The sequence below is a fragment of the Streptomyces sp. NPDC051104 genome (assembly GCF_040682835.1).
Lineage (GTDB): Bacteria > Actinomycetota > Actinomycetes > Streptomycetales > Streptomycetaceae > Streptomyces > Streptomyces cynarae.
The window spans coordinates 1-55,887 of sequence record NZ_JBFBBS010000038.1; the positions used below are offsets into that span (position 1 = coordinate 1).

Below are 55,887 nucleotides of genomic sequence, written 5' to 3' on the forward strand. Positions count from 1 at the left end.
GCGTCTTGTGTCGCGGGCAGCTCCCCGCCCGGCTCGTGGAAAACCACGACCCGGACGGCCACCAGGCGCCCGGGCCCCCCCCGGCCGGGGGCCCGGGCCCCGTCGCGATGTCGCGGGGTTCGGAGCTCTTCGGAGCTCTTACTCGCTGGGCGCCCAGTAGTCGAGCAGGGTGGCCGTGCCCGGTTCCAGCGCCTTCCAGGAGCCGTCGAAGGAGAGCACGGCGAAGGCGGCGGCCGGGAATCCGCGTCGGCTCATCCGCTCACGGGCATCGCCCTCGTTCGCACCGTTCAGGGCGTCGGCGAGGCCCTGGATGCCGGGGTTGTGGCCGATCAGGACCACGTTCCGCACGTCGTCGGCGATTTCGTTGAGCACGGCGATCAGCTCGCCGGGCGACGCCTCGTAGAGCCGCTCCTCATAGACGGTTTTCGGCCGATGCGGCAGCTCCTGGACGGCGAGCTTCCAGGTCTCGCGGGTGCGGACGGCGGTGGAGCACAGGGCCAGGTCGAAGGGGATGCCGGTCTCGGCCAGCTTGAGTCCGGCGGCGGCCGCGTCCTGGCGGCCCCGGTCGGCGAGCGGACGCTCGTGGTCGGGAACCTGCGGCCAGTCGGCCTTCGCATGCCGGAAGAGGACAATCCTGCGGGGTTCTGCGGAGCTCATGAGTCCCAGCTTCGCATGAAACAGGCCAACGGGCGCAGGGAGTTGGCAGCGCCGCGATCTGCCTGCTCACCGGCCTCCTCACCGCCGAGTCCGCAGGAAGCCCACCGCGTACACCCGGGCGGTGTCACGACCCGATCAGGCCGGGTCACTGCGCGTGGTGCGTCACCGCGTGCTGGACGCGCTCGAGGAGGTGGCTGAGGGCGGGATCGCCGCCGGCGCTCGCGTCCGCCGGGTTGAGTATCAGCGCCAGCAGGGCGATGAAGGCGAGCGTGGGCAGGGCGAGGGCCCACCAGGGCAGCCGGATGTCGACGCCGCCCACGCCGGGCGGGGCCGGGTGTGCGTACGGGCCGACATGGCTGCCTCCGTGGGTCCTCGAGTGGTCCATGGGCCGCCCTCGCGACCACATCTCGAAGGTACGGACGCGGCGGCCCTCAACCCATCCGGTGATCCACCCACTTGACCCTGACACTGACCCCCTAGGGGATGGTGGGGCCAGCACCACCATGGGCGGTCACCGGTGCGTGAACCGTGAGGCGATCGTCACGGTGAGGCGATGGTGGCGATGACGGCGATGATCGCGAAGATGGCGAAGAACGCGCCGAAGACGAGCAGCATCTTCTTCTGGCCGTTCTGGGGATTCGGTTCGAGCACGGGCATACGCCCAGTTTCGCACCCCTCCCCCGCCCGGGCCGCGGCGGGGGCGGCCCGTCGCTCAGCGCGTCGCCTCGTCCTCCACGATCCGGTCGCGGCCTGCCAGGACGCCCACCGCGATCTGCGGGAGCATGAGCCCGGCCATGAGCGCGAGCGGCCGGCCCCAACCGCCGCTGTGCTGGTAGAGGACGCCGACCAGCAGCGGCCCCGGGATCGACAGCAGATATCCGGTGCTCTGCGCGAACGCCGACAGCTTGGCCACGCCCGCGCCGGTGCGGGCCCGCATCCCCACCATGGTGAGCGCGAGCGGGAAGGCGCAGTTGGAGATGCCGAGCAGCACCGCCCACGCCCAGGCCCCGCCGGCCGGGGCCCAGTACAGGCCCGCGTATCCGGCCAGACCGCAGACACCGAGCGCGATCACGATCGGGCCCTGGTGCGGCAGCCGGGCGGCCAGCCGCGGGATGACGAAGGCGAGGGGCACGCCCATGACCATGGTGACGGCCAGCAGCACACCGGCCGTGCCGGCGGGCACCCCGGCGTCGCGGAAGATCTGCGCCATCCAGCCCATCGTGATGTAGGCCGCCGTGGCCTGGAGTCCGAAGAAGACGGCCAGCGCCCACGCGGTACGGCTACGGGTGATCCGCAGCCCGTCGGGCTCCACGCGCGCGGAGGCGGTGTCACTGTCCGGGAAGGCGGTGCAACTGTCCGCAGAGCCGGCACCGCGCGCGCGGGCGAACGGAATCCACGGCAGGACGGCCGCCGCCGCCAGCGCCGCCCACACGGCGAGCCCGGACTGCCACCGTCCGCCCAGGGCGTCGGTGATGGGCACCGTGAGCGCGGCCGCGACGGAGGTGCCCAGGGCGAGCGCCATGGAGTACAGGCCCGTCATCGAGCCCACCCGGTCGGGGAACCAGCGCTTGACGATCACGGGCATCAGGACGTTGCTGACCGCGATGCCCATCAGGGCGAGCGCGCTCGCGGCCAGGAAGCCGACGGTGCTCCCGGCGTACGGGCGGATCACCAGGCCGGCGGTGATCGCGGCCATTCCGCCGCACACCACGGCGCCCGGCCCGAAGCGGCGGGCGAGTCGTGGCGCCATGACGCCGAAGACGGCGAAGCAGAGCGGCGGCACGGAGGTGAGCAGGCCCGCGATGCTGCCGCTCATGCCGAGTCCGTCGCGCACCTCTTCCAGGAGGGCGCCGAGGCTGGTGATGGCGGGCCGCAGGTTGAGGGCGCAGAGGACGATGCCGACGACCAGCAGACGCGTCCGCCACGCGCGCGTGGCGGAGACCCCGGCATCGACCCGCTCCCCCTGGGAAACGCGTATCCGTGCGGACGTCGTCGTTCCGGTCTCTTCGGATGGCATGCCCACTATCATAGAATCATAGGATGACTATGGGTGCAGGGGGCTGCGTTACGCTCCCGATCATCCGGCCTCGCTCTCGGGCCCGCACGAAGGACGGTCATGCCGCTGAGCCACCCCCGCCGATCCGCGCTGTCCGAGCAGGTCATCGCCGAGCTGCGGAACCAGATCACCTCGGGTGAGTGGCCGGTGGGCTCCCGCATCCCCACCGAACCGGAACTGGTCGAGCAGCTGGGGGTCGCCCGCAACACGGTCCGTGAGGCCGTCCGCGCGCTCGCGCACAACGGCCTGCTGGACATCCGCCAGGGCTCCGGCACCTACGTGGTGGCTACCAGTGAGCTGGCGGGCGTGATGCACCGCCGCTTCGCCGGCGCCGACCCGGACCACATCGCCGAGCTGCGCCGCACCCTGGAGTCGAGCGCCGCCCGGCTGGCGGCCGAGCGGCGCACCGAGCGGGACCTCAAGCAGCTGGACGCCCTCCTCCTGCGCCGTGCGGAGGCGTGGGAGTCCGGGGACGCGGAGGCGTTCGTGACCGCCGACGCGACCTTCCACCTTGCCGTGGTGGCCGCGTCGCACAACGACGTGATGACCGCGATGTACGCGGACCTGGGCGAGGTGCTGCGGGACTGGCTGCGCGGTGACGTCGGCGAGGAGCTCACGCCGGAGGCGTACATGGACCACACGGCGCTGGTGGACGCGATCCGCGCGGGCGACGCCGACGCGGCGGGCGCAGCGGCGGCGAGCTATCCGCGCATGTGCGGTCCGGGGCGCCCGCGGTCCGTCGGTCGCTGAGGCCTGCTCACCTCTGGTGGGTGACCCACGCCGAGCGCACCGCCTCCCAGCACCGCCCGGCCAGCCGTACGGTCATCGCGGGCCCCGCCTCGGCCGGGGCGGTGTCGGTGTCGATGTCCCACCACTGGGCGCACTCGACGTGCAGGCTCACGTGATCGGTGTCCGGATAAGGGTTGTGGCAGTACGCGACGACATGGGCGCCGGTGACAAGGACCCGGCACTCGGAGCCGAAGGGCGCCGGGTCGGCGGACTTTCCGGCGTCCTCGCGCGCGTGCGAGGCGGTGTGCTTCCCGTGCGGCGGCATGGCGTCGTACGGCAGGACCGTCACCAGGGCGAGCGAGAGGAAGGCCGGGGCGAAGCGGTGGGACAAGCGCACAAGGGAACCTCCTCGGCCGTGCGGCGTGCGGGGCGGTGCGTTGCTCCCAGCGTGTGTCCCGGACGGCCCGGCACGCCCGGTCAGGTACTCCGAACGGGCTACGCCCCGCTCCCCGCGCACAGCGGGAAACGGGGCGTCGGCCCCGTACGAGCGGGCGATGCGGGCGCGTAAGCGATTGCGCAATCGCTTACGCGGGGCCAGAGCGCACGTTCACGCGCTCCACGGCGTACGCGCGGGCCTGCTCAGGCGCCGATGGCGTGAAGTCCGCCGTCCACGTGGATGATCTCGCCGGTGGTCTTCGGGAACCAGTCACTGAGCAGCGCCACGACACCGCGGCCGGCCGGCTCCGGATCCTTCAGGTCCCACTCCAGCGGGGACCGGGAGTCCCAGACGGAGGCCAGCTCGCTGAAGCCCGGGATGGACTTGGCGGCCATGGAGCCGAGCGGGCCCGCGGAGATGAGGTTGCAGCGGATGTTCTGCTTGCCCAGGTCGCGCGCCATGTAGCGGCTGGTCGCCTCCAGGGCGGCCTTGGCCGGGCCCATCCAGTCGTACTGCGGCCAGGCGAACTGGGCGTCGAAGGTGAGGCCGACGACCGAGCCGCCGTTCTGCATCAGCGGCAGGCAGGCCGTGGTCAGCGACTTCAGCGAGTACGCCGAGACATGCATGGCGGTGGCCACGGACTCGAACGGCGTGTTGAGGAAGTTGCCGCCGAGCGCGTCCTGCGGCGCGAAGCCGATGGAGTGCACGACGCCGTCGAGGCCGCCCAGCTCCTCGCCGACGATGTCGGCCAGCCGGCTGAGGTGCTCGTCGTTGGTGACGTCCAGCTCGATGACCTTGGTGGGCTTCGGCAGCTTCTTGGCGACGCGCTCGGTCAGCGTGGGGCGCGGGAACGCGGTCAGGATGATCTCCGCGCCCTCCTCCTGGGCCAGTTTGGCCGTGTGGAAGGCGATGGAGGACTCCGTCAGCACACCGGTGATCAGGACGCGCTTGCCCTCGAGAATTCCGCTCATGGTGATCAGTGACCCATTCCCAGTCCGCCGTCAACGGGGATGACGGCTCCAGTGATGTACGAGGCGTCGTCCGAGGCGAGGAACCGCACCGTCGCGGCGATCTCCTCCGGCTGCGCGTAACGGCCGAGCGGCACCTGCGAGACGATGTTCTGGCGCTGCTCGTCGGTGAGCACCTTGGTCATGTCGGTGTCGACGAAACCGGGCGCGACGACGTTGAAGGTGATGTTGCGTGAGCCCAGCTCACGGGCGAGGGAGCGCGCGAAGCCGACCAGGCCGGCCTTGGAGGCGGCGTAGTTGGCCTGCCCCGCCGAGCCGAGCAGTCCGACGACCGAGGAGATCAGCACCACGCGGCCCTTCTTGGCGCGCAGCATGCCGCGGTTGGCGCGCTTGACGACGCGGAAGGTGCCGGTCAGGTTGGTCTCGACGACGGAGGTGAAGTCCTCCTCGGACATCCGCATGAGAAGCTGGTCCCGTGTGACGCCGGCGTTGGCGACGAGGACCTCGACCGGGCCGTGCTGGGCCTCGATCTCCTTGTAGGCCTGCTCCACCTGCTCGGTGTCGGTGATGTCGCACTTGACCGCGAGGCAGCCCAATTCCTTCAGGGCGGCCGGCGGCTCACCCGAGCGGTACGTGATCGCGACCTTGTCGCCGGCGTCGGCGAACGCGCGGGCGATGGCGAGGCCGATGCCCCGGTTGCCTCCAGTGACGAGAACCGAGCGGCTCAACGGATCACCCTTTCGTTAGCGGTCTGGAACCCCTGCAGGACAGGCGCCTACGTCGAAAACCTATCGGTCCGGCCCACCGCGCGGACAATCGGGCACCGACAGTGGCGTAGGGGACTCACTGTCGGGTCCCTACAGAAGCGTCCGCCGTGGGGACGGTCGCGGACGCGTGGGTCCGGCCACCGGACGCAAAGGTGTGGTCCCTGCCCCCGCCCGCGCGACATGATCGGACCCGACAGGCCACGACAGCAGGGAGACCTCCGTGCCTCATTCCATCGACGAAGCCTTCACGGCACTGCCGCTGCGGGCCCTGGCCGACGCCGCGCTGGCACGCGCGCGGTCGCTCGGGGCCGAGCACGCCGACTTCCGGCTCGAGCGGGTGCGCAGTGCCGCCTGGCGACTCAGGGACGGCAAGCCCGCCGGGTCCTCGGACACCACCGACCTGGGGTACGCGGTGCGGGTCGTGCACGGCGGGACCTGGGGGTTCGCCTCGGGTGTCGATCTGACCCAGGACGCCGCCGCCAAGGTCGCGTCGCTGGCCGTGGCGATGGCAAAGCTGTCGGCGCAGGTGATCAAGGCGGCGGGGTCCGATGAGCAGGTGGAGTTGGCGGACGAGCCGGTGCACGCGGGGAAGACCTGGGTCTCGTCGTACGAGATCGATCCCTTCACCGTGCCCGACGAGGAGAAGACGGGTCTGCTCGCCGAGTGGAGCGGGCGGCTGCTCGCGGCCGACGGGGTCAACCACGTCGACGCCTCGCTGCTGACTGTCCACGAGAACAAGTTCTACGCAGACACGGCGGGGACCGTGACCACCCAGCAGCGCGTGCGGCTGCATCCGCAGCTGACCGCCGTGTCGGTGGACGAGTCCACCGGTGAGTTCGACTCCATGCGCACCCTCGCGCCGCCGGTCGGGCGCGGGTGGGAGTACCTGACGGGCACCGGCTGGGACTGGGACTCGGAGCTGGAACAGATCCCGGGGCTGCTCGCCGAGAAGATGCGCGCGCCGAGCGTCGAGGCCGGGGTGTACGACCTGGTCGTCGACCCGTCCAACCTGTGGCTGACCATCCACGAGTCCATCGGGCACGCCACCGAACTGGACCGGGCCCTCGGCTACGAGGCCGCGTACGCCGGCACCTCCTTCGCCACCTTCGACCAGCTCGGCAAGCTGAGGTACGGCTCCGAGCTGATGAACGTCACCGGCGACCGCACCGCCGAGCACGGGCTCGCAACGATCGGGTACGACGACGAGGGCGTGGCGGCGCAGAGCTGGTCACTCGTCAAGGACGGGACGCTGGTCGGCTACCAGCTGGACCGGCGCATCGCGAGGCTCACCGGTTTCGAGCGGTCCAACGGGTGCGCGTACGCCGACTCCCCCGCGCACGTACCGGTGCAGCGCATGGCCAACGTGTCGCTGCAGCCGGACCCGGCCGGGCTGTCGACGGAGGATCTCATCGGGGGCGTGGACCGGGGCATCTACGTCGTCGGGGACCGCTCCTGGTCCATCGACATGCAGCGCTACAACTTCCAGTTCACCGGGCAGCGGTTCTTCAGGATCGAGAACGGGCGGATCACCGGTCAGCTGCGGGATGTCGCCTACCAGGCGACGACGACGGACTTCTGGGGCTCCATGGCGGCCGTCGGCGGCCCCCAGACATATGTCCTCGGCGGCGCCTTCAACTGCGGCAAGGCCCAGCCGGGCCAGGTCGCGTCCGTCTCGCACGGCTGCCCGTCCGCTCTCTTCAGGGGCGTCAACATTCTGAACACCACGCAGGAGGCCGGTCGATGAGCGCCCGTACGAACAAGCCGCACGAGATCGTCGAGCGTGCTCTCGAGCTGTCCCGCGCGGACGGGTGTGTCGTCATCGCCGACGAGCACTCCACCACCAATCTGCGGTGGGCGGGCAACGCGCTGACCACGAACGGTGTCACGCGCGGGCGCACCCTCACCGTCGTCGCGACCGTCGACGGCAAGGAGGGCACGGCCTCCGGGGTCGTCTCCCGCTCGGCGGTCACCGCGGACGAGCTGGAGCCGCTGGTCCGGGCCGCGGAGGCCGCCGCGCGCGGCGCCGGGCCGGCCGAGGACGCGCAGCCGCTGGTCACGGGCGTGGCCGAGTCGCCGGACTTCACGGACGCGCCCGCCGAGACCTCCTCCACCGTCTTCACGGACTTCGCGCCGGCGCTCGGAGAGTCGTTCGCCCGAGCCCGTGCGGGCGGGCGCGAACTGTACGGCTTCGCCAACCACGAGCTCGTGTCGACGTACCTGGGCACGTCGACAGGGCTGCGGCTGCGCCACGACCAGCCGAACGGCACGCTGGAGCTGAACGCCAAGTCGCCCGACCGTACGCGTTCGGCGTGGGCGGGGCGTTCGACCCGCGACTTCAAGGACGTCGACCCGGCGGCGCTGGACGCGGAGCTGGCCCAGCGGCTGGCGTGGGCGGAGCGCAGGATCGAGCTGCCCGCGGGCCGCTACGAGACACTGCTGCCCCCGACGGCGGTCGCGGACCTGCTGATCTACCAGCTGTGGTCGGCGTCGGCCCGGGACGCGGCCGAGGGCCGTACGGTCTTCAGCAAGCCCGGCGGCGGCACCCGCATCGGTGAGAAGCTCTCCGAGCTGCCGCTGACCCTGCGCAGCGATCCGAACGAGCCCGGTCTGGAGACACCGCCCTTCGTGGTCGCGCACGCCTCCGGCGACGACATGTCGGTGTTCGACAACGGGCTGCCGGTGCAGGCCACCGAGTGGATCGGCGACGGCGAGCTGAAGCACCTGACGACCACCCGGCACACCGCGGCCCTGACCGGTCTGCCGCTCGCACCCGCGATCGGGAACCTGATCCTGGACGGGGGCTCCGACCGCTCCCTGGAGGAGATGGTCTCCGACACCGAGCGCGGGCTGCTGCTGACCTGCCTGTGGTACATCCGCGAGGTGGATCCGGCCACCCTGCTGCTCACCGGCCTGACCCGGGACGGCGTCTACCTGGTCGAGAACGGCGAGGTCGTCGGCGAGGTCAACAACTTCCGGTTCAACGAGTCCCCGGTCGACCTGCTGGGCCGCGCCACCGAGGCCGGCCGCACGGAGAAGACCCTGCCGCGCGAATGGAGCGACTGGTTCACCCGGGCCGCGATGCCGCCGCTTCGGGTGCCGGACTTCAACATGAGCTCGGTCAGCCAGGGCGTGTGACTCCCTGGGGCACGCAGGGCAGGAGGGAGGGGCGGTCCCGTCATGGGCCCGCCCCTTCGCCGTACCGTCATGCCCGCTGTCTGCTGCCCCTGCGTGTCATGTACGCCATCTCGCCGATGAAGACGAGGAGGACCGCCGCGGCGAGCTGGAGGGCGTGGCGGCCCCAGTCGATGCCCGGGGTGGCGGCGATGCCGATGGCGCGGGCGACGGCGTTCCCGACGAGGCCGCCGATCGTGCCCAGGAGGGTGGTCAGCCACAGCGGGCTGTGCTGCCTGCCCGGCAGGATGAGCTTGGCCAGCAGGCCCAGCACGAATCCGACGATGATCGCCCACAACCAGCCCATGACTGCCTCCTCGACTCCTCGCACGGTTGTACGGCTCGACGTGAGACGTGAGCAGTACGCCCAGTCTCGGACCGCCCGCCGTACGGCGCACGCCCGGATCACCCGTACGCGGGGTGCGCGCCGCGTACGCGCAGGCAGGAGCCGCCCCGGTCTCGATGGCGGCGGGGGCGCGGCGTAACGTGGTGAGTGTTCGGGCTCGGGTCCTGACCGGCTACGGGGCAGGTACGGGCCGGGGAGAGTCCGGGACAGGCGGGTGGTGCGGTGTGATGCGGAAGCGGAGCAGCAGCGACAGCAACGCCCAGGTGTTCCGGATCACGGGCGCCCGGCAGGGGCTCGAGGCGGACGTGCGCGGCCGGCAGCGCCGCTATGTCGTGTCGATGAGCATCCGCACGGTGTCGGTGATCCTCGCGGCCACCCTGTGGAACGTGGAGCGGCCCGTCGCGATCATCGCGCTGGTGCTCGGCGGCGTGCTGCCCTACATCGCCGTGGTCATCGCCAATGCCGGGCGTGAGAACGCGCCGTCACTGCCGTCGACGTTCATCGACGTCCCGGTGCATCCGATGATCGCGCCGCCGGCGGCGGACGCCTCGAAGGAATCCGGCCAGGACGACGCCACGGCGGAGCCGGCGGCGGGAGTCCCGAGCGAACCACGCGAGCGGACCTGACCACGGCGGATGCCGGGCAAGCGGAATCGCACCCAGCGCCAAGCTCAGGAAAAGCTCAGATCAATCATGTTGTTCCGGTGCCGGGTACTGGGTTACCCGTGACATACTTCGTACGCGCTCCGCATCCCCCGTCGGAGCGACAGACCGACGCCGGGCAGCTCCCCCCGTGGCTGCTCGGCGTCGCCTTGTTTGCCGTGGCTGTGAGACGAAGCTGTGACTGACGAAACCCCGATCTGCTCCGCCAAGGGCTGCCGTGCCGACGCCGTGTGGGTGCTGGCGTGGAACAACCCGAAGATCCACACGCCGGAGCGCCGCAAGACGTGGCTGGCGTGCAAGGAGCACCGGGAGCATCTGTCCCAGTTCCTCGGTGTGCGGGGGTTCCTGAAGGACGTCGTCAAGCTGGAGGACTGGGAAGCGCCCGAAGGCGCCTGACACCCCAGCAGGCCCTAACCCCCGATCGCCGACATCGGCCGGTCCGGCTGGACGAACGACGGGTCGTCCAGTCCCGCGCCCGCCTTCTTGCCCCACATCGCGAGCCGCCAGATGCGGGCGATCTCCTCGTCCGGAGCGCCGGAGCGGAGTGCGCCGCGCAGGTCGGTCTCCTCGGTGGCGAACAGGCAGGTGCGTATCTGGCCGTCGGCCGTCAGGCGGGTGCGGTCGCAGGCCGCGCAGAACGGGCGGGTGACGGAGGCGATGACGCCGACGCGGTGCGGACCGCCGTCGACCAGCCAGCGTTCGGCCGGGGCCGAGCCGCGCTCCCCGGCGCCCTCGGGGGTCAGCTCGAAGCGGGCGCGCAGCGAGGCGAGGATGTCCCCGGCGGTGACCATGCCTTCGCGCTTCCAGCCGTGCTGGGCGTCCAGTGGCATCTGCTCGATGAAGCGCAGCTCGTAGTCGTGCTCGATCGCCCAGGCGAGCAGGTCCGGGGCCTCGTCGGAGTTCAGGCCCGGCATGAGGACCGCGTTGACCTTGACCGGGGTCAGGCCGGCCTCCCTGGCGGCCGTCAGGCCGTGGAGGACGTCCTTGTGGCGGTCCCTGCGGGTGAGGGTCTTGAAGACGTCCGGGCGCAGGGTGTCCAGCGAGACGTTCACCCGGTCCAGGCCCGCCGCCTTCAGGGCCGCCGCCGTGCGTCCGAGGCCGATGCCGTTGGTGGTGAGGGACATCTGGGGGCGGGGCCGGAGGGCCGCGACGCGCTCCACGATGCCGACCAGACCGGGGCGCAGCAGCGGCTCGCCGCCGGTGAAGCGGACCTCCTCGATGCCCAGTGAGGTGACCGCGACGTCGATCAGGCGGACGATCTCGTCGTCCGTGAGCAGGTCGGCCTTGGCCAGCCACTGCAGGCCCTCCTCGGGCATGCAGTACGTGCAGCGCAGATTGCACCGGTCGGTCAGCGAGACCCTGAGGTCAGTGGCCACCCGGCCGTAGGTGTCGATGAGCACGTGGCCCCCTCCCTCGTCGCGGATCACACATTCTCCGTCACCTGCACCATCACCTGAGAGCCTACGTGACGCCACCGACAACGACAGCGGCCCGTTCCCACGAGGGACGACGCGGCCGCGTCGTAGGACCCTACGATCCTGACGACGCGGCCGTCGGCGAGTAGCGGATCTCAGTGCGCCCCGGTGCCGGTCAGCGACCGCACCTCCAGTTCGGCGTACTTGCCGGCGTCGGGCTCCTCCTTCGACAGGAGGGTGCCCAGCCAGCCCAGCAGGAAGCCGACCGGGATGGAGATGATGCCCGGGTTCTCCAGCGGGAACCATTGGAAGTCGGCGTCCGGGAACATCGACGTCGGCTTGCCCGAGACCACCGGCGAGAACAGCACCAGGCCGACGGCGGTGACCAGGCCGCCGTAGATCGACCACAGGGCACCGGAGGTGGTGAAACGCTTCCAGAAAAGGCTGTAGAGGATCGTCGGCAGGTTGGCGGAGGCGGCGACCGCGAAGGCCAGGGCGACCAGGCCGGCGACGTTCAGGTCACGGGCCAGGGCGCCGAGGACGATGGACACGGCACCGATGCCGACCGTCGCCCAGCGGGCCGCGCTCACCTCCTGCTTCTCGGTGGCGGTGCCCTTCTTGATGACGTTGGCGTAGATGTCGTGCGCGAACGACGAGGAGGATGCCAGGGTCAGGCCGGCCACGACCGCGAGGATGGTGGCGAAGGCGACCGCGGAGATGGTGGCCAGCAGGATCGCGCCCCCGTTGGAGTCCACCCCGCCGAGGTGGAGGGCCAGCAGCGGGGCCGCCGTGTTGCCCGCCTTGTTGGAGGCGATGATCTCGTCCGGTTTGATCAGCGCGGCGGCGCCGAAACCGAGGGCGAGGGTCATCAGGTAGAAGGCACCGATGAGGCCGATCGCCCAGTTCACGGACTTCCGGGCGGCCTTGGCGGTGGGCACGGTGTAGAAGCGGATCAGAATGTGCGGCAGGCCGGCGGTGCCGAGGACCAGGGCGATGCCGAGGGAGATGAAGTCCAGCTTGGTGGTACCGGTGGCGCCGTACTTCAGGCCGGGTTCCAGGAAGGCCGAGCCCTTGCCGCTGTTGGCGGCGGCCTTGCCGAGCAGGTCGGAGATGTTGAAGTGGAACTTCAGCAGCACCAGGAAGGTCAGCAGCAGGGCGCCCGCGATCAGCAGCACGGCCTTGACCATCTGCACCCAGGTGGTGCCCTTCATACCGCCGATCGTGACGTACACGATCATCAGCACGCCGACCAGGGCCACGATGCCGATCTTGCCGCCGTCGCTGGTGATGCCCAGCAGCAGGGAGACGAGGACTCCCGCACCCGCCATCTGGGCCAGCAGGTAGAAGATCGACACGACGATCGTGGAGGTGCCGGCGGCGGTGCGGACCGGGCGCTGGCGCATGCGGTAGGCGAGGACGTCGCCCATGGTGTAGCGGCCGGAGTTGCGCAACGGCTCGGCGACCAGGAGCAGGGCGACGAGCCAGGCGACCAGGAACCCGATGGAGTACAGGAAGCCGTCGTAGCCGAAGAGGGCGATGGCACCCGCGATGCCCAGGAAGGACGCCGCGGACATGTAGTCGCCGGACACGGCGAGGCCGTTCTGGAAGGCGGTGAACTGGCGTCCGCCCGCGTAGAAGTCGGCGGCGTCCTTGGTCTGGCGGCCCGCCCAGACGGTGATGACGAGGGTCGCGGCGACGAACACCGCGAACAGGGTGATGATCAGCGGCCGGTGCTTGCTCGCCTCACCGGCGGCCAGGACGAGCGCGGGGCTCATGCGCGGCCCTCCATCCGGGACTTGATGGCCTCGGCCTTGAGGTCGAGCTTGGCTGCGGCGTGCCGTGCGTACCACCAGGCGATCAGGAACGTGGTGAGGAACTGGGCGAGGCCGAGCACGAGGGCGACGTTGACGTTGCCGAAGAGCTTGGTGCCCATGAAATCGCCGGCGTAGTTCGACAGCAGGACGTAGGCCAGGTACCAGGCGATGAACGCCACGGTCAGCGGGAAGGCGAACGAGCGGTGGGAGCGGCGCAGTTCGGCGAATTCGGCGCTCTGTTGCACCGCGCCGAACTCCTCGGCGGACGGCAGGACGTGTTCGGTCCTGGAGGGGGGAGGTGCGTCGGTGGCCACGGTGTCTCCTCGGCGTTGCGGGTGGGGTGACGGCAATCACGTAACCGGTTGCGACCGTAGCGCTCCGGAATGTGATCTGACAGGGGCCCTCGGCCGTGTGCGGGCTCCCTGCCCTGGGTCACGGCGCCGCGCGGGGGCCGGTTCAACTCCCTTTTTTTCTTTCGCTTGAACTTGTTGCTGGCCGACCGGGGCGGCGGATAGCTTCACCCTGCACCACTCGTCATGTACCTGTCGGTCACGTCATCCGTGTCCGGCAGGTTCACGTTTTCCGGATGATGTGGAGACCCCATGGCTCATCGCCGTCTCAGACGCCGCCTCGCCCTGGCCGTACCGGTCGTGCTGTCGCTCACCGCCTCGCTTGGCTTCCTGCCGGGTGCCGCGTCGGCCGCCCCGCGCACCGCCACCACCGCCCAGACCGCCGACGGGCAGGAATTCGCCTACGTCGTCAACACCCGGACGGACCGTCACACGCTGTCGACGGTGCGGCAGGCGATAGCCGCGGCCGGCGGCACGATCGTGGTGACCTACGACGAGATCGGCGTGATCGTCGCGCACTCCGCCAATCCGGACTTCGCCCGCACCCTCCGCGCCGTCCGTGGAGTGCAGTCCGCGGGCGCGACCCGGACCGCCCCGCTGACGGCCGCCGGCACGACGGACGAGGGCGCCGCACAGTACCTGACGAAGGCGGAGGCGGCGAAGATCACGAAGTCCTCGGCGACCGCGGACGGCAGTGAGCCCCTCGAGGCCGACCAGTGGGACCTGCGCGCGATAGGCGCCGACAAGGCCGCGAAGATCAACCCGGGCAGCCGCAACGTCACGGTCGCCGTCATCGACACCGGTGTCGACGACACGCACCCGGACCTCGCGCCGAACTTCTCCGCGTCGCAGTCCGCGAACTGCGTCGGCGGCAAGGCGGACACCACGTACGGCGCCTGGCGGCCGGCGAAGCCCGAGCACTACCACGGCACCCATGTCGCCGGCGAGATCGCGGCGGCCCGCAACGGCATCGGCGTCGCCGGTGTCGCCCCGAACGTCAAGGTCTCCGCCATCAAGGTGGCCGACCCGGTCAACGAGCTCTTCTACCCCGAGAGCGTCGTCTGCGCGTTCGTGTTCGCCGCCGATCACGGCGTCGAGATCACGAACAACAGCTACTACGTGGACCCGTGGCTGTACAACTGCATGGACGACCCGGACCAGCGGGCCATCGTCGACGCTGTCAACCGGGCCCAGCTGTACGCCCAGCGCAAGGGCACCCTCAACGTCGCCTCGGCGGGCAATTCCAACGACGACCTGGACTCCCACGCCCTGGTCGACGATTCCAGCCCCGACGACTCGACCGCGGTGACCCGCACGGTCGACCCGCACGAGTGCTTCGACGTGCCGACCCAGCTGCCGGGCGTCGTCACGGTGAGCGCGACGGGAGTCACCAACGCCAAGTCCTACTACTCCAGTTACGGCGACGGCGTGATCGACGTGGCGGGCCCGGGCGGAGACAAGTACCAGATCCCGGACACGCCGTCGAAGAACGGGCGCATCCTCTCCACGATGCCGAACGACCAGTACGGCTTCCTGCAGGGCACGTCGATGGCGTCGCCGCACGTCGCGGGCGTGGCCGCGCTGCTGAAGTCGGCGCACCCGTGGGCGACCCCGGCCCAGCTCCAGGCGCTCCTCAAGGCGCAGGCGGACAACCCGGGCTGCCCGACCGCCCCCTACGACGGCGACGGCGACGGGGTCATGGACGCGACCTGCGTGGGCGGCAAGCGCGTGAACGGGTTCTACGGCTTCGGCGTCGTCAACGCCCTACGAGCGGTGAAGTGACGTGGAGGGGCCGGGTCCTGTCCGGCCCCCTTCCCCATGTTGATCAAGTACACCCTGCATAGTGCCCTCATGACCGATACGAACATGGCGTGGGCGGCACTCGGCGGGGATCCCGCGCTGGTGCCGAGGATCTCGACCGTCGTACGGGAGGGTGCGCTGCCCTCGCGGCTTGCCGTACGGGAGGTGGCGCGGGCCTGCGTCGGGGTGTGCGCGCTGGCCGCCGCCGAGTGGGGCGCCCGGCGGGCCGGGCTGCCGGCCGTGCCCGAGGTGCGGGTCGACGACGGGGCTGTGGCCACCGCCTTCCACAGCGAGCGGCATCTGCTGGTCGACGGCCGCGAACCGGTCAACTTCGGGCCGCTTTCGCGGTTCTGGCGCACGGCGGACGGTTGGGTGCGCACGCACGCGAACTATCCGCACCACCGCAAGCGGCTGCTGGGTACCCTGGGGCTGGCCGCGGACGCGTCCGTGGAGACCGTGGCCGCCGCACTCGCCGAGCGGTCGTCCCTCGAGGTGGAGGAGAGTGTGTACGCGGCCGGGGGGCTCGCGGTCGCGCTGCGCACGCCCGGGGAGTGGGCGGCGCACGAACAGGGGCGGACGATCGCCGCACACCCGCTGGTGGGTCGTGAGCGGCTCGACGAGGCACCCGTACGCCCGGTCGTGCCGCTCGACGGCGAGCCGCTGCTGCCCGCCGCGGGCCTCCGCGTCCTGGACCTCACCCGGGTCATCGCGGGTCCGGTGGCCACCCGGACCCTGGCGCTGCTCGGCGGGGACGTCCTGCGGATCGACGCTCCGCAGCTTCCGGAACTCCCCGACCAGCACGCCGACATGGACATCGGCAAGCGGTCCGCCGTGCTCGACCTGCGGGCGTCCGCGGACCGCCGGACCTTCGAGGAACTGCTCACGGAGGCGGACGTGGTCGTCGCGGGCTACCGGCCCGGCGCACTCGACCGGTTCGGGCTCTCCGCCGAGCAACTGGCCGAGCGCCGGCCCGGCCTGGTCGTGGCGCAGGTGTCGGCGTGGGGCGCGTACGGGCCGTGGCGCGGACGGCGGGGCTTCGACAGCCTGGTGCAGGTCGCCACCGGTATAGCGGTGACCGAGGGTTCGGCCGAGCAGCCGGGCGCGCTGCCCGCGCAGGCCCTCGATCACGGCACGGGGTATCTGCTGGCCGGGGCGGTCCTGAGGTCCCTGACCGAGCAGACCGAGGAGGGCGGGACCCGGGTCGTACGGCTGGCGCTGGCGCGGACGGCGGCCTGGTTGACGGACGGGACCGCCCGGGACAAGGGGTCGGCGGAGGCGGCGTACGACGGCCCGGCCCCCTGGCTCGCGGAGACCGACAGCGCGCTGGGCCGGCTGCGCCACGCACTGCCACCGGTCCGTTTCGCGGGCGGCCCGGTCGACTGGGCGCGCCCGCCGGGCCGGTGGGGAGAGGATCCCACGCGGTGGGACGGGGCGCGGCTCGGGGGCCGAGGCACCGGGCGGTGAGCGGGGCACGCCTCGGGGACCGAGGACCGGGCGGCCGGAATCGTGTCCCTGGGCGGAATGCCGGTCCCTCAGTTGAATGACTTCGGTTGCCCTGTTCTGTGGCGACTGGCGAAGATCGTGACGTGAGCTCGATACGACCCGGCGCCGAATCCGACGGGACGGACGCCGACACGGCGTCCGCGCCCCTCGCGGTCGCCGCCCCCGTCGTCCGTCCCTCGGTCCGCCGTGCCGTCGCCGTGCTCGCCCTCGTGACGGCCGCCGCCCTGATACCGCTGCTCGGCCCCTCGGCCGCGTTGCACGGCACGGGTGAGGCGGCCGCGCCCGCTGTCGGCGGCATCGGACTGCTGCGTACGGCGCTGTTCGCGGCGCTGTGCGTATCCGTCGGCGAGCTCTTCGTCACCCGTCTGGCCCGCCGGGTGCCGGGCGCGCCCCTGGCCGAGTCGCCGCGCAGCTGGGCGCCCTGCGCGGCCGGCGCGGGTTTCGTCGCGGCGCTGGGGCTCGCCTCGGTCATCGCCACCGCCTTGCGGTGATCACCGCGACGAGGGTGTGGAGCTCGCTGCGCGGTATGCCACCGGACACGATCCTCGACCAGCTCACCACGACCGCCTACGGCCGGACCCTGCTCGCCAAGGTGCTGCTCGTGGCCGTCGTCGGCGTGCTCGCCCCGGCCGCGTGGCTGCGGCGCGCCGCCGACCCGCTCAGTGCCTGCGCCCCCGCCCGCGCGGAGGTGGTGGCGCTGGGCCCGGTCGTCGCGGTGTCGGGCCTGCTGACGGCGCTGCCGGTGCCGATCCGCTGGTCATGACCGGACGTGGCGTGGCGAGCGTGCCCCGCACCACCTTCGGTCACACCCCCGCCGCCGCCAGCAACGCCCCCGCCGCATAGGTGACCCCCATCGCCAGCGCCCCGCCCACCACGTTCCGCCCCACGGCCCGGCCCGGTTTCGCCGCGCCCAGGCGGGCGCTGCACCAGCCGGTGATGACGAGGGCCGCCAGGACGGACGCCACCGTGACCGGGAGGCGGACGCCGGCCGGTGGGAGCACGATCGCCAGCAGGGGGAGCAGCGCCCCCACCGTGAACGCCAGGAAGCTCGCCCACGCCGCGTGCCAGGGGTTCATCAGCTCGTCGGGGTCGATGCCGAGTTCCACGCGCGCGTGGGCGCGCAGTGCGTCGCGTGCCGTCAACTGCACCGCGGCCTCGCGGGCCACGTCCGGGGACAGGCCGCGCTGCTCCAGTATCTCCGCCAGTTCCTCGAGCTCGGCCTCCGGTTGCTCCCTCAGTTCCCGCCTCTCCAGGGCCAGCGCCGCCTGCTCCGAGTCCCGTTGGGTGGACACGGACACGTACTCGCCCGCCGCCATCGACATGGAGCCGGCCAGCAGCCCGGCGAGGCCGGCCGTCAGCAGCGTTCCGCGGTCCGTCGTCGCCCCGGCGACGCCGACCACCAGGCCCGCCGTGGACACGATGCCGTCGTTGGCGCCGAGCACCGCCGCCCGCAGCCAGTTCAGCCGCGCCCCGAGGGCGCCGCCGTGTGCCTCGTCGTGCGTGGGTTCCATCACACGGGGAGGATGGCACCTCATGAGGCGGACGGCACCCGGGCGCGCCCGTCACCGGCTCCCCTGACGGGACCTCAGCTACGGTGCCGTCAACTGCTGCCACAGCGCTTCAGGGTTGTGCGCCCGGCGCCAGAGACCGCGGGTCGCAGGTAGGGGCGTGAGGCTGTCAGTCGTGGCCCGTATCCTCAGTGACCATGCTCGAAGACCGTACGACCGCAGCGTCCCCGGCCGCCTGGCCGGCCGCGTATCCGGAGGGGTACGCGGTCGTCGACGTGGAGACCACCGGCCTGGCCCGGGACGACCGGATCATCTCGGCCGCCGTCTACCGGCTGGACGCGCGCGGTGAGGTCGAGGACCACTGGTACACGCTGGTCAACCCGGAGCGCGACCCGGGCCCGGTGTGGATCCACGGTCTGACGAGCGAGGCCCTCGAAGGGGCGCCCCTGTTCCAGGACATCGCCGAGGAGTTCGCGGCCCGGCTCGACGGCCGCGTGCTCGTCGCGCACAACGCGGTCTTCGACTGGCAGATGATCGCCCGGGAGTACGCGCGCGCCGAGCGCGAGGCGCCGGTCCGTCAGCGGCTGTGCACCATCGCGCTGTCGAAGGAACTGCGCCTGCCGCTGGCCAACCACAAGCTGGAGACGCTGGCCGCGCACTTCGGGGTGGTCCAGCAGCGGGCGCACCACGCGCTGGACGACGCGCGGGTGCTGGCCGAGGCGTTCCGGCCGAGTCTGCACGCCGCCGCCCGGGACGGCGTACGGTTGCCGCTGCTGGAGTGCCGCCCGCTGACGGAGTGGTCCGCCACCCCCACGGTGCCCCGCCAGTCCTCCGGGGGCTACCGCCCGAGCAGTTGGCGCCCCTCCCGCAGGCGCCCCTCCTGCCCCTACCCCAACCCGGGGCGGTACGAGGAAGGCAAGCGGCTCAAGCAGGGCATGCGGGTGGCGTTCTCCGGGGACACCTCGGTCGACCGGGAGTTGCTGGAGGACCGTGCCGTCGAGGCGGGGCTGCACGTGGCGACGAGCCTGTCCCGGCTCACCAGCCTGCTCGTCACCAACGACCCGGACTCGGGCACGTCCAAGACGGCGAAGGCGCGGGAGTACGGGACACCGGTGATCGACGAGGCCGCGTTCGGGCAACTGCTGCGGGACGTGGAGCCCGCGTCGCCGGAGTGACCCGTACCGTCGGCGGAGTGACCCGTACGGACGGGTGATTGCCGCGCGACTCGCCCGGCGCCCGCTCGCCCGCGCCGCGGCGACGGCTCACGCTGTGGCGCATGGCACGTTGCGAGGTCTGCGGAAACGACTACGGCATGACGTTCGAGGTGCACGCGCAGGGCGCGGTGCACGTCTTCGACTGTTTCGCCTGCGCCATCCACCGTATGGCGCCCATCTGCGAACACTGTCGCGTCCAGATCATCGGCCAGGGCGTCGACGTCGACGGCCACTGGTACTGCGGCGCGCACTGCGCCCGCGCGGAGGGGCAGGTGGGAATCGTCGACCGGGTCTGAGGCACCCCCGTGCGGGCGCGGCACGGTCCGAGATGTACCGTCGTGGGGTGTACCGCTTCCTGTTGTCCCGGCAGTGGGTGATCCTCACCCTCGTGGCTCTCCTGCTCATCCCCACGATGATCAGGCTGGGTTTCTGGCAGCTGCACCGTCACGACCACAGGCAGGCGCTGAACAAGCTGATCGACGAATCGCTGGCGGCGACGCCCGTGCCCGCCGAGTCGCTCACCTCGGTGGGCGGGACCGTCCGGCACGAGGACCTCTACCGCCGGGTGACCGCCAAGGGCCACTTCGACACGGCGCACGAACTGGTGGTGCGTCGCCGTACGAACGCCAACGGTGACGTCGGCTACCACGTGGTGACTCCTTTCGTGCTGAACGACGGCAGGACGCTCCTCGTCAACCGGGGCTGGATCGACTCCGCCGCCTCGCAGACCACCTTCCCGCAGATCCCGGCGCCCGCCCAGGGCGAGATCACGGTCACCGGCCGGCTGATGCAGGACGAGACGACGGCCGCGAGCGGCATCAAGAACCTCAAAGGGTTGCCCGACCGCCAGATCATGCTGATCAACAGCCAGCAGGTCGGCTCTTTGCTGCGCGACGCGGGCGACACCTCCGCCAAGGAGATGCTCGGCGGCTACGTCGAACTGGTCTCCCCCGCCCCGAAGGGCGGCAGCCCCGAGGTGATCCCGTCGCCCAAGGAGGACAGCAGCTGGATCGGCCTCGGAGACATCAATCTGCCGTACGCGGTCCAGTGGTGGCTGTTCGCGGCGGGCGTCCCCTTCGGCTGGGTGATCCTGGTCCGCCGCGAGGCCAGGGAGCGGGCGAAGGCGGCGCAGGAGACGAGCGAGGAGCCGGCACCGGCCACGGTATGACCCAGGCCGACCGCCGGCGGTCGGCCTGGCGGTCCTGCGAGTAGGGAACGTGCGGGGCGGGCGCGCGGGCGTCAGGGGGGACGGCGCGCCCGCCCGCGGGTGATCCGCCGGTCTCAGCAGCAGCGGCCCTGCGGATGGGTCTCCCGGTGCAGCGTGCGCAGCACCTCGTAGTCGCGGCGGGTGGGCACCGGAGCGAGGGGGTGGTGGCGGCGGTGCCGCTCGCGGTAACGGTCGTACTCCGCCTCCCCGGTCAGCTCACGCAGGTACCAGCGCACGGCTCCCGCCCACTGCCGGGCGTTCATGACCGGGCTGCCACCAGTGCGTCGGCTGCCTGCTCGGGCACGTCGAGATGGGATTCCACGTACGGCGCCTCGGTGGTCGGCAGTGCCCCCGGGCGATGGTGATGAACAGGAACGGGAACAGGGATCCGGCGAAGACCGGGCCCGCGCCCGAGCTCGCGAACTTGCTCACGGCGTCCGCGTGCAGCACCGGTGCGGCGACCACGACGCCGACCGCGAGCAGCCCGATGGTGCCGATCTCCATGAAGGCATACCCCGTCGGACCCGGGGGTGATCTTCTCCGGCGCGGGTGCCACGAGCATGGACAGCGCCACGCACTCACTCCCCCGGCCCACCCCCTGATTGCCCCGTCTTCCCATCGGGAACCCGCTCCCCGTGCACCCGCGGATCGAGGACTACGCACTCATCGGCGACGAACAGACCGCCGCCCTGGTCGCCCGGGACGGGTCCATCGACTGGCTGTGCCTGCCCCGCTTCGACTCGCCCGCCTGCTTCGCCAAGCTGCTCGGCACCGAGGAGCACGGCCACTGGAGGATCGCGCCCAGGGGCGTCCACCTGTACACGCGCCGCGCCTACCGTCCCGACACCCTCGTCCTCGACACCGACTGGGACACCCCGGACGGCACGGTCCGCGTCACCGACTTCATGCCCCAGCGCGACCGCGCCCCCGACGTCGTACGCGTCATCGAGGGCCTGGACGGCCGGGTCACCATGCACGGTGAGCTCCGGCTGCGCTTCGACTACGGCTCGATCGTGCCGTGGATGCGGCGGAGCGACGGTCACCGGGTGGCCGTGGCAGGACCCGACTCGGTGTGGTTGCGCAGTGAGCCCCCCGTGCGCACCTGGGGCAAGGACTTCGCCACCCGCTCCGAGTTCACGGTCGGCAAAGGGGACAAGGTCGCCTTCGTCCTGACCTGGCACCCCTCGCACGAGCCCCGCCCCGCCCTCGTCGACCGTTCGAGGCGCTGGAGCGCAGTGTCGAGGACTGGCGCGCGTGGGCGGCGCGGTGCCGTTACCGCGGCCCGCACCGGGACGTCGTGGTCCGCTCCCTGATCACCCTCAAGGCGCTCACCTACGCGCCCACCGGCGGTATCGTCGCGGCCCCCACGACCTCCCTGCCGGAGTCCCTGGGCGGCGTACGCAACTGGGACTACCGCTACAGCTGGCTGCGCGACTCCACGCTCACCCTCCAGGCCCTGCTGGCGGCCGGCTACCACGAGGAGGCCGAGGCCTGGCGTGACTGGCTGCTGCGCGCGGTCGCCGGCAACCCGGCGGACCTGCAGATCATGTACGGCATCTCGGGCGAGCGGCGGCTGCCCGAGTATGAGCTGCCCTGGCTGCCCGGTTTCCACGGCTCGGTGCCGGTCCGGGTCGGCAACGACGCGGTGAGGCAGTTCCAGCTGGACGTGTACGGCGAGGTCATCGACTCGCTGTCGGTGGCCCGCAGCGCGGGCCTGCCCGTCAGACCGCACATGTGGCGGGTGCAGTGCGCGCTGCTGGAGTTCCTGCGGACGGCCTGGCGGCAACCGGACGCGGGACTGTGGGAGGTGCGCGGGCGGCGCCGCCACTTCGTGTACTCGAAGGTGATGGCATGGGTGGCCGCCGACCGCGCCCTGCGCACCCTGGAGGAGCATCCGCACCTCGACGGCGACCTCGACGGCTGGCGGGCCATGCGGGAGGAGGTGCACCGGGAGGTGTGCGAGCGGGGCTACGACCCCGACCGGAACACGTTCACCCAGTACTACGGCTCACGGGCGCTCGACGCCTCGCTGCTGCAGATCCCGCTCGTCGGCTTCCTGCCACCGGACGACCCGCGGGTGAAAGGCACGATCGACGCGGTGCGCGCGGAGCTGTCCTGCGACGGTCTCCTGCTCCGGTACGACCTGCGGCACACGGACGTGGATCCGCTGCCGGGCGGGGAGGGCGCGTTCCTCGCGTGCTCGTTCTGGCTCGCGGACGCCCTGCGCCTCACCGGCCGCACGGACGAGGCCCGGGAGCTGTTCGAACGGCTGGTCGGGCTGTGCAACGACGTCGGTCTGCTCGCCGAGGAGTACGACCCTGTGACCGGCCGGCAGCTCGGCAACTTCCCGCAGGCGTTCAGCCATCTCGGCCTGGTGGGGACCGCCCTCGCCCTGGACTGGGGCGAGAGGGCAGGATAGGGGCCATGGATCTTGGACTGAAGGACCGGGTGTACGTCGTCACCGGGGCGACCCGCGGGCTGGGCAACGCGGCCGCGCGGGAACTCGTCGCCGACGGGGCGAAGGTGGTGATCACCGGCCGCGACGGGAAGCGGGCCGAGGAGGCCGCGGCGGAGCTGGGCGCGAACGCCGTGGGCGTGTCCGCCGACAACTCCGACCCGCAGGCGGCGGCCCGGCTGATCGCGACGGCCCGTGAGCACTTCGGCGGCTTCGACGGCATCCTCATCAGCGTCGGTGGGCCGCCGGCCGGAGGGGTCGCCGACAACACGGACGAGCAGTGGACGGCGGCGTTCGAATCGGTGTTCCTGGGCGCGGTGCGGCTGGCGCGCGGGGCCGCCGCGGAGCTGACCGAGGGCGGCGTCATCGGGTTCGTGCTGTCCGGTTCCGTGTACGAGCCGATCCCGGGGCTGACCATCTCCAACGGGCTGCGCCCCGGGCTCGCGGGCTTCGCCAAGTCGATCGCGGACGAGCTGGGCCCGCGCGGCATCCGGGTCGTCGGTCTGCTCCCGGCCCGCATCGACACCGACCGGGTGCGCGAGCTGGACGCCCTGTCCCCCGACCCGGAGGCGGCCCGCGCGGCCAACGAGTCCCGCATCCCGCTGCGCCGCTACGGCACCCCGGACGAGTTCGGCCGCACGGCCGCGTTCCTGCTGTCCCCGGCGGCGTCGTACCTGACCGGCATCATGGTCCCGGTGGACGGCGGGGCGCTCCACGGCTTCTGAGCCGCGTGCGGCCGACCCACGGCGCTCGAGCCGGTGCCGGACGCCACGCAGCTGCCCACGGCCGTCGGGCCGACGCCGGGCCCCGCGCGCAGCCGGCCGACGGTGCCCGGGTCGATGCCGAACGCCCCGCAGGCAGAGCCGCCAGGCCCGCGCGTCGCTGGCCTGGTTCGGGGCACGTCTATTCGCCGACGCCCGCCAGATCCCGTAGCCGCCGGGCCTGGGCGGCCCGTTCCGCCGCGCGCTGGGCCTCGTAGGTCCGCTCCTGCGCGCCGCGCAGCAGCGCCTTGGTCTCGATCACGGCGTCGCGGGGCGCCGCGAGCAGGGCGGTCGCCAGGTCCCGTACCGTCTCGTCGAGCTGGTCGCGCGACACGGCGATGTTCGCGAGCCCGGTGGTCACCGCTTCCTCGGCCCCGACGAAGCGGCCCGTCACGCAGATCTCCAGCGCGCGGGCATAGCCGACCAGGCCCACCAGCGGATGCGTGCCGGTGAGGTCCGGTACCAGGCCCAGGCTGGTCTCGCGCATGGCGAACTGCACGTCGTCGGCGACGACGCGCAGGTCACAGGCGAGGGCGAGCTGGAACCCCGCTCCGATCGCATGCCCCTGGACGGCGGCGACGGACACGATGTCGCTCTGCCGCCACCAGGTGAACGCCTCCTGGTACCCGGCGATGGTGGCGTCCAGCTCCGCGTCGCCGCTGCGCGCGAGGTCGATGAAGGTCGGTTCGCCCTCGATCCCCTCGGGCGTGAACATCTGACGGTCCAGCCCGGCCGAGAACGACTGACCCTCGGCGCGCAGCACGACCACGCGGACCGAACCGGGCAGCGCCCGCCCGGCCTCCGTGAGCGCCCGCCACAGACCGGGGCTCTGCGCGTTGCGCTTGGCCGGGTTGGTCAGCGTCACCGTGGCGATCGCCTCGTCGACGGTGAGCCGTACGCCGTCCTTGTCGAGTACCGGGTCGAGCGAAGCCATGGGGCGCCTCCGATGGGTGCAGTCAGCAGCGGATGCCGTGGCACGGCATCCTAAGTGACTGCACAGTAACCACCCGGCCGGATGGGGGGCACCCCAGGCCCTTGAGGCACTGGGGGACCGACCGACCGGGTGGCCACCACCGAAGCCGATGGGCCGCCCGGCGTCAGGCCGACTGGGCCTTCTTTCCCCGCGTCGCCCCGCCACGCCCTCGGAGCGTGACGCCCGACTCGCTGAGCATCCGGTGAACGAAGCCATACGAGCGGCCGGTCTCCTCGGCCAGCGCTCGGATGCTCGCACCGGAGTCGTACTTCTTCTTCAGGTCTGCCGCGAGCTTGTCGCGCGCGGCGCCGGTCACCCGGCTGCCCTTCTTCAGAGTCTCGGCCACCCGTGCCTCCTCATGGGAAGTGCGCTCTGGTCTCCTCATGATCACCCCTCCCGGGCGCGATGGCCACCCATTCGGCAAGGTCCGTGCGACAAGGTTGTGACGACAGGAGCACATCCCCACGAGTGGAATCCGGGATTCCGCCCGGTCGCATCCGTACACCCGAACGGGTTCGTCGGGGAATCACCAGGTCAGCGACGCGCGACGGCCGCGACCGCCCCACGGAGCGGCTCGGCCGTCGAATCGGTGCAGGACACACCCTGGTACGAGGAGATCTCACACAGATGATGGATCACGGATCGGCCGAATGATCCATACGCAGTGGATCAGTCGTTCGATCAAGCGCCACTGACCGCCCGGCGCGGGGCGGTCAGGCGAGCGTGACGAGGTCGGCGTAGTCCGCGCCCCACAGGTCCTCGACACCGTCCGGCAGCAGGATGATCCGCTCCGGCTGGAGCGCCTCGACCGCGCCCTCGTCGTGGGTGACGAGCACGACCGCGCCCTTGTAGGTGCGCAGCGCACCGAGGATCTCCTCGCGGCTGGCCGGGTCGAGGTTGTTGGTCGGCTCGTCGAGCAGCAGCACGTTCGCGGACGACACCACGAGCGTGGCGAGGGCGAGGCGGGTCTTCTCGCCGCCGGAGAGGACACCGGCGGGCTTGTCGACGTCATCACCGGAGAACAGGAAAGAGCCGAGCACCTTGCGGACCTCGACCAGGTCCATGTCGGGCGCGGCGGAGCGCATGTTCTCCAGCACCGTGCGGTCCGGGTCGAGGGTCTCGTGCTCCTGGGCGTAGTAGCCGAGCTTGAGACCGTGCCCGGGGACGACCTTGCCGGTGTCCGGCTGCTCGACGCCCGCGAGCAGGCGCAGCAGGGTGGTCTTGCCCGCGCCGTTGAGGCCCAGGATGACGACCCGGGAGCCCTTGTCGATGGCCAGGTCGACTTCGGTGAAGATCTCCAGTGAGCCGTACGACTTCGACAGCCCCTCGGCCATCAGCGGGGTCCTTCCGCAGGGGGCCGGCTCGGGGAAGCGGAGCTTGGCCACTTTGTCCTGCTGGCGGACCTCGTCCAGGCCGGCCAGCAGCTTCTCGGCGCGGCGGGCCATGTTCTGCGCGGCGACCGTCTTGGTGGCCTTGGCGCGCATCTTGTCGGCCTGGGCGTTGAGCGCGGCGGCCTTCTTCTCGGCGTTGGCGCGCTCCCGCTTGCGGCGCTTCTCGTCGGCCTCGCGCTGCTGCTGGTAGAGCTTCCAGCCCATGTTGTAGACGTCGATCTGGGCGCGGTTGGCGTCCAGGTAGAACACCTTGTTGACGACCGTCTCGACCAGGTCGACGTCGTGCGAGATGACGATGAAGCCGCCGCGGTAGGTCTTCAGGTAGTCGCGCAGCCAGATGATCGAGTCCGCGTCGAGGTGGTTGGTCGGCTCGTCGAGCAGCAGGGTGTCCGCGTCGGAGAACAGGATGCGCGCCAGCTCGATACGGCGGCGCTGACCTCCGGAGAGCGTGTGCAGGGGCTGGCTGAGCACCCGGTCGGGCAGGTTGAGCGCGGCGGCGATGGTGGCGGCCTCGGCCTCGGCGGAGTACCCGCCCTTGGTGAGGAACTCGGTCTCCTGGCGCTCGTACTGCCGAAGGGCCTTCTCGCGGGTGGACCCCTTGCCGGTGGCGATGCGCTGCTCGTTCTCCCGCATCTTGCGGATCAGGACGTCCAGGCCGCGCGCGGAGAGGATGCGGTCGCGGGCGAGGACATCGAGGTCGCCGGTGCGCGGGTCCTGCGGGAGGTAGCCGACCTCACCGGAGCGGGTGACGGTGCCCGCGGCGGGGATGCCGTCGCCGGCGAGGACCTTGGTGAGGGTGGTCTTCCCGGCGCCGTTGCGGCCGACGAGGCCGATGCGGTCGCCCTTGGTGACGCGGAAGGTGGCGTTCTCGATGAGGATGCGGGCACCGGCGCGCAGCTCGATGCCGGAGGCGGAGATCACGGACAGACTCCTGGGCTGGGGGTCCCCCCTGCTCGAGCGGAGTCGAGAGCTTGGGGGAGGGTGGCGGGATGGGCGGCTGAGGACGTTCCCGCCGTCTAATGCGCGAGGAGAATGGCCATGGGCCCCAGTCTAACGGGGCAGTGCAAGCACTATTTCCGTACGCGGCGTCCCGGGCTGTGACGCCCGTCTTCGCGGCAGCGTGACGGCGGTGGTGTGACGTTCACTACGCGGCGCGGAGGGTACGCGCGGGCGCGGCACACGGGGGTGCGACGCGGCCGGTGCGTCCCCCGTTCGGGCCACGGCCCGACGTCGTGCCGTGAGGCGGTGCCAGGCTGGCACTCCCGGCGCCCGGCCCTGTCGTCGAACTCCCGTCGTCCGCAGCGTTGTCAGTGGCCGGTGCCAGACTGAGCGACAGGCCGGGATTCGGGCCGGACACCGAAGGGAGTGACGGCGATGGCGGGCATGGACGGCAGGCGGCCGAGCATCTGCCCGGCGCTGCTGTACGCGGACGCGAAGGCGGCGATCAGGCAGCTCACGGAGGCCTTCGGTTTCACGGAGCTGTCGGTGTACGAGGGTGAGGACGGATCGGTGCTGCACGCCGAGTTGGTGCAGGGCAACGGCGTGGTGATGGTGGGTTCGAAGGGCCGCGGCGGCCTCTTCGACGAGGCGATGAGGGGGGCGGGTCCCTGCGGGGTGTACGTCGTGGTGGACGACGTCGACGCACATCACCAGCGGGCCGTGGAGCACGGCGCGGAGATCCTGATGCCCCCGACGGACCAGGACTACGGGTCGCGGGACTACATGGCCCGGGACGCCGAGGGCAACATCTGGAGTTTCGGCACGTACGTCCCCGAGACAGCCGTCTGACGACCGCGGTTCGAGGGGGTCATCTGCCTCCGGTGTGGACCTGGAAGGCGGCTCGGCGCACGGCCTTGGCGAGCGCCGGGTCCGGGTGGGCGGCGGCGAGCGCGACCAGGACCTGGACGGTGCGGGGGTGTCCGACCGCGCGCACCTCGTCGAGCAGCGCGGGCACGGTGGCCTGCACGGCGGACTCCAGGTGGCGGACCAGGAGCGGGGCCTCACCGTGGTCGGCGGCGGCGGCGGCGGTGTCGACCCACAGCCAGGTTGCCTCCTCGCGGGTGAGCACCTCGTGGGCGTCCTCCGGGTCGGCGCCGTCGTGCTCGGCGAGCCAGAGCAGGGCGTAGGGGCGCAGCGTGGTCTCCTCGGCGGCGCGGCGCACCTCGGGTTCGGCGGGCGCGCCGACCACGCGCAGCGCCTCGAAGGCCAGACCGCGCAGCAGGGCGTCCTCGCCGCGGGCGGCACCGAGGAGTTCGGTGACGGCGCTGCCGACAGGGCGGGCGGCCAGCCAGGCGCGGTACTCGGCGCGTGCCGCGTTCGGGCGGAGCTGGGCGCAGCCGCGGAGCATGTCCTCGGCGTTCTGCTCGATGTTTCCGGCGGGGCTCTGCGCGGCGACGCAGATCTGCTCCAGCTTGACCCACACCGCCCAGCTGCCGAGCGGGGTGAGGGTGGCCTGCCCGTCGGCGCAGGTGAGGGCGCCGACGTAGGCGAGCGCGTCGAGGGCCCAGGCGAGCAGGGGGGCCAGCTCGGACTCGTCGGCGGAGTCCGGGACCGGCGGCACGACAGGCTCGGGCCGGGGTCCGTAGGGGACCTCGCAGCGCTCGGTGCGCAGTTCGGTGACCCGCTGCTGGAGCAGGTCGAGGAGCTGCTCGACGGGGACGGGCCCGGCGGACAGCTGGAGGAAGGAGAGCACCTGGGGCATGGCCGAGACGACCTCGGCGACGGCGGCGTGCTCTCGGTCCGCCGGCTCGGGGCAGGCGAGCGACCAGGCGTCGAAGAGGGCGACCCAGCCGCGCAGTACGGCGGAGTCGTCCCGGTCCCAGGCGCGCAGCCGCCAGCCGGGGCGGGCGCTGTCGCCGTGCACCTCGACGAGACCGGCCAGGCGCGCGGTGTCCCAGTCGGCGCGCACCTGAGCGAGGGTCAGGCCGAGGTCGGCGGCCGCCCGTTCCGCGGTGGCGTCGGACAGGGTGCCCTTTCCTTCGGGGGACGCACCCTCGCGGCCGGGCCCGAGCGTGGCGTCGGCCCAGTGGGCGACACGGGCGGCGCCGGCCAGGCGGGCGCGGGCCATTTTCGCCAGTTCCGCGGGCGGCGGCGTGCCCTCCGGCGGCCTGGGTGCGGGGCGGCGCGTGCGGCGCTGGGTCACCGCTCGGGGGGCGGCGGCCAGCGGCCGCGGTCGGACGAGTCGGAGCCTGGAGTCGCGCGGAGTACGGGACGTCACAGGTGCAGTCTTCCGGTTGACGGTCCGAAAACCCAAACGGAATGCCTCGAGGGACGCCGACGGGAGTCGGCGAGAGGGTCCTCAGAGTGCCCGGAAAGGGGGGACAGCGCTGGTCGGGCGGGCTAACCGGAAGAGGGGGCGAAAGGGCGCCACAGCTGTGTGCCCGCCGACGCGGGCCGTCGCGTCGACACCGTCACATCAGCGGCGTGAGGAAGCGCCGCAGGGCCTCCTCGTAGGCCTCGGGGTCGGCGTTCCACATGGCGCCGTGCGGGGCGTTCTCCACCGTGTGCAGGGTGACCAGGTTCGCGCGCCGCTCGGCGAGACGGCGTGAAAGGCCCCAGGGGGCGATCGTGTCGCCGGGCCCGTGGAAGATCAGCACCGGCACGTTGAGGTGCTGCGGATCCGCGGCCTTCTGGGTGCCGCCGCCGTGCACACCGGTGCGACCCTGCGCGGCGCGGACGGCCAGCGGCAGCAGGGCTCCTGGGGTGCGGCGGGCTGCGGCCAGGGCGCGCAGCGTGGCCTCCCAGCTGAGGACGGGTGAGTCCAGGACGAGCCCGGAGACCCGCTCGCGCACCGCCGAGTGGGCGGCGGCGTGCAGCGCCATGGCGGCGCCGGTGGACCAGCCGTGCAGCACGATCCGCTCGGCCCCGGCCCGCACCGCGTGGCGGATCGCGGCGTCCACGTCGCGCCACTCGGTCTCGCCGAGGTGGTTCAGGCCGTCCGGGGAGCGGGGCGCCCCGGGGTCGCCGCGGTAGGCGATGTCGAGGACCGGGAAGTGGTGGCGCTGCAGGAATCCCATGACGTTCATGGGGTGTTCCCGGGTGGTGCCGAGCCCGTGCACGGTGATCACCCAGGTGTCACGGGCGCCCGGCAGGAACCAGGCGGGCAGGGTCCCGAGTTCGCCGGGCACCTCAACGTCGGTGTGGTCGAGGCCGAGGGCGGTCCGGGGATCGCCGGTGTACAGGGCGGGGGTGAGCCAGACCTTGTCACCGGGCTCGAGCGTGCCGTGCGTGACGCGTTCCAGACGGCGTACGACCGTGTCGACGGTGTGCGGGGCGGAGTCCAGGACCGGGCCGACGACCGCGTGCGAGCCGTCACCGGTCAGCCCGTAGGTGCCGGGCCGCTGGGAGGCCAGGTCGCGGGTGAGGGCGATCCGGCCGGCCGCCAGGGAGTGCACGGTGAGGCGGGGTTCCGTGGGCAGCGGACGCCCCGGCGGCGCTTTCAGCGCGGCGTCGCTGGCGAAGCGGCCCACGGCGACGCCGGCGGCGCCCGCGGCGATGGCTACGGTGACGGCTGCGGCCGCCGCTTTGACAGTGCGCATCCATCCAGTCTCCCGGTGGAGCCCGCCCCCGGCCAGTGGGGGGAAGGGCGCGGTGTGACCCACGGGGCGCGCCGCAAGGCGGCCCCGGCCGGCCGGTCCACTAGGGGTTCGTCAACCCTTGATGCTGCCCGTACCCCCGCAACCGCTCCCCTACCTCCGCCACCTGCTCCCGGCTGAGCAGGTGCGGGGTGAGGCCCGGCACGGACGACGCCGTCAGCCACACGCGGCACATCCACTCCAGTTGGGCCGTGCGGTCGTAGGCCTGGTCCAGCGAGGCACCGTGGGCGACCGTGCCGTGGTTCTGCAGCAGGCAGGCGCTGCGGTCGGTCAGGGCGCGGAGCATGTTCCCGGCCAACTCGGGGGTGCCGTAGGTCGCGTAGGGGGCGACCCGCACCGCACCTCCCAGCGCGGCGGCCATGTAGTGGATCAGCGGCAGTTCCTGTACGAGCGTGGAGACGGCCGTGGCGTCGGGGGCGTGGGTGTGCAGGACGGCCCGGGCGTCCGTCGTGCGGTAGACGGCCAGGTGCATGGGCAGCTCGCTGGTCGGGCGCAGCCTGCCGAGCACCTGGTGTCCGTCCAGGTCGACTCCGACCACGTCGCCCGGCGTCAGCCGCTCGTACGGCACTCCGGTGGGGGTGACCAGCACGGTGTCGCCGACGCGTACGGAGACGTTGCCGGAGGTGCCGACGACCAGTCCGTCGGCGACCGTGCGGCGGGCCGTCGCCACGAGCTGGTCCCAGGCCCGCGCCACCTCCTCCGCCGCCGTGGCCGGCTCCCGCCCGTGCCGTACGGCATCCCGGGCGTCCCCCGCGTCATGTCGCTGATCGGCCATGCCGTGATCCTGCCAGGCGGGGTCCGCGCGAGGGTGGCCCGGCGCACCGCAGGCCCGGAGCCACGGGTTCGTAAGTGCGCATATACGGACACACCTCCCTCGGAGGGGCGGCACACAACAGCGGGAGCCTGGAGAGTGACCGAAATCTCTTCAACGGGTCCCGGGACCGGCTGAAGCGGTTCGCGACGAGCCGGCGGAGAGCCCCCGGCGCAGCCCCCAGAGACGCGCCAAGGCTTCCGGAAGCCTGAATCCCGGCTTCGTTCGAGGCTGAGACCCTCGCCGGCCGACCACAAACGGAACGTCGATGCGCCGATCGGTACACCCTCCAGCCCGTCTCAGTTCATCTTCCGTTCACCCAGGTTGCCTACGGTCCAACCGCCACTGACCTCCCATAGAAGCCCGGGTAAATGGAACACATCACGCTCCTCCTCGGAATCGTGATCGTCACCGCTCTCGTGTTCGATTTCACGAACGGTTTCCACGACACAGCCAACGCGATGGCGACGACCATCTCGACCGGCGCCCTGAGGCCCAAGACGGCGGTGGCGATGTCCGCCGCGCTGAACCTCCTCGGCGCCTTCCTCTCCGTCGAGGTCGCCAAGACGATCTCCGGCGGCATCATCAACGAACAGGGCATACGCGTCGAAGTGATCTTCGCCGCGCTGGTGGGCGCCATCCTGTGGAACCTGCTGACCTGGCTCCTCGGTCTGCCGTCCAGTTCCTCCCACGCTCTCTTCGGCGGTCTGATCGGTGCCGCCGTCACCTCTGCCGGCTGGTCCGCGGTGAACGGCTCGACGATCGTCACCAAGGTCCTGATCCCCGCCGTCGCCGCGCCGCTCGTGGCGGGCCTCGCCTCGATGCTCGCCACCCGCCTGTCGTACGTGATCGGCAGCCGCGCCGACGAGAAGGCGACCGCGAAGGGCTACCGGGCCGGGTCGATCGCCTCGGCGGGCCTGGTCTCCCTGGCCCACGGCACGAACGACGCGCAGAAGACGATGGGCATCATCACGCTGGCCCTGGTCACCGGCGGTGTCATCGCCCCCGGCTCGAACCCTCCCACCTGGGTCATCGTCTCGGCCGGTCTGGCCATCGCGCTCGGCACCTACCTGGGCGGCTGGCGCATCATCCGCACCCTCGGCAAGGGCCTGACGGACCTGGCGCCGCAGCAGGGCTTCGCCGCCCAGACCAGCGCGGCGACCGCGATCCTCGCCTCCTCGCACCTCGGCTTCTCCCTCTCCACCACCCAGGTCTGCTCCGGCGCCGTCATGGGCGCGGGCCTCGGCCGCAAGGGCGGCGTGGTCCGCTGGTCCACCGCGACCCGGATGCTGACCGCGTGGGTTCTGACGCTCCCGGCGGCCGGCCTGGTCGGCGCGGGCGCCGAACTCCTCACCAAGCAGGGCACCTGGGGCACGGTCGCCACCGGCGTGCTGCTGGTCTCCGGCGCCGGGGTCATCTGGACCCTGTCGCGCCGCAAGCCGGTCACGGTCGACAACGTCAACGACGTCGAGACGGAGCCCGCGGGCGTCGTCACCGCGGCGATCGCGGCGGTCATCCCGCCCCCGGCGGGCCCCGTCGTCGCGGCCGACGCCACCGCGGCCGACAGCGCGGCGCCCGGCACCGCCCCGGCGGACACGGACGCCGGCACCGACCTGCAGGCCACGATCCCGGCTCCGGACGCCGGCCCCTCCGCGGAGCCGGCCCCCGCCGCCACGGTTTAAGGAATCACCACTCATGAAGATCGACTGGGCAGCCCTCGGCTCCGTCTTCGGCGTCGGCCTCGGGGTCACCGTGGCCCTGGTGGCCCTGTTCACCCTGGGTGTCGTGGGCCTCACCAAGAAGGACTCGGCCCGGGGCGGCGCGGCCGCCCTGGCGGCCACCGGCGCCTACGCCTGTTTCGCGGCGTGCGCGGCGGCGGTCGCGTACGGGATCCATCTGATCGTCGCCTGACGGCCGGAGCACTTCGGAATCGCACGCGCGGCGACACCGCTGCGCGTCACCCCCGCAGCGGTGTCGCTGCGGGGGTTTCTCACGTTCCCGAGGTCAAGGGGTCCGCGAGTCGCGTTGCCGGACCGCCGCCTTCGCCCGGCCCAGGACACGGAGACGCTCCGTGACCGGGGTGAGGCCCCACCACAGTCCCGCGCAGGCGGCGGCCACGATGGTGACCACCAGCCACACGAGGGCCCGCGCCGGGGTTCCGGGCACCAGCAGCGCCGCCAGCGCGCCGATGCCCACCGCGAACATCCCCGTCGTCAGGGAGAAGAGTGCCAGCGGAGCCGCTGCCGCCAGCGAGAGGTGCGGCGCGTGGGGACCTCCCGCGCCTGCCGAGAATTCCTTGGCCCTGTCCCCCATGTGGGTCCCTCCCGTCCTCTGGACGGTTCGCTCGGACGCCGTCCACTGCCGGGTTTCTCGAGTCCGGCCAGCAAAGCACACCCCGCCGTACGGCGAAAGACGAGCACCGGACCGGTGCGCCGTTTCGAGTCACGCGCCGGAACGCGCGCCCCTGGACCGCCCACTTCGACCGCCACTTCACAACGAAAAGCGCGATTCGGGCAACTGACGCGATTTCAGTGGTGTGGGACTCGGCACACCGCAGCGTCGCAGGTCAAGAGCAAGTTGACGGCTGTTCTGGGCGCGTGGTGGACTGCCGGAGCCAGTACGGCGGCAGGAGAGGAAGCCGGTGCGAGTCCGGCGCGGTCCCGCCACTGTCACCGGGGAGGAACTCCCCGGGAGCCAGGAACTCTCACCGCCGGTCTCGTCGAACCAGGGCGTGGACACCCTGAGTGAGGACATATCGCCATGCGCGGCTGCCGATTGAGGTTCTGTCACCGGCCCCTGTCCGACCGCACGGTCGGCTGAGCCGATGGGTGCCGATCGCGTCTTCGCGTACGGCGCCGCCGCCGGCCTCCTCGGTGACCTCCTGCTGGGCGATCCACGCCGCGGGCATCCGGTCGCCGCGTTCGGGCGGGCCGCGGCGTCCGTGGAACGGGTGCTGTGGCGGGACCACCGCGGGTGGGGCGCGCTGCACACCGCCGTCTGCGCAGGGGGTGCCGTGACAGCGGCGGCGCTCGCCGCATCCGCCGTACGTCCCTCCCGTACCGCCGCCACGGCCCTGACCGCAGCCGCCACCTGGGCCGTGGTCGGGGGCACGTCGCTCGCCCGGGAGGCACGCGCCATCGGACGCGCCCTCGAGACGGGGGACGTCGAGGCCGCGCGCGCCCGGCTGCCGCATCTGTGCGGGCGGGATCCGCAGGCGCTGGACGCGGACGGGATCGCCCGGGCGGTCGTCGAGTCCGTCGCCGAGAACACCTCCGACGCCGTGGTGGGCGCGCTCACCTGGGGAGCCGTCGCCGGGGTTCCCGGTCTCGTGGGTTTCCGCGCCGTCAACACGCTCGACGCCATGGTCGGGCACAAGTCGCCTCGCTACCGGCGCTACGGATGGGCCTCGGCACGCCTCGACGACGTCGCGGGATGGCCGGGGGCACGGCTCACGGCCGTTCTCGCGGCAGCGGCGGGCCCCGATCCGCGGGGCGCGCTGCGCGCCTGGCGTGCCGACGCCGCCAAGCACCCGAGCCCCAACGCCGGGCCCGTGGAGGCCTCGTTCGCGGGCGCCCTGGGCGTGCGGCTGGGCGGGGCGCTGTCGTACGGGGGGCGCGTGGAGCACCGGCCCGTGCTCAACGCGGCCGGGCGCGCCGTCCGTACGGACGACATCGAGCGGGCCGTACGGCTCTCCCGGCGCGTGAGCGGGCTCGCGCTCGGCATCACGGTCGCCGGGCGCCTGGTGGCCCGAAGGCTTCTCGCGAAGGGACGGACGTCATGAGCGGCGGACTCCTCGTCGCCGGTACCACCTCCGACGCCGGCAAGAGCGTCGTCACCGCCGGGATCTGCCGCTGGCTCGTACGGCAGGGGGTCGAGGTCGCGCCGTTCAAGGCGCAGAACATGTCCCTGAACTCCTTCGTCACCCGCGAGGGCGCAGAGATCGGGCGGGCGCAGGCCATGCAGGCCCAGGCGTGCCGCATCGAGCCGACCGCGCTGATGAACCCCGTGCTGCTCAAGCCGGGCGGCGAACAGAGCAGCCAGGTCGTCCTGCTGGGAAAGCCGGTCGGTGAACTGAGCGCTCGGGGGTACCACGGGGGGCGGCAGCAGCGGCTCCTCGGCACCGTGCTGGACTGCCTGGCCGAGCTGCGGGGCACGTATGACGCGGTGATCTGTGAGGGGGCCGGCAGTCCGGCGGAGATCAACCTGCGGCGCACCGACATCGTGAACATGGGCATCGCCCGCAACGCCCGGCTGCCCGTCCTGGTCGTCGGCGACATCGACCGCGGCGGCGTCTTCGCGTCGTTCTTCGGGACGGTGGCGCTGCTCTCGCCCGAGGACCAGGAGCTCGTCGCCGGGTTCCTGGTCAACAAGTTCCGCGGGGACGTCAGCCTGCTGGAACCGGGCCTCGACATGCTGCGGGACCTCACCGGGCGGCGCACCTACGGCGTCCTGCCGTTCCGGCACGGGCTCGGGATCGACGAGGAGGACGGGATGGGGGTCCCCCCTGCTCGAGCGGAGTCGAGAGTTCGGGGGAGGATGTCCCTGCGGGGCGCGGTCCGCGAGTCCGAGGTGACCGCCCCCGTCGGCGAGGACGTGCTGCGCGTCGCCGTCTGCGCCATCCCCCTCATGTCCAACTTCACGGACGTGGACGCGCTGGCCGCCGAGCCGGGTGTCGTGGTCCGGTTCGTGGACCGGCCGGAGGAGCTGGCGGACGCGGACCTCGTGGTGATCCCGGGGACCCGGGGAACCGTCCGCGCCCTGGAGTGGCTGCGCGAGCGCGGCCTCGCGGACGCCCTCGTCCGAAGGGCCGCTGAAGGGCGGCCGATCCTCGGCGTCTGCGGCGGCTTCCAGATCCTCGGCGAGCACATCGAGGACGAGGTGGAGAGCCGCAGGGGGCACGTGGACGGGCTCGGAGTGCTGCCCGTGCGGGTGCGGTTCGCCCGCGAGAAGACCCTCACCCGGCCGGCGGGGGAAGCCCTCGGCGAGCCCGTGGAGGGGTACGAGATCCACCACGGGGTCGCCGACATCACCGGCGGCACACCCTTCCTCGACGGCTGCCGGGTCGGGCAGACCTGGGGCACCCACTGGCACGGGTCCCTGGAGTCGGACGGCTTCCGGCGGGCCTTCCTGCGCGAGGTGGCCGCCGCCGCGGGCCGCCGCTTCGTGCCGGCCCCCGACACCTCGTTCGCCGCGCTGCGCGAGGAGCAGCTCGACCGGCTCGGCGACCTGATCGAACAGCACGCGGACACGGACGCGCTGTGGCGGCTCATCGAGTCGGGCGCGCCGCAAGGACTGCCTTTCATCCCCCCGGGAGCGCCCGCATGAGCACAGTGTTGTTGTTGTCGACCGCCGACACCGATCTGCTGGCGGCCCGTGCCTCCGGCGCGCCCTACCGGATCGGCAACCCGACCCGGGTGGACGTCGCCGAGGAGCTTCCGGGGCTGATCGAGGGCGCGGACATCGCCGTCGTACGCCTGCTGGGCGGCAAGCGCGCCTGGGAGGACGGGCTGGCCCGGCTGAAGGCCTCCGGCATCCCGACCGTGCTGCTCGGCGGGGAGGCCGTCCCCGACGCCGAGCTGATGGCCGAGTCGTCCGTACCGGCCGGTGTCGTGGCGGAGGCGCTGAAGTACCTGGTCGAGGGCGGCCCCGCCAACCTCACCGAACTCGCCCGGTTCCTGTCCGACACGGTGCTGCTGACCGGCGAGGGCTTCGACGAGCCGCGGAAGATGCCGGAGTACGGCGTCCACGGCGAGCGCCCGTTCACCGAGGGCCGTCCGACCGTCGGCGTGCTCTTCTACCGGGCCCACGAACTCAGCGGCAACACCGCCTTCGTGGACACCCTGTGCGACGCGATCGAGGCGCACGGGGCCAACGCCCTCCCCGTGTACTGCGGTTCGCTGCGCGGCGCCGACGCCGGGTTGTACGAGATCCTCGCCGAGGCCGATTCCCTCGTCGCCACCGTCCTCGCGGCCGGCGGCACGCACGCCTCGCAGGCCTCGGCCGGTGGAAAGGATCCAGTGGTGCGAAGCACCTCCGTCGAGGGTGGTGGTGGGGTACGGGAGGGCGAGGAGTCCTGGGACATCGGCGCGCTCGCCGAGATGAACGTCCCGGTGCTGCAAGGGCTGTGCCTGACCTCCTCGCGCGCCGCGTGGGAGGCGTCCGACGCCGCCCTGTCCCCCATGGACGCGGCGATGCAGGTCGCCATCCCGGAGTTCGACGGCCGCCTGATCACCGTCCCGTTCTCCTTCAAGGAGCAGGGCCCGGACGACGTCCCGGTGTACCTCGCCGACCCGGAGCGGGCCGCGCGGGTCGCCGGGATCGCCGTACGCCACGCGCGGCTCAAGCACAAGCCGAACGCGGAGAAGAGGATCGCGCTCGTCTTCACCGCGTACCCCACCAAGCACTCACGGGTCGGCAACGCGGTCGGCCTGGACACACCGGCGTCGGCGGTACGGGTGCTGGACGCGCTGCGGGACGCGGGATACGGCCTGACCGAGTACCCGGCGGGCGGCGACGAGTTGATCCACCGCCTCATCGAGGCCGGTGGTCACGACGTGGAGTGGCTGACCGAGGAGCAGTTGGCGGCCGCCCCCGCGCGCGTGCCGCTGGCCGATTACCGGGCGTGGTTCGAGAATCTCGACCCGGAGCTGAGGGACGCGATGACCGAGGCGTGGGGTGAGCCGCCGGGCTCGCTGTACGCCGACGGCGACGACATCGTGCTCGCCTCGCTCCAGTTCGGGAACGTCGTGGTGATGATCCAGCCGCCGCGCGGCTTCGGCGAGAACCCGATCGCGATCTACCACGACCCCGACATGCCGCCGTCGCACCACTACATGGCGGCCTACCGCTGGCTGGAGAACAGTTTCGGCGCCGACGCGATCGTCCACATGGGCAAGCACGGGACGATGGAGTGGCTGCCCGGCAAGGGCCTCGGTCTCAGCAGGGGATGCGCGCCGGACGCCGTCCTCGGCGACCTGCCCCTGATCTACCCCTTCATCGTCAACGACCCCGGCGAGGGCACCCAGGCCAAGCGGCGCGGCCACGCCACCGTGGTCGACCACCTCGTACCGCCGATGGCGCGTGCCGACACCTACGGCGACCTGGCGAAGCTGGAGCAGCTCCTCGACGAGTACGCGCTCGTCTCCGACCTGGACCCGACCAAGGCGCCGGCCGTGCGCGCCCAGATCTGGACGCTGGTCAAGGCGGCCGAGCTCCACCACGACCTGCACGTGGACGAGCAGCCGGACGACGACGAGTTCGACGAGTTCGTCATGCACATCGACGGCTATCTGTGCGAGATCAAGGACGTGCAGATCCGCGACGGCCTGCACATCCTGGGCGGCGGCCCGGTCGGCGAGCCGCGCGTCAACCTGGTGCTCGCCGTGCTGCGCGCCTCGCAGGTGTGGGGCGGGCAGGCGAACGCGCTGCCCGGTCTGCGGGCCTCGCTCGCGGAGCACTTCGGCCTGGTGGAGAAGGAGCTGCTGGCGGAGCCGGGCGCTCCGGTGAAGGTGCCGGTGGAGCTGACGGACCTGGTGGAGGGCCCGTCCCGAACGGCGGCGGACGCGATCGACCTGCTGGAGCAGCTGTGCCGGCGGATCGCGGAGGGGATGGAGGCGCGCGGCTGGGCGGCCTCCGAGAGCGGTGTTCTCGTACGTGAGGTGCTGGGCACCGAACACCCCGACGCCGTCGCGGTGCTGGAGTTCGCGTGCACGGAGGTCGTGCCCCGCCTCGCCCGTACCACCGACGAGATCGGCCACATCCTCAAGGCGCTGGACGGCGGTTACGTCCCGGCGGGCCCGTCCGGCTCCCCGACCCGCGGCCTGGTCAACGTCCTGCCGACCGGCCGCAACTTCTACTCGGTCGACCCCAAGGCGATTCCGTCCCGTCTGAGCTGGGAGGTCGGTCAGTCGCTCGCCGACTCCCTGGTCGCCCGCTACCTCCAGGACACCGGCGAGTACCCGAAGTCCGTCGGCCTGACGGTCTGGGGAACCTCCGCGATGCGCACCCAGGGCGACGACATCGCCGAGATCCTGGCCCTGCTCGGCTGCCGCCCCGTCTGGGACGACGCCTCGCGCCGCGTGACCGGGTTCGAGGTGATCCCGCCGGCGGAGCTGGGCCGCCCCCGCATCGACGTCACGGTCCGCATCTCCGGGTTCTTCCGCGACGCGTTCCCGCACGTCGTCGGTCTGATCGACGACGCGGTACGCGCGGTGGCCGAGCTGGACGAGCCCGCCGGGCAGAACTTCGTGAAGGCGCACGCCGACGAGGACACCGCCGAGCACGGCGACCGGCGGCGCGCCACGGCCCGTGTCTTCGGCTCCAAGCCGGGTGCGTACGGCGCCGGTCTGCTGCCGCTGATCGACGCCCGCAACTGGCGCAGCGACGCCGACCTCGCCGAGGTGTACGCGGTGTGGGGCGGCTACGCGTACGGGCGCGGGCTGGACGGGCGGGCGGCGCGCGGGGACATGGAGACGGCGTTCAAGCGCATCGCCGTCGCCGCGAAGAACGTCGACACCCGCGAGCACGACCTCGTCGACGCCGACGACTACTTCCAGTACCACGGCGGTATGGTCGCCATGGTGCGGCACCTCACGGGAGGGAGTCCCGAGGCGTACGTAGGCGACTCGGCGGTCCCCGACCAGGTCAAGACCCGCACCCTCGGCGAGGAGACCCACCGCGTCTTCCGCGCCCGCGTGGTCAACCCGCGCTGGATGGCGGCCATGCGGCGCCACGGCTACAAGGGCGCCTTCGAGATGGCGGCGACCGTCGACTACCTGTTCGGGTACGACGCCACGGCCGGGGTGGTCGACGACTGGATGTACGAGAAGCTCAGCGCGGAGTACGTCTTCGCCCCGGAGAACCGTGAGTTCATGAAGCGCTCGAACCCGTGGGCACTGAGGGGCATCACAGAGCGCCTGCTGGAAGCGGCGGATCGCGGGCTGTGGGCGGAGCCGGACCAGGAGACCCTGGACCGGCTCCGGGAGACCTACCTCGAACTCGAGGGAGACCTGGAGGGCGGCGAGTGAGCGCCGCCGCAACCCCCGCGTCGGCGGGGAGCACAGCGCACGGACGGCCGTGGATTTGGCGGTGCCCGGACCACCCCCGCGTTGGCGGGGACCAGAGCTACAGCCTGTCAGCCACTGAGACTGGCGACTCAGAGCCAGCGCACCAACCACTCGAAGGAGTGATCCCGGCGTGAGTGTCCCGTTTCCGTTCACAGCCGTCGTCGGACAGGGCGACCTGCGCTTGGCCCTGCTCCTCAATGCAGTGAGCCCAGCAGTGGGCGGAGTCCTCGTGCGCGGGGAGAAAGGGACCGCGAAGAGTACCGCTGTACGGGCCCTTTCCGCCCTGCTGCCCCAGGTCGACGTGGTCCCCGGATGCCGCTTCTCCTGCGACCCGGCCGCCCCCGACCGGGGGTGCCCGGACGGGCCGCACGAGCCGGCGGCGGGGGTTTCCCGTCCGGCCCGCATGGTCGAGCTGCCCGTCGGGGCCTCCGAGGACCGGCTGGTGGGCGCACTGGACATCGAGCGGGCGCTGGCGGAGGGCGTGAAGGCCTTCGAGCCGGGCCTGCTCGCCGACGCGCACCGCGGCATCCTGTACGTGGATGAGGTCAACCTCCTCCACGACCACCTGGTCGACCTGCTCCTGGACGCCGCCGCGATGGGCGCCTCGTACGTCGAGCGCGAGGGCGTCTCCGTGCGGCACGCCGCGCGTTTCCTGCTCGTCGGCACCATGAACCCCGAAGAGGGCGAGCTGCGGCCGCAGTTGCTCGACCGGTTCGGGCTGACCGTCGAGGTCGCCGCCTCCCGCGAACCCGACCAGCGCGTGGAGGTCGTCCGGCGGCGGCTCGCCTACGACGACGATCCCGCCGGTTTCGCGGCGCGCTGGGCCGAGGAGGAGGCCGCCGTGCGCGCCCGCATCGTGGCAGCGCGCGAGCTGCTGCCGTCCGTACGGCTCGGCGACGGGGCGCTGCGGCAGATCGCGGCGACCTGTGCCGCGTTCGAGGTCGACGGTATGCGCGCCGACATCGTGATGGCGCGTACGGCGACCGCGCTGGCCGCCTGGGCCGGGCGGACCGACGTGCTCGCCGAGGACGTACGACAGGCCGCGCTGCTCGCGTTGCCCCACCGCAGGCGGCGGAACCCCTTCGACGCGCCGGGCCTCGACGAGGACAAGCTGGACGAGACCCTGGAGCAGTTCGGGGAGTCCGGGGAGTCCGGGGAGTCCGGGGAGGACGACGATCCTGATCCGGACGGGTCCGGCGGAGGTGGCGGCCGGCCGCCGCAGGACGGCCCGGCGGGCGATGGGGAGACGTCGGCGCAGGCGGAGCCCGGTGAGGGCGGCCCGTCGCAGACCTCCGGAGCCGGCGAGCAGGCACCCGCACGCGCCTCCGAGCCCTTCCGTACGAAGGTGCTGACCGTGCCCGGGCTCGGTGACGGCGCCGCCGGGCGGCGTTCGCGGGCGCGGACGCAGCACGGGCGGACCACCGGGGCCCGACGGCCCCAGGGGGCGCTCACCAAGCTGCACCTGGCGGCGACCGTGCAGGCGGCGGCGCCTCATCAGCGGGCGCGCGGGCGGTCGGGGCCCGGGCTCGTGGTGCGCCGGGACGATCTGCGGCAGGTGACGCGGGAGGGGCGCGAGGGCAACCTCGTACTGTTCGTGGTCGACGCATCCGGCTCGATGGCGGCCCGGCAGCGGATGAGCGCGGTGAAGGGAGCCGTGCTGTCACTCCTGCTGGACGCCTACCAGCGGCGGGACAAGGTGGGGCTCGTGACCTTCCGGGGCTCGGCGGCCGAGGTGGCGCTGCCGCCGACCTCGTCGGTGGACGCGGCGGCGGCCCGGCTGGAGTCGCTGCCCACCGGGGGCCGTACGCCGCTGGCCGCCGGGCTGCTGAAGGCGCACGACGTGCTGCGGGTGGAGCGGCTGCGGGATCCGGCGCGGCGGGCGCTCGTGGTCGTGGTGACGGATGGGCGGGCCACGGGTGGCCCTGAGCCGGTCGCGCTGGCCGGGCGGGCGGCCCGGCTGTTCGCGGCCGAGGGGGTCGCGTCCGTGGTCGTGGACTGCGAGTCGGGGCCGGTGCGGCTCGGGCTGGCGGGGCAGCTCGCCGGTGAGCTGGGCGGAACCGCTGTGACGCTGGACGAGCTGCGCGCGGACAGCATCGCCGGGTTGGTGCGGGATGTGCAGGGTGCCGGAAACAGGAGGGCCGCGTAATGCCGCAGGGACAGCCGAGTGTCGTACCGGACGACGGGCTGACGACCCGTCAGCGTCGTAACCGGCCGCTCGTGGTCGTGCACACCGGGATCGGGAAGGGCAAGTCCACCGCCGCGTTCGGGCTGGCGCTGCGGGCCTGGAACCAGGGGTGGCCGATCGGGGTGTTCCAGTTCGTCAAGTCGGCGAAGTGGAAGGTCGGCGAGGAGAACGCGCTCAAGGTGCTGGGGGCGTCCGGGCAGGGCGGGACCGTGGCCTGGCACAAGATGGGCGAGGGCTGGTCCTGGGTCCAGCGGGACATCCAGGGTGACAACTCGACCAATGAGGAGAAGGCCCGGGAGGGCTGGGAGCAGGTCAAGCGGGACCTGGCCGCCGAGACGTACAGGCTGTACGTGCTCGACGAGTTCGCGTACCCGATGCACTGGGGCTGGGTCGACACCGACGAGGTCGTCGACGTGCTCCGCAACCGGCCGGGCACCCAGCATGTCGTGATCACCGGGCGGAACGCGCCGGAGAAGCTGGTCGGCTTCGCGGACCTCGTCACCGACATGTCCAAGGTCAAGCACCCGATGGACGTGGGGCAGAAGGGCCAGAGGGGCATCGAGTGGTGACACGTTCCGTCCCACGGTTGGTCATCGCCGCGCCGTCGTCCGGCAGTGGCAAGACCACCGTTGCCACGGGGCTGATGGCCGCGTTCGCCGCGCGGGGGCTTGCCGTGTCTCCGCACAAGGTCGGGCCGGACTACATCGACCCGGGGTATCACTCGCTCGCCACCGGGCGGGTGGGGCGGAACCTCGACGCGTACCTGTGCGGACCCGAGTTGATCGGTCCGCTGTTCGCGCACGGTGCGCGCGGGTGCGACATCGCTGTCGTCGAGGGTGTGATGGGGATGTACGACGGGGCCGCGGGGGAAGGTGAGTTGGCCTCCACGGCCCATGTCGCCAAGCTGCTGCGGGCGCCGGTCGTGCTGGTCGTGGACGCGTCGTCGCAGTCCCGGTCGGTGGCGGCTCTGGTGCACGGGTTCTCCTCGTGGGATCCGGAGGTGCGGGTCGGGGGCGTGATCCTGAACAAGGTGGGGTCGGACCGGCACGAGGGGTTGCTGCGGGAGGCGTTGGAGTCGGCCGGGGTGCCGGTGCTCGGCGTTTTGCGGCGAGTTCCGCAGGTCGACACGCCGTCGCGGCACCTTGGGCTGGTACCGGTCGCCGAGCGGCGGGCAGAGGCCGTGGCGGCGGTGTCCGCGATGGCCGCGCAGGTGCGTGAAGGGTGCGACCTGGAGGCTCTGCTGGGGCTGGCGCGGAGTGCGGGCGCGTTGTCGGGTGCGGCTTGGGACGCGGCTGGGGCTGTATGGGGGTCGCCCCCGCCGCCCCTTCCCTCCCCCAAGCTCTCGGCTTCGCTCGAGCAGGGGGGACCCCCATCGTCCCTGGGGGCTGCGCCCCCAGACCCCCGCTATCGGCCTGAACGGCCTCGTCCTCGAACTCCGCCAAGCTCTTCGATCAGGGGGTACCCCCAGGACGGGCTGGGTGTGGCTGAGCTTGCCTCGCAAGTGCCCGACAGGCCGGCAGTCGCCGTTGCCGGTGGAGCAGCGTTCACCTTCTCCTACGCCGAGAACGCCGAACTGCTCACCGCCGCCGGCGCCGAGGTCGTCCCCTTCGACCCCCTTCGCGACGAGCAACTGCCCGAAGGGACCCGTGGGCTGGTCATCGGGGGCGGCTTCCCGGAGGTGTACGCCGCCGAGCTGTCCGCCAACGAGCCGTTGCGCAAGGCCGTCGCCGAGCTGGCTCTCAGCGGTGCGCCCGTCGCCGCCGAGTGTGCCGGGCTGCTGTACCTGTGCCGGGAGTTGGACGGGCAGCCCATGTGCGGTGTGCTCGACGCCGCCGCCCGGATGACCGAGCGGCTGACCCTGGGCTATCGCGACGCCGTGGCCGTCGGTGACAGCGCGCTCGCCGCGGCGGGGACCCGTATGCGGGGGCACGAGTTCCACCGGACCGTCGTCGAGCCCGGCGCGGGGGCGGCTCCCGCCTGGGGGGTGCGCGCTCCTCGGCCGCGCGTGGAAGGTTTCGTGCAGCAAGGGGTGCACGCGAGTTATCTGCACACGCACTGGGCCGCCGCGCCCGGTGTGGCCCGTCGGTTCGTGGAGAGGTGCCGGACGTCATGAGCAGCAGGCTGATCGGAGTCGGGGTGGGCCCCGGCGACCCCGAGCTGGTGACCGTCAAGGGCGTCAACGCTCTGCGCGCCGCCGATGTCGTCGTCGTCCCCGTGATGGCTGCATTTGATGGAAAGGACGGGGGTGAGCGGGGGCGCGCCGAGGCGACCGTGCTGCACTACGTGCCCGAGGAGAAGGTCGTCCGCGTCGTCTTCGCGCTGAACGAGCGGACCGACCGGGCGCGGCGCGAGGCCGCCTGGGACGCCGCCGGGAAGCGTGTCGCCCGGCTGCTTCAGCGGCACGCGGCCGTCGCGTTCGCCACCATCGGCGACCCCAACGTGTACTCGACCTTCACGTACCTCGCCCAGACCGTGCAGGAGCTCGTGCCCGGGACCGTCGTCGAGACGGTGCCCGGTATCACCGCCATGCAGGACCTGGCCGCGCGGTCGGGTGCCGTGCTGACCGAGGGCACCGAGCCGCTCACGCTCGTGCCCGTCACGGCCGGTTCCACCGTGCTCAAGGAGGCGCTCGCCGGTCCCGGGACCGTCGTCGCGTACAAGTTCGGGCGGCAGGCGCGTGAGGTCGCCGAGGTGCTTCGGGAGACCGGGCGGATCGAGGACACCGTGTGGGGGTCCGGGCTCGGGCTGCCCGAGGAGTCGATCCGGCCTGCCGCCGACCTCGACGGCGGTTCGCTGCCCTACCTCTCCACCCTCATCGCGCCCGCCCGGCGCGACGGCACCCGCGGCGGCAAGCTGTGACCGGCGGATCAGCCCGCGAGGCCCACCACCAGCCAGATGAACGCCGTGCCCGCGACCGTGCACAGCAGCGTCGAGTGGGCGGGGTGCTCGTGGTGGGCCTCCGGCAGGATCTCGGCCGCGGCGAGGTAGAGCAGTACGCCGCCGAAGAGGCCGAGGTAGCCGCCGAGGAACCACTCCGGGATGGCGAGGAACGCGGTCGAGGCCGCGCCCAGCACGGGCGCCAGCGCGTCCGCGAACAGCATCGCGACCGCCTTGCGGCGCGCGTTGCCGTACAGGCTGGTGAGGGTGAACGTGTTGAAGCCGTCCGCGAAGTCGTGGGCGATGACGGCGAGCGCCACCGCGAGGCCCATACCGCCGCCCACCTGGAAGGCCGCACCGATCGCCACGCCGTCCATGGCGCTGTGACCCACCATGGCGGCCGCCGCCGTGAGGCCCACCTCGGGCGCCCGGTGGTGGTCGTGGTCGGCCGCCCCGTGTGCCGCCCGGCGCGCGGCGAGCAGCCGCTCCACCAGGTGGGCCAGCAGGAAGCCGCCCACGAACAGCAGCAGGGCCGCCGGCACGCCGAACACCTCGGTGCCCGCCGCGCGCAGTGCCTCCGGCAGCAGGTCCAGGCCGACCACACCGAGCATCAGTCCGCCGGCCAGGCCCAGGACCAGATGGCGACGGTCGGTCACGCGCTGTGCCGTCCAGCCGCCGGCCAGCGTCATCAGGAACGCGCCGAGCGCCACGAAGACCGCCATGTGCCCTTGCTATCCGATCAGGCTCCGGTCGCGCACATCCGGCCCCGATTCCGCCCGCACACATCGTGACATTCCGTACGAGAGGACCTGAACCCATGGCCGATGCCCCCACCGGCAAGGTGACCTTCGTCGGTGCCGGCCCCGGCGCCGCCGACCTGCTGACGTTCCGTGCCGCGCGCGCCATCGCCGAGGCCGACGTCGTGATCTGGGCGGCCAGCCTGGTCCAGGCGGAGGTCCTGGAGCACGCGCGTGCGGAGGCGGAGGTCCTGGACTCGGCGACCATGTCGCTGGAGGACGTCGTCGCGGTCTACCGGCGGGCGCGCACCGAGGGGCTGAAGGTCGCCCGCATCCACTCCGGCGACCCGGCCCTGTGGGGCGGCACCCAGGAGCAGCTCGACCGGTGCGCGCAGATCGGTATCGCGACCGAGGTCGTGCCCGGTGTCTCCTCCTTCTCCGCCGTCGCCGCGCTCGCCCGGCGCGAGCTGACCATCCCCGAGGTCGCGCAGTCCGTGGTCCTCACCCGGCTCGGCGGCGGCAAGACGCCGATGCCGCCCGGCGAGGAGGTGCGCGAGTTCGCCCGGCACGGCACCACGATGGCGATCTTCCTGTCGGCGGCCCGCAGCGGGCAGCTGGTGCGGGAGCTGCTGGAGGGCGGCTACCCGACGACCACCCCGGTCGTGGTCGCCTACCAGGCGACCTGGCCCGAGGAGCTGGTCGCGAAGTGCACGATCGGCACGCTGGAGGAGACCGTCAAGGAGCACAAGCTCTGGAAGCACACCCTCTTCCTGGTCGGCCCGGCGCTGGACGCTCACGGCACGCGCTCGCACCTCTACCACCCCGGTCACTTCCACGGCTACCGCAAGGCCGACCCCGAGGCCCGCAAGGCCCTGCGCACACGGGGTGCGAGCACGTGATCACGGTCGTCGGCACGGGCACAGGTGCGCCGCTCGACGAGGAGGTCCTCGCGGCGGCGGACCTCGTCGTGGGCGGGCGGCGGCATCTGGACGCCGCCCGGCTGCCCGAGGGCGCCGAGCGGATCGTCCTCGGGCCGCTGGCGCCCGCGCTGGACGCCATCGAGCGGTACCTGGACAAGGAGCGGCGGGTCGTCGTGCTCGCCTCCGGTGATCCCGGGTTCTTCGGCATCGTGCGGGCGCTGGGCGAGCGGTTCGGGCCGGACCGGCTGGACGTGCGGCCCGGCGTGTCGTCGGTGGCCGGTGCCTTCGCGCGGCTCGGGCTGACCTGGGACGACGCGGTGGTGGTCAGCGCGCACGGGCGCGAGATGCGCACCGCGGTGAACGTGTGCCGGGCGCGTCCCAAGGTCGCCGTGCTGACCGGGCCCGGAGCCGGTCCCGCCGAGCTGGGGGCGGCGCTCTCCGACGGTTGCGTCGCCGACCGGGTCCTCGTCGTGGCGACCGCACTCGGCGACCCGGGGCGTGAGCGCATGGAGCGGGTGACGCCCGCCGAGGCGGCGGAACGCGACTGGGGGGCGGCGGTGAGCGTGGTGCTGTGCCTGGACGAGGCGCGGGCGCTGGGGCCGGTGCGCACGGTCGCGGGGGCGCCGCCGGCTCCGTCCGGATGGGCTCTGGAGGAGAGTGCCTTCGCGCACCGGGACTCGATGATCACCAAGTTCGAGGTGCGCGCCCTGGCCCTGGCCCGGCTCGGGCCACGGCTCGGCGATCTGGTCTGGGACGTCGGCGCGGGCTCCGGCTCGGTCGCCGTCGAGTGCGCACGGCTGGGCGCCGCCGTCACCGCCGTCGAGAAGACACCCGACGGGGTCGAGCGGATCCGCGCCAACGCGTCCGCGCACGGCGTGGACGTGCGGGTCGTGCACGGGACCGCGCCGGACGCGCTGGACGGACTCGACGACCCGGACGCGGTGTTCGTCGGCGGCGGCGGACGCGAACTGCCCGCCATCGTCAGCGCGTGCGCGCGGCGCGCCCGGCGGGCGGTGGTGGTCGCCATGGCGGCACTGGACCGCGTACCGGCGGCGCGCGAGGCGCTCGTCGCCGCCGGGTTCTCCTGCGACGGCGTCCTGCTGCAGTCGTCGCGCCTCGCGCCGCTGCCGGGCGATGTGACCCGGCTCGCGGCGACCAACCCTGTTTTCCTGCTGTGGGGCACGCGGGCCCCGGCACTGCACGAAGGAGAAGCTCAGTGATCGGCCTCATTTCCGCCACCGCGGCGGGGGCGGCTGCGCGGGACCGGCTGGCCGCGGCGTGGCCGGACCGTACGCGGGTGTACGACGGGCCCGTGAAGGACGCCGTACGGGCCGCCTTCGCGGAGTGCGAGCAGCTCGTGTGCTTCCTGGCGACCGGCGCGGTCGTACGGCTGATCGCGCCGCTGCTGGGTGAGAAGGCCTCCGACCCGGGTGTGGTGTGCGTCGACGAGGGCGGCCGGTTCGCGGTGTCCCTCGTGGGCGGGCACGCGGGAGGTGCCAACGAACTCGCCCACGCGGTGGGCGGCGTGCTGGGCGCGGAACCGGTCGTGACGACGGCCACGGACGCCGTGGGGCTGCCCGGGCTCGACACGCTCGGGTTCCCCGTGGAGGGCGATGTCGCCGCGGTCTCACGGGCGTTGCTCGACGGGGAGCCGGTCGCGCTGGAGGCGGAGGTGAGCTGGCCGCTGCCGCCGCTGACCGTCGCCGCCGAGGGCGCGTACACGATCCGGGTCACCGACCGCGCCGTCGAACCCGCCGAACGGGAGGTCGTGCTGCGGCCGCCCACCCTGGTCGTGGGCGTCGGCGCGTCCAGGGGTGCCCCGGTCGAGGAGGTGCTGGGGCTCGTCGAGGGTGCGCTGCGGGACGCGGGGCTCTCCGTGGCCTCGCTCGCCGAACTCGCCACCGTCGACGCCAAGGCGGAGGAGCCCGGCATCGTCGAGGCGGCGCGGCGGCTCGGCGTTGCGCTCGTGACGTACGCCGCCGAGGAGCTGGCGAAGGTCGACGTGCCGAACCCGTCCGAGGCACCGCTCGCCGCCGTCGGCACGCCGTCCGTCGCGGAGGCCGCCGCGCTGGTGGGCGGGGGCGAACTCCTCGTACCCAAGCGGAAGTCGGCCATGGTCACCTGCGCGGTCGGGCGCCGGCCGGGGCGCGGCCGGCTCGCGGTCGTCGGGCTGGGGCCGGGCGCCCGGGACCTGCTCACGCCGCGTGCGCAGCAGGAGTTGCGGCGCGCGTCCGTGCTCGTCGGCCTCGACCAGTACGTCGACCAGATCCGGGACCTGCTGCGGCCCGGCACCCGGGTCCTGGAGTCGGGGCTCGGAGCCGAGGAGGAGCGGGCGCGCACGGCGGTCGCACAGGCGCGCAAGGGGCATGCCGTCGCGCTGATCGGCAGCGGGGACGCCGGGGTGTACGCGATGGCCTCCCCCGCGCTCGCCGAGGCGTCCGACGACATCGACGTGGTCGGGGTGCCCGGCGTCACGGCGGCGCTCGCGGCCGGGGCGATCCTCGGCGCGCCGCTCGGCCACGACCATGTGTCGATCAGCCTCTCCGACCTGCACACGCCGTGGGAGGTCATCGAGCGGCGGGTACGGGCCGCGGCCGAGGCCGACCTCGTGGTGACCTTCTACAACCCCCGCTCCCGGGGCCGCGACTGGCAGCTGCCGAAGGCCCTCGCGATCCTCTCCGGGCACCGGGAGCCGACGACACCGGTCGGTGTCGTACGCAACGCGTCGCGACCGGACGAGTCCAGTCGCCTCACGACCCTGGCCGAACTGGACCCGGCGACGGTCGACATGATGACGGTCGTGACCGTCGGCAACACGGCGACCCGCCAGATCGCGGGCCGTATGGTCACGCCGCGCGGATACCGCTGGCAGGAGGAGGCGAAGTGAACCGTGTGGTGCACCCGATCGAGCAGGAGTCCTTCCGGCGGCTGCGCGCCCGCCTCGACACCTCGCATTTCCCGCCGCTGACCCGGGCTGTGGTGGAGCGGGTCATCCACTCCGCCGCCGACCTCGACTACGCCACCGACCTCGTCATGGACGAGAGCGAGCTGGAGAAGGCGCACACGGCGCTGCACGCCGGGGCGCCGGTGGTGGTGGACGTGGAGATGGTCGCGGCCGGGATCACGCGTCGCGAGACGGTCTGCCGCCTCAAGGACGCCAGGTCGGGCCCCGGTATGACCCGTTCGGCGCACGCGATCCGGCTGGCGTACGAGGACGTCGGCCCGGGCGCCCTGTGGGTGATCGGCTGCGCGCCGACCGCCCTGGAGGAGCTGCTGAAGCTGGACGCCTGCCCCGCGCTCGTCATCGGTCTGCCCGTCGGTTTCGTCGGCGCGGCCGAGTCCAAGGCCGCGTTGCGCGAGAGCGGGCTGCCCGCCGTGAGCAACGTGTCCGAGAAGGGCGGTTCGGCGGTCGCCGCCGCCGCGCTCAACGCCCTGCTGTACCACCCCGTTCCGAAGTTCGAGGAGACATCGTGACCACCCCGCCGCCCGCCCTGCTCATCGCCGGCCACGGCACCCGGGACGAGGCCGGAGCCGAGGCGTTCCGCGACTTCGTACGGGAGCTGGGGCGCCGCCACCCCGACCTGCCCGTCGCGGGCGGCTTCATCGAGCTGTCGCCGCCGCCGCTGGGCGAGGCGGTGACCGAGCTGGTGGAGCAGGGGGTGCGCCGGTTCGCGGCCGTGCCGCTGATGCTGGTGTCCGCCGGACACGCCAAGGGGGACATCCCGGCGGCGCTGGGCCGGGAGAAGGAGCGGCACCCGGGCATCTCGTACACCTACGGGCGCCCGCTCGGCCCGCACCCGGCGCTGCTGTCGGTGCTGGAGCGGCGCCTGGACGAGGCGCTGGGCGGGGCGGCGCGCACGCCTGAGGAGCGCGCCGAGGTGACGGTGCTGCTGGTGGGGCGTGGCTCCACCGACCCCGACGCCAACGCCGAGGTGTACAAGGCGGCGCGGCTGCTGTGGGAGGGGCGCGGGTACGCGGGCGTGGAGACGTCGTTCGTGTCGCTGGCGGCGCCGGACGTGCCGAGCGGCCTCGACCGGTGCGCGAAGCTGGGTGCGAAGCGGATCGTCGTCCTGCCGTACTTCCTGTTCACGGGGATCCTGCCGGACAGGGTGCGGCAGCAGACGGAGGACTGGGCGGCGGCGCATCCTCAGGTCGAGGTGCGGTCGGCGGACGTCATCGGGCCGGAGCCGGAGCTGCTGGACCTGGTGATGGTGCGGTACCAGGAGGCGCTGAAGGGGGATCTGCGGATGAACTGCGACTCGTGCGTGTACCGGATCGCGCTGCCCGGCTTCGAGGACAAGGTGGGGCTGCCGCAGCAGCCGCACTTCCACCCGGACGACGACGGGCACGCGCACGGTCACGGCGACGGACATCACCATCACGGTCATGGACACCACCACGGGGGGCACGCGCACTCCCATGCGCACTGAACGGGACGGAGCACAGCACGACCTGCGGCACCACGGGGACGCCGAGGTCCGTGACGGCGGGGCGGGGCTGACCGACCTCGCGGTGAACGTGCGCGCGGACACGCCTCCGGCGTGGCTGCGGGAGGTGATCGCCGAGTCGCTGGGCGAGCTCGCGGCCTACCCGGACGGGCGGGCGGCGCGGGCCGCGGTGGCGGAGCGGCACGGGGTGCCGGCCGAGCGGGTGCTGCTGACGGCGGGGGCGGCGGAGGCGTTCGTGCTGCTCGCCCACGCCCTGAAGGTACGGCGGCCGGTCGTGGTGCACCCGCAGTTCACGGAGCCGGAGGCGGCGTTGCGAGCCGCCGGGCACGTGGTGGATCGGGTGCTGCTGCGGCAGGCGGACGGATTCCGGCTGGATCCGGCGCTGGTGCCGCAGGACGCGGACCTGGTGGTGATCGGGAATCCCACGAACCCCACGTCCGTCCTGCACCCGGCGTCGGTGATCGAGGAACTGGCCCGGCCGGGGCGGGTGTTGGTGGTCGACGAGGCGTTCATGGACGCGGTAGCCGGGGAACGGGAGGCACTGGCGGGCCGGACGGACGTGCCGGGCCTCGTGGTCCTGCGCAGCCTGACCAAGACCTGGGGTCTGGCGGGGCTGCGCATCGGCTACGTCCTGGCCGACCCCGGGACGATCGCGCAACTGGAGCGGGCGCAGCCGCTGTGGCCGGTGTCGACGCCGGCGCTCGCGGCGGCTCAGGCCTGCGTGTCGCCGCGGGCGCTGGCGGAGGCGGCGCACGCGGCGCACCGGGTGGCGGCGGACCGGGCGCATCTGGTGGCGGGGCTGCGGGAGTTCGGGCCGGACGGGCTGTATGTGGCGGAGCCGGCGGAGGGGCCGTTCGTGCTGGTCCGCCTGGTGCGGGCGGCTGCCGTGCGGCGGCATCTGCGGGACCTCGGCTTCGCGGTGCGCCGCGGGGACACGTTTCCGGGGCTGGACGAGGAGTGGCTGCGGCTGGCGGTACGGGACCGGGTGACGGTCAACCGCTTTCTGCAGGCGCTGGACCGGGCGGTGACGCTGGCACAGGCTGAGGGGGGCGGCGGGCACCAGGCCTGTCGCCCGCCCCGGGGCTAGGCTGGAAGAGCCCCGAGCAACAGCGTCGGAACCAGCGGTCTGTGCCGATGGGCGCCTCGCGGTCCCGGTGCCCGCACCAGTGAGGCCGAGCAGCATGCCCTGGAACCTGAGCGGGACCTATCTGGAGAGCTGCAACTGCGACGTGGTGTGCCCGTGCACCACCTCGGGTCTGACCGCGCCCGCCGACCACGAGCGCTGCCAGGTGACCTTCGCGTTCCACGTCGACCGCGGGGAGGTCGACGGCGTGGACGTGTCGGGCCGAAGCGTCGCCGTCTTCATCGACGCGCCCCAGGTCATGGCCGACGGTGGTTGGCAAGTGGCGCTGTATGTGGACGCGGCGGCCGACGACGGCCAGGCGGAGGCGCTGGGCAGGGTGTTCTCCGGGCAGGCGGGCGGGCCGATGGCGGCGCTCGTCCCCCTCGTCGGTGAGCTCCTCGGCGTGGAGCGCGTCCCCATCGACTACCGGGACGACGGACGCCGTCACGCGGTGCGCGTGGCCGACGCCATCGACATCGAGATCGAGGACCAGGTCGCCCCGCAGTTCGGCGTGGACGGCCCGGTGATGGGCCTGACCGGCGTCTTCCACCCGGTGAGCAGCACGCTCACGATCGCCCGCTCCACCCGTGCGACCGGCAGCGGGGTGTACGGCCGGTCATGGGAGTTCAGCGGCGGCAACGGGCACTCGGCGCCCTTCGCATGGTCCGCGTGACCGCCGGTCCGCTCGCCGGGCGCGACAGCATCGGCTCCACCGGACTGCTGCTGCTCGCGGCGGCGGCCGCCTGGGCCTGGGTGGTGGGGCGCGGGCGCGTCATGGGGAGCATGCCCGGGACGATGGGCCTGGATCTGCCCGCTTTCCTGCCTGTGTGGACGGTGATGTCGGCCGCGATGATGCTGCCCGCCACGGCGCCCGTCGCGTCCTTGTACGCGCGCACGATCCTTCGCCACCGGTTTGCGCGCTTGGTGGCTTTCACCGTCGGTTACCTGCTGGTGTGGGCCGGCGCCGGGCTGCCCGCCTTTGCGCTGGCGGCAGTGGCCGGCCGGGCGGCGGGCACGCATGCGGCCACCGCGACCGCGACCGCCGCCGTCGTCTTCGCGGCCAACGGCGTCTACCAGCTCACCCCCCTCAAGGACCGCTGCCTCGCCCGGTGCCGCTCGCCGATCGGGCTGATGCTGCGCTATGCGTCGTACCCGGGGCGGTCTCGCGATCTGCGCGCGGGAGTCCACCATGGCGCCTTCTGCCTGGGCTGCTGCTGGTCGCTCATAGCCCTGCTGGCGGCGTTCGGCCTGATGAACCTGTGGGCCATGGTGGGCTTGGCGGCCGTGCTGAGCGCCGAGAAGCTCGCCCCGGCGGGTCCGGTGGTGGCCCGGATCGTGGGGGTGGTCTCCCTCGCCCTGGCCATCGCCGTCGTCTGGGTCCCGAGCCTGGCCCCCGGACTGATCCGCAGCCCGATGTAAGCCGGCTGAAGGCAGACGCCGGGCCCTAGCCGACCACCCGTCCGTTGAGCACGACCCGCCGCGGTACCGCCAGCACCCGTACGTCCGCTCGTGGGTCCGTCTCGTACACCACGAGGTCGGCGGGGGCTCCCTCGTCCAGCGCGGGGCGCCCGAGCCAGGTCCGGGCGGCCCAGGTGGCTGCCGACAGGGCCTCGAGTGGCGGGATCCCGGCGGTCACCAGCTCGGCCACCTCGCCCGCGACCAGGCCGTGGGCCAGCCAGCCCCCGGCATCGGTGCCGACGTACACCGGGACACCGGCGTCGTACGCCGCCCGCACCATGTCGTAGCGCCGCTCGTACAGCCTGCGCATATGGGCCGACCAGCGGGGGAACTTCGACTCGCCACCGTCCGCCAGTCCCGGGAACGTCGCGATGTTCACCAGCGTCGGCACGATCGCGACCCCCCGCTCCGCGAACAGCGGGATCGTCTCCTCCGTCAGCCCCGTCGCGTGCTCGATGCAGTCGATGCCCGCCTCGACCAGGTCCCGCAGCGAGTCCTCGGCGAAGCAGTGCGCCGTGACCCGGGCACCCAGGCGGTGGGCCTCCGCGATCGCCGCCTCCACCGCCTCCCTCGGCCAGCAGGCCGACAGGTCCCCCACCTCACGGTCGATCCAGTCGCCCACCAGCTTCACCCAGCCGTCGCCGCGCCGTGCCTCCTGGGCGACGTAGGCGACCAGGTCGTCCGGCTCGATCTCCCAGGCGTAGTTGCGGATGTAGCGGCGCGTGCGCGCGATGTGCCGGCCGGCCCGGATGATCTTGGGAAGATCGTCCCGGTCGTCGATCCAGCGGGTGTCCGACGGGGAACCCGCGTCCCGGATCAGCAGCGTGCCCGCATCCCTGTCCGTCAGCGCCTGCTTCTCCGAGACGTCCTCGGGGACCGGGCCGTGCGCATCGAGGCCGACGTGGCAGTGCGCGTCGACCAGGCCGGGCAGCGCCCAGCCCTCGACGGTACGGACGTCGCGGGCCCCGGCGGGGCGGTCGTACGAGATCCGGCCGTCGACCACCCACAGCTCGTCGCGGACGTCCTCGGGCCCGACGAGCACCCGTCCCCTCACGTGCAGCACCGCGTGATCGCTCATGTACTGCACCTTAGTTGGCGTCCGCCTGCTACTGCTTCCGGCCGACCTGGTCGGAGGTCTCCTCCTCCACCTCGGCCCTCGCGGGGTCCAGGAGCCGGGAGAGGAAATGCCGGGTGCGCTCGTGGCTCGGGTCGCCGATGACCTGCTCGGGGGTGCCGTCCTCGACGATCAAGCCGCCGTCCATGAAGACGACCCGGTCGGCGACCTCGCGCGCGAAGGTCATCTCGTGGGTCACGACCATCATCGTCATGCCCTCCTGCGCCAGCCTGCGCATCACGGCGAGGACGTCGCCGACCAGCTCCGGGTCGAGCGCCGAGGTCGGCTCGTCGAACAGCATCACGTCGGGGCCCATGGCGAGGGCGCGGGCGATGGCGACGCGCTGCTGCTGGCCGCCGGAGAGGGAGGAG

Annotated in this window: 52 protein-coding genes, 4 pseudogenes and 1 riboswitch (1 of these 57 only partly in view); of the genes and pseudogenes, 31 read left to right on the top strand and 25 right to left on the bottom strand. The window is 72.6% G+C overall.

All coding sequences use genetic code 11. From position 1 onward, the window contains the following. Positions 1-138 precede the first annotated feature (138 nt). The 4 genes and pseudogenes from AB0N14_RS32370 to AB0N14_RS32385 all read right to left on the bottom strand — a co-directional run bounded on the left by AB0N14_RS32370 (position 139) and on the right by AB0N14_RS32385 (position 2,686). Positions 139-657 (bottom strand): histidine phosphatase family protein, encoded by a 519-nt coding sequence (locus AB0N14_RS32370; RefSeq protein WP_366029267.1) that lies wholly within the window; start codon positions 655-657, stop codon positions 139-141. 145 nt (positions 658-802) lie between these two features. Then, positions 803-1,011: pseudogene (locus AB0N14_RS32375) on the bottom strand (hypothetical protein). A gap of 186 nt (positions 1,012-1,197) precedes the next feature. After that, positions 1,198-1,314 carry an SGM_5486 family transporter-associated protein gene (locus AB0N14_RS32380; RefSeq protein ID WP_103844373.1) on the bottom strand — a complete coding sequence of 39 codons (117 nt, stop codon included), beginning with the start codon at positions 1,312-1,314 and terminating at the stop codon, positions 1,198-1,200. A gap of 55 nt (positions 1,315-1,369) precedes the next feature. Beyond that, entirely contained in the window at positions 1,370-2,686 is a 1,317-nt protein-coding gene (locus tag AB0N14_RS32385) for a CynX/NimT family MFS transporter (RefSeq protein WP_366029268.1), read from the bottom strand. 87 nt (positions 2,687-2,773) lie between these two features. Between AB0N14_RS32385 and AB0N14_RS32390 the strand changes: the two genes are divergently transcribed. After that, positions 2,774-3,463 (top strand): FadR/GntR family transcriptional regulator, encoded by a 690-nt coding sequence (locus AB0N14_RS32390; RefSeq protein ID WP_366029269.1) that lies wholly within the window; start codon positions 2,774-2,776, stop codon positions 3,461-3,463. A gap of 7 nt (positions 3,464-3,470) precedes the next feature. On the opposite strand, the gene AB0N14_RS32395 is transcribed toward AB0N14_RS32390, so the two are convergent. The 3 genes from AB0N14_RS32395 to fabG form a co-directional block, all read right to left on the bottom strand. Continuing rightward, positions 3,471-3,839: a hypothetical protein gene (locus AB0N14_RS32395; protein ID WP_366029270.1), complete on the bottom strand. Its 369-nt coding sequence runs from the start codon at positions 3,837-3,839 to the stop codon at positions 3,471-3,473. A gap of 242 nt (positions 3,840-4,081) precedes the next feature. Then, positions 4,082-4,849, bottom strand: a complete 768-nt coding sequence (gene fabI, locus AB0N14_RS32400; protein WP_366029271.1) for an enoyl-ACP reductase FabI — start codon at positions 4,847-4,849, stop codon at positions 4,082-4,084. Positions 4,850-4,854: 5 nt separating this feature from the next. Next, complete coding sequence (gene fabG, locus AB0N14_RS32405; RefSeq protein WP_366029272.1) at positions 4,855-5,574, bottom strand: 3-oxoacyl-[acyl-carrier-protein] reductase; 720 nt, start codon at positions 5,572-5,574, stop codon at positions 4,855-4,857. Between the two features lie 259 nt (positions 5,575-5,833). On the opposite strand from fabG, the gene AB0N14_RS32410 reads away from it, so the two are divergent. Together AB0N14_RS32410 and AB0N14_RS32415 are read left to right on the top strand one after the other, a co-directional pair. After that, positions 5,834-7,357 carry a TldD/PmbA family protein gene (locus AB0N14_RS32410; protein ID WP_366029273.1) on the top strand — a complete coding sequence of 508 codons (1,524 nt, stop codon included), beginning with the start codon at positions 5,834-5,836 and terminating at the stop codon, positions 7,355-7,357. After that, the gene (locus AB0N14_RS32415) at positions 7,354-8,748 is read left to right on the top strand and encodes a TldD/PmbA family protein (RefSeq protein ID WP_366029274.1); all 1,395 of its coding nucleotides are present in this window, start codon (positions 7,354-7,356) and stop codon (positions 8,746-8,748) included. Before AB0N14_RS32410 ends, AB0N14_RS32415 begins: the two co-directional genes overlap by 4 nt. A gap of 67 nt (positions 8,749-8,815) precedes the next feature. Here AB0N14_RS32415 and AB0N14_RS32420 read toward each other — a convergent pair whose 3' ends face one another. Then, entirely contained in the window at positions 8,816-9,091 is a 276-nt protein-coding gene (locus AB0N14_RS32420) for a GlsB/YeaQ/YmgE family stress response membrane protein (RefSeq protein WP_366029275.1), read from the bottom strand. Between the two features lie 266 nt (positions 9,092-9,357). Here AB0N14_RS32420 and AB0N14_RS32425 point away from each other — a divergent pair, with 266 nt between their 5' ends. Both AB0N14_RS32425 and AB0N14_RS32430 read left to right on the top strand, forming a co-directional pair. Continuing rightward, the gene (locus tag AB0N14_RS32425; protein WP_366029276.1) at positions 9,358-9,756 is read left to right on the top strand and encodes a DUF3099 domain-containing protein; all 399 of its coding nucleotides are present in this window, start codon (positions 9,358-9,360) and stop codon (positions 9,754-9,756) included. A 213-nt stretch (positions 9,757-9,969) separates the two neighbouring features. Next, complete coding sequence (locus AB0N14_RS32430) at positions 9,970-10,188, top strand: hypothetical protein (protein WP_366029277.1); 219 nt, start codon at positions 9,970-9,972, stop codon at positions 10,186-10,188. A 14-nt stretch (positions 10,189-10,202) separates the two neighbouring features. Here the strand turns inward: AB0N14_RS32430 and moaA are convergent, their stop codons facing one another. From moaA to AB0N14_RS32445, 3 genes are all read right to left on the bottom strand, one after another. Beyond that, positions 10,203-11,192 carry a GTP 3',8-cyclase MoaA gene (moaA, locus tag AB0N14_RS32435; RefSeq protein WP_366029317.1) on the bottom strand — a complete coding sequence of 330 codons (990 nt, stop codon included), beginning with the start codon at positions 11,190-11,192 and terminating at the stop codon, positions 10,203-10,205. A gap of 170 nt (positions 11,193-11,362) precedes the next feature. Further along, positions 11,363-12,982 carry a cation acetate symporter gene (locus AB0N14_RS32440; RefSeq protein ID WP_366029278.1) on the bottom strand — a complete coding sequence of 540 codons (1,620 nt, stop codon included), beginning with the start codon at positions 12,980-12,982 and terminating at the stop codon, positions 11,363-11,365. After that, the gene (locus AB0N14_RS32445; protein WP_366029279.1) at positions 12,979-13,335 is read right to left on the bottom strand and encodes a DUF485 domain-containing protein; all 357 of its coding nucleotides are present in this window, start codon (positions 13,333-13,335) and stop codon (positions 12,979-12,981) included. The genes AB0N14_RS32440 and AB0N14_RS32445 overlap by 4 nt, the downstream gene beginning before the upstream one ends. Before the next feature lie 288 nt (positions 13,336-13,623). Between AB0N14_RS32445 and AB0N14_RS32450 the strand changes: the two genes are divergently transcribed. The 3 genes and pseudogenes from AB0N14_RS32450 (at position 13,624) to AB0N14_RS32460 (ending at position 17,437) form a co-directional block, all read left to right on the top strand. Continuing rightward, a complete protein-coding gene (locus AB0N14_RS32450; protein ID WP_366029280.1) occupies positions 13,624-15,153 on the top strand; it encodes a S8 family serine peptidase in 1,530 nt (509 codons plus the stop codon). 69 nt (positions 15,154-15,222) lie between these two features. Next, entirely contained in the window at positions 15,223-16,635 is a 1,413-nt protein-coding gene (locus AB0N14_RS32455; protein WP_366029281.1) for a CoA transferase, read from the top strand. Positions 16,636-16,871: 236 nt separating this feature from the next. Further along, positions 16,872-17,437 (top strand): annotated as a pseudogene (locus AB0N14_RS32460) (hypothetical protein). Positions 17,438-17,477: 40 nt separating this feature from the next. Here AB0N14_RS32460 and AB0N14_RS32465 read toward each other — a convergent pair. After that, positions 17,478-18,188 carry a VIT family protein gene (locus AB0N14_RS32465; protein WP_366029283.1) on the bottom strand — a complete coding sequence of 237 codons (711 nt, stop codon included), beginning with the start codon at positions 18,186-18,188 and terminating at the stop codon, positions 17,478-17,480. Positions 18,189-18,379: 191 nt separating this feature from the next. On the opposite strand from AB0N14_RS32465, the gene AB0N14_RS32470 reads away from it, so the two are divergent. From AB0N14_RS32470 to AB0N14_RS32480, 3 genes are all read left to right on the top strand, one after another. Beyond that, a complete protein-coding gene (locus tag AB0N14_RS32470) occupies positions 18,380-19,357 on the top strand; it encodes a DEDDh family exonuclease (protein WP_366029284.1) in 978 nt (325 codons plus the stop codon). A 101-nt stretch (positions 19,358-19,458) separates the two neighbouring features. Further along, the gene (locus AB0N14_RS32475; RefSeq protein WP_103845200.1) at positions 19,459-19,692 is read left to right on the top strand and encodes a hypothetical protein; all 234 of its coding nucleotides are present in this window, start codon (positions 19,459-19,461) and stop codon (positions 19,690-19,692) included. A 47-nt stretch (positions 19,693-19,739) separates the two neighbouring features. After that, the gene (locus AB0N14_RS32480) at positions 19,740-20,564 is read left to right on the top strand and encodes an SURF1 family protein (protein ID WP_366029285.1); all 825 of its coding nucleotides are present in this window, start codon (positions 19,740-19,742) and stop codon (positions 20,562-20,564) included. A gap of 113 nt (positions 20,565-20,677) precedes the next feature. Here AB0N14_RS32480 and AB0N14_RS32485 read toward each other — a convergent pair whose 3' ends face one another. After that, positions 20,678-20,866, bottom strand: a complete 189-nt coding sequence (locus AB0N14_RS32485; RefSeq protein WP_366029286.1) for a YbdD/YjiX family protein — start codon at positions 20,864-20,866, stop codon at positions 20,678-20,680. A gap of 91 nt (positions 20,867-20,957) precedes the next feature. Then, positions 20,958-21,110: pseudogene (locus tag AB0N14_RS32490) on the bottom strand (carbon starvation CstA family protein); the annotation flags it as partial. A 128-nt stretch (positions 21,111-21,238) separates the two neighbouring features. Here AB0N14_RS32490 and AB0N14_RS32495 point away from each other — a divergent pair. Both AB0N14_RS32495 and AB0N14_RS32500 read left to right on the top strand, forming a co-directional pair. After that, a pseudogene (locus AB0N14_RS32495) lies at positions 21,239-23,022 on the top strand (glycoside hydrolase family 15 protein). Between the two features lie 5 nt (positions 23,023-23,027). Beyond that, entirely contained in the window at positions 23,028-23,783 is a 756-nt protein-coding gene (locus AB0N14_RS32500; RefSeq protein ID WP_200423181.1) for an SDR family oxidoreductase, read from the top strand. Between the two features lie 178 nt (positions 23,784-23,961). Here the strand turns inward: AB0N14_RS32500 and AB0N14_RS32505 are convergent, their stop codons facing one another. From AB0N14_RS32505 to abc-f, 3 genes are all read right to left on the bottom strand, one after another. Beyond that, complete coding sequence (locus AB0N14_RS32505) at positions 23,962-24,753, bottom strand: enoyl-CoA hydratase/isomerase family protein (protein ID WP_366029287.1); 792 nt, start codon at positions 24,751-24,753, stop codon at positions 23,962-23,964. A gap of 163 nt (positions 24,754-24,916) precedes the next feature. Beyond that, complete coding sequence (locus AB0N14_RS32510; protein ID WP_030578326.1) at positions 24,917-25,138, bottom strand: helix-turn-helix domain-containing protein; 222 nt, start codon at positions 25,136-25,138, stop codon at positions 24,917-24,919. A gap of 367 nt (positions 25,139-25,505) precedes the next feature. Further along, positions 25,506-27,104, bottom strand: coding sequence for a ribosomal protection-like ABC-F family protein (gene abc-f / locus AB0N14_RS32515; protein ID WP_366029288.1), 1,599 nt, complete (start codon positions 27,102-27,104; stop codon positions 25,506-25,508). Between the two features lie 453 nt (positions 27,105-27,557). Between abc-f and AB0N14_RS32520 the strand changes: the two genes are divergently transcribed. Further along, the gene (locus AB0N14_RS32520; protein ID WP_366029289.1) at positions 27,558-27,971 is read left to right on the top strand and encodes a VOC family protein; all 414 of its coding nucleotides are present in this window, start codon (positions 27,558-27,560) and stop codon (positions 27,969-27,971) included. A gap of 19 nt (positions 27,972-27,990) precedes the next feature. Here the strand turns inward: AB0N14_RS32520 and AB0N14_RS32525 are convergent, their stop codons facing one another. The 3 genes from AB0N14_RS32525 to AB0N14_RS32535 form a co-directional block, all read right to left on the bottom strand. Continuing rightward, entirely contained in the window at positions 27,991-29,400 is a 1,410-nt protein-coding gene (locus AB0N14_RS32525) for a hypothetical protein (protein WP_366029290.1), read from the bottom strand. A gap of 193 nt (positions 29,401-29,593) precedes the next feature. Then, entirely contained in the window at positions 29,594-30,721 is a 1,128-nt protein-coding gene (locus tag AB0N14_RS32530) for an alpha/beta fold hydrolase (RefSeq protein WP_366029291.1), read from the bottom strand. A gap of 100 nt (positions 30,722-30,821) precedes the next feature. Continuing rightward, a complete protein-coding gene (locus tag AB0N14_RS32535) occupies positions 30,822-31,553 on the bottom strand; it encodes a class II aldolase/adducin family protein (protein ID WP_366029292.1) in 732 nt (243 codons plus the stop codon). 407 nt (positions 31,554-31,960) lie between these two features. Between AB0N14_RS32535 and AB0N14_RS32540 the strand changes: the two genes are divergently transcribed. Both AB0N14_RS32540 and AB0N14_RS32545 read left to right on the top strand, forming a co-directional pair. After that, positions 31,961-33,271, top strand: coding sequence for an inorganic phosphate transporter (locus tag AB0N14_RS32540; RefSeq protein ID WP_366029293.1), 1,311 nt, complete (start codon positions 31,961-31,963; stop codon positions 33,269-33,271). 13 nt (positions 33,272-33,284) lie between these two features. Then, positions 33,285-33,500, top strand: a complete 216-nt coding sequence (locus tag AB0N14_RS32545; RefSeq protein ID WP_366029294.1) for a hypothetical protein — start codon at positions 33,285-33,287, stop codon at positions 33,498-33,500. A gap of 93 nt (positions 33,501-33,593) precedes the next feature. On the opposite strand, the gene AB0N14_RS32550 is transcribed toward AB0N14_RS32545, so the two are convergent. Both AB0N14_RS32550 and AB0N14_RS32555 read right to left on the bottom strand, forming a co-directional pair. Next, positions 33,594-33,902, bottom strand: a complete 309-nt coding sequence (locus AB0N14_RS32550) for a hypothetical protein (RefSeq protein WP_366029295.1) — start codon at positions 33,900-33,902, stop codon at positions 33,594-33,596. Further along, positions 33,803-34,078, bottom strand: a complete 276-nt coding sequence (locus AB0N14_RS32555; RefSeq protein WP_366029296.1) for a DUF397 domain-containing protein — start codon at positions 34,076-34,078, stop codon at positions 33,803-33,805. The genes AB0N14_RS32550 and AB0N14_RS32555 overlap by 100 nt, the downstream gene beginning before the upstream one ends. 94 nt (positions 34,079-34,172) lie before the next feature. After that, a riboswitch (cobalamin riboswitch) is annotated at positions 34,173-34,314 on the top strand. 99 nt (positions 34,315-34,413) lie between these two features. Between AB0N14_RS32555 and AB0N14_RS32560 the strand changes: the two genes are divergently transcribed. The 7 genes from AB0N14_RS32560 to cobI all read left to right on the top strand — a co-directional run bounded on the left by AB0N14_RS32560 (position 34,414) and on the right by cobI (position 45,698). After that, positions 34,414-35,370: a cobalamin biosynthesis protein gene (locus AB0N14_RS32560; protein WP_366029297.1), complete on the top strand. Its 957-nt coding sequence runs from the start codon at positions 34,414-34,416 to the stop codon at positions 35,368-35,370. Beyond that, the gene (locus AB0N14_RS32565; RefSeq protein ID WP_366029298.1) at positions 35,367-36,914 is read left to right on the top strand and encodes a cobyric acid synthase; all 1,548 of its coding nucleotides are present in this window, start codon (positions 35,367-35,369) and stop codon (positions 36,912-36,914) included. The genes AB0N14_RS32560 and AB0N14_RS32565 overlap by 4 nt, the downstream gene beginning before the upstream one ends. Further along, positions 36,911-40,615, top strand: a complete 3,705-nt coding sequence (gene cobN / locus AB0N14_RS32570) for a cobaltochelatase subunit CobN (RefSeq protein WP_366029299.1) — start codon at positions 36,911-36,913, stop codon at positions 40,613-40,615. Before AB0N14_RS32565 ends, cobN begins: the two co-directional genes overlap by 4 nt. Positions 40,616-40,784: 169 nt before the next feature. Next, positions 40,785-42,800: a putative cobaltochelatase gene (locus tag AB0N14_RS32575; protein ID WP_366029300.1), complete on the top strand. Its 2,016-nt coding sequence runs from the start codon at positions 40,785-40,787 to the stop codon at positions 42,798-42,800. Continuing rightward, positions 42,800-43,408, top strand: a complete 609-nt coding sequence (gene cobO / locus AB0N14_RS32580; RefSeq protein ID WP_366029301.1) for a cob(I)yrinic acid a,c-diamide adenosyltransferase — start codon at positions 42,800-42,802, stop codon at positions 43,406-43,408. Before AB0N14_RS32575 ends, cobO begins: the two co-directional genes overlap by 1 nt. Next, on the top strand, positions 43,402-44,952 hold the full coding sequence (locus AB0N14_RS32585; RefSeq protein WP_366029302.1) for a cobyrinate a,c-diamide synthase: 1,551 nt from the start codon (positions 43,402-43,404) through the stop codon (positions 44,950-44,952). The genes cobO and AB0N14_RS32585 overlap by 7 nt, the downstream gene beginning before the upstream one ends. Continuing rightward, entirely contained in the window at positions 44,949-45,698 is a 750-nt protein-coding gene (gene cobI, locus AB0N14_RS32590) for a precorrin-2 C(20)-methyltransferase (protein ID WP_366029303.1), read from the top strand. The genes AB0N14_RS32585 and cobI overlap by 4 nt, the downstream gene beginning before the upstream one ends. 8 nt (positions 45,699-45,706) lie before the next feature. Here the strand turns inward: cobI and AB0N14_RS32595 are convergent, their stop codons facing one another. After that, positions 45,707-46,438 (bottom strand): ZIP family metal transporter, encoded by a 732-nt coding sequence (locus tag AB0N14_RS32595; protein ID WP_366029304.1) that lies wholly within the window; start codon positions 46,436-46,438, stop codon positions 45,707-45,709. 95 nt (positions 46,439-46,533) lie between these two features. Here AB0N14_RS32595 and cobM point away from each other — a divergent pair, with 95 nt between their 5' ends. The 8 genes from cobM (at position 46,534) to AB0N14_RS32635 (ending at position 54,363) form a co-directional block, all read left to right on the top strand. Further along, positions 46,534-47,352 carry a precorrin-4 C(11)-methyltransferase gene (gene cobM / locus AB0N14_RS32600; protein ID WP_366029305.1) on the top strand — a complete coding sequence of 273 codons (819 nt, stop codon included), beginning with the start codon at positions 46,534-46,536 and terminating at the stop codon, positions 47,350-47,352. Next, positions 47,349-48,593: a precorrin-6y C5,15-methyltransferase (decarboxylating) subunit CbiE gene (gene cbiE, locus AB0N14_RS32605; protein WP_366029306.1), complete on the top strand. Its 1,245-nt coding sequence runs from the start codon at positions 47,349-47,351 to the stop codon at positions 48,591-48,593. Before cobM ends, cbiE begins: the two co-directional genes overlap by 4 nt. Continuing rightward, positions 48,590-50,260 (top strand): precorrin-3B C(17)-methyltransferase, encoded by a 1,671-nt coding sequence (cobJ, locus tag AB0N14_RS32610; protein ID WP_366029307.1) that lies wholly within the window; start codon positions 48,590-48,592, stop codon positions 50,258-50,260. The genes cbiE and cobJ overlap by 4 nt, the downstream gene beginning before the upstream one ends. Continuing rightward, positions 50,257-50,847: a precorrin-8X methylmutase gene (locus AB0N14_RS32615; RefSeq protein WP_366029308.1), complete on the top strand. Its 591-nt coding sequence runs from the start codon at positions 50,257-50,259 to the stop codon at positions 50,845-50,847. The genes cobJ and AB0N14_RS32615 overlap by 4 nt, the downstream gene beginning before the upstream one ends. After that, the gene (locus tag AB0N14_RS32620) at positions 50,844-51,803 is read left to right on the top strand and encodes a sirohydrochlorin chelatase (RefSeq protein WP_366029309.1); all 960 of its coding nucleotides are present in this window, start codon (positions 50,844-50,846) and stop codon (positions 51,801-51,803) included. Before AB0N14_RS32615 ends, AB0N14_RS32620 begins: the two co-directional genes overlap by 4 nt. Further along, entirely contained in the window at positions 51,793-52,908 is a 1,116-nt protein-coding gene (gene cobC / locus AB0N14_RS32625) for an Rv2231c family pyridoxal phosphate-dependent protein CobC (RefSeq protein WP_366029318.1), read from the top strand. The genes AB0N14_RS32620 and cobC overlap by 11 nt, the downstream gene beginning before the upstream one ends. A gap of 94 nt (positions 52,909-53,002) precedes the next feature. Next, entirely contained in the window at positions 53,003-53,617 is a 615-nt protein-coding gene (locus tag AB0N14_RS32630; RefSeq protein WP_366029310.1) for a DUF1326 domain-containing protein, read from the top strand. Beyond that, complete coding sequence (locus AB0N14_RS32635; RefSeq protein ID WP_366029311.1) at positions 53,614-54,363, top strand: DUF2182 domain-containing protein; 750 nt, start codon at positions 53,614-53,616, stop codon at positions 54,361-54,363. The genes AB0N14_RS32630 and AB0N14_RS32635 overlap by 4 nt, the downstream gene beginning before the upstream one ends. Positions 54,364-54,388: 25 nt before the next feature. Here the strand turns inward: AB0N14_RS32635 and AB0N14_RS32640 are convergent, their stop codons facing one another. Then, the gene (locus tag AB0N14_RS32640) at positions 54,389-55,480 is read right to left on the bottom strand and encodes an amidohydrolase family protein (protein WP_366029312.1); all 1,092 of its coding nucleotides are present in this window, start codon (positions 55,478-55,480) and stop codon (positions 54,389-54,391) included. Between the two features lie 28 nt (positions 55,481-55,508). Further along, on the bottom strand, positions 55,509-55,887 hold the 3' end of the coding sequence (locus AB0N14_RS32645) for an amino acid ABC transporter ATP-binding protein (RefSeq protein ID WP_366029313.1). 416 nt of this gene lie beyond the right edge of the window; only the last 379 of its 795 coding nucleotides appear in the window; the start codon falls outside the window, past its right edge; it ends in the stop codon at positions 55,509-55,511.

Bases quoted from the DNA above. Each gene is read 5' to 3' on its own strand.
- AB0N14_RS32370 (WP_366029267.1), bottom strand. From the start codon at position 657: ATGAGCTCCGCAGAACCCCGCAGGATTGTCCTCTTCCGGCATGCGAAG.
- AB0N14_RS32380 (WP_103844373.1), bottom strand. From the start codon at position 1,314: ATGCCCGTGCTCGAACCGAATCCCCAGAACGGCCAGAAGAAGATGCTG.
- AB0N14_RS32385 (WP_366029268.1), bottom strand. From the start codon at position 2,686: ATGATAGTGGGCATGCCATCCGAAGAGACCGGAACGACGACGTCCGCA.
- AB0N14_RS32390 (WP_366029269.1), top strand. From the start codon at position 2,774: ATGCCGCTGAGCCACCCCCGCCGATCCGCGCTGTCCGAGCAGGTCATC.
- fabI (WP_366029271.1), bottom strand. From the start codon at position 4,849: ATGAGCGGAATTCTCGAGGGCAAGCGCGTCCTGATCACCGGTGTGCTG.
- AB0N14_RS32415 (WP_366029274.1), top strand. From the start codon at position 7,354: ATGAGCGCCCGTACGAACAAGCCGCACGAGATCGTCGAGCGTGCTCTC.
- AB0N14_RS32420 (WP_366029275.1), bottom strand. From the start codon at position 9,091: ATGGGCTGGTTGTGGGCGATCATCGTCGGATTCGTGCTGGGCCTGCTG.
- AB0N14_RS32425 (WP_366029276.1), top strand. From the start codon at position 9,358: ATGCGGAAGCGGAGCAGCAGCGACAGCAACGCCCAGGTGTTCCGGATC.
- AB0N14_RS32440 (WP_366029278.1), bottom strand. From the start codon at position 12,982: ATGAGCCCCGCGCTCGTCCTGGCCGCCGGTGAGGCGAGCAAGCACCGG.
- AB0N14_RS32450 (WP_366029280.1), top strand. From the start codon at position 13,624: ATGGCTCATCGCCGTCTCAGACGCCGCCTCGCCCTGGCCGTACCGGTC.
- AB0N14_RS32455 (WP_366029281.1), top strand. From the start codon at position 15,223: ATGACCGATACGAACATGGCGTGGGCGGCACTCGGCGGGGATCCCGCG.
- AB0N14_RS32470 (WP_366029284.1), top strand. From the start codon at position 18,380: ATGCTCGAAGACCGTACGACCGCAGCGTCCCCGGCCGCCTGGCCGGCC.
- AB0N14_RS32475 (WP_103845200.1), top strand. From the start codon at position 19,459: ATGGCACGTTGCGAGGTCTGCGGAAACGACTACGGCATGACGTTCGAG.
- AB0N14_RS32485 (WP_366029286.1), bottom strand. From the start codon at position 20,866: ATGAACGCCCGGCAGTGGGCGGGAGCCGTGCGCTGGTACCTGCGTGAG.
- AB0N14_RS32500 (WP_200423181.1), top strand. From the start codon at position 23,028: ATGGATCTTGGACTGAAGGACCGGGTGTACGTCGTCACCGGGGCGACC.
- AB0N14_RS32505 (WP_366029287.1), bottom strand. From the start codon at position 24,753: ATGGCTTCGCTCGACCCGGTACTCGACAAGGACGGCGTACGGCTCACC.
- AB0N14_RS32520 (WP_366029289.1), top strand. From the start codon at position 27,558: ATGGCGGGCATGGACGGCAGGCGGCCGAGCATCTGCCCGGCGCTGCTG.
- AB0N14_RS32530 (WP_366029291.1), bottom strand. From the start codon at position 30,721: ATGCGCACTGTCAAAGCGGCGGCCGCAGCCGTCACCGTAGCCATCGCC.
- AB0N14_RS32535 (WP_366029292.1), bottom strand. From the start codon at position 31,553: ATGGCCGATCAGCGACATGACGCGGGGGACGCCCGGGATGCCGTACGG.
- AB0N14_RS32540 (WP_366029293.1), top strand. From the start codon at position 31,961: ATGGAACACATCACGCTCCTCCTCGGAATCGTGATCGTCACCGCTCTC.
- AB0N14_RS32545 (WP_366029294.1), top strand. From the start codon at position 33,285: ATGAAGATCGACTGGGCAGCCCTCGGCTCCGTCTTCGGCGTCGGCCTC.
- AB0N14_RS32550 (WP_366029295.1), bottom strand. From the start codon at position 33,902: ATGGGGGACAGGGCCAAGGAATTCTCGGCAGGCGCGGGAGGTCCCCAC.
- AB0N14_RS32560 (WP_366029297.1), top strand. From the start codon at position 34,414: ATGGGTGCCGATCGCGTCTTCGCGTACGGCGCCGCCGCCGGCCTCCTC.
- AB0N14_RS32565 (WP_366029298.1), top strand. From the start codon at position 35,367: ATGAGCGGCGGACTCCTCGTCGCCGGTACCACCTCCGACGCCGGCAAG.
- cobN (WP_366029299.1), top strand. From the start codon at position 36,911: ATGAGCACAGTGTTGTTGTTGTCGACCGCCGACACCGATCTGCTGGCG.
- cobO (WP_366029301.1), top strand. From the start codon at position 42,800: ATGCCGCAGGGACAGCCGAGTGTCGTACCGGACGACGGGCTGACGACC.
- cobI (WP_366029303.1), top strand. From the start codon at position 44,949: ATGAGCAGCAGGCTGATCGGAGTCGGGGTGGGCCCCGGCGACCCCGAG.
- AB0N14_RS32595 (WP_366029304.1), bottom strand. From the start codon at position 46,438: ATGGCGGTCTTCGTGGCGCTCGGCGCGTTCCTGATGACGCTGGCCGGC.
- cobM (WP_366029305.1), top strand. From the start codon at position 46,534: ATGGCCGATGCCCCCACCGGCAAGGTGACCTTCGTCGGTGCCGGCCCC.
- cobC (WP_366029318.1), top strand. From the start codon at position 51,793: ATGCGCACTGAACGGGACGGAGCACAGCACGACCTGCGGCACCACGGG.
- AB0N14_RS32630 (WP_366029310.1), top strand. From the start codon at position 53,003: ATGCCCTGGAACCTGAGCGGGACCTATCTGGAGAGCTGCAACTGCGAC.
- AB0N14_RS32640 (WP_366029312.1), bottom strand. From the start codon at position 55,480: ATGAGCGATCACGCGGTGCTGCACGTGAGGGGACGGGTGCTCGTCGGG.